Here is a 57262-nt window from a genome sequence, read left to right as displayed (position 1 = left end):
TGCAAGCTTCATGCCATCGCTGCAGGGGCTGTGGCCGGGCGCGTGGCGGGGAGAGACAAGTGTTCCAGGATGGAACAGGTGTACCGCGATGTGACGGGAAGATGACGGTGCGGCAGGCGCGGTTTTCGAGCTTATCTGAAGTCGGGCCGGCACGCTGGCGCGCATGTCTGCAGTGCGCAGCATTGTTGTTCCAATGTAACGTTGAGATTGCTCAAGCTTTCATAGATAAAACAAAACAAAGTTTCGCGGAGCTAGATAAAAAATAAATAAATGATATTAAAAATATGTTATTTGTTTTATGCGATTTGCTATATTTGTTGACACTTTTGTGAAAAAGCTGAAAGCGGGCGCCAGACCTGCCGACCTATCTATCCACAACAAACAAGGGAATAGAATGAATCGTTCATCACATGCGCGGGTATCGCCCGCCACCGCCAATCCGCCCGCTACCCGCGGTCGCGCCACCATCCTGGCCGCGCTGGCCACCTTGTCCGTGCTGGCCTCGGCGCCGGCCATGGCCGATGTCCTGACCTTCGATAACTTGCGCCCCGACGTGTATGCCAGCGGCCAGACGCTCAATACGTCGAGCTACAACCTGCTGTTCCTGGCTGATCCGACCACGGCGGCCGGCGGCGGCGTCAGCGGCGTGGGCGCCATCCTCGATGGCCGCGTGGGCTCGTCGTGCGATATCGCCGCCTGCCCGCAGGGCGCCACCGGCAATTACCTGGCCATCCTCAACGATGGCGGCGTGAATTTTTCGCGTGCCGACCGCCAGGCGTTCAGCCTGGCCGGTTTCGATTATTCCTTCATCGCGCCCGTATCCGGCTTGCCCAACATGAATTGGGGCCAGTTGCAGCTGAGCGGCACCCTGAGCAACGGCCAGGTGATCAGCACCTCGCTGGCGTTTCCCGGCCAGGGCGGCGATGGCAATTACCATTTCCAGGGCGCTTCCCTGCTGGGCGGCTTCAGCAACTACGCGTTTACGGGCCTGACCTTCAACGCGTGCATTTTCAATGACACTGGCGCGTGCAGCAATTCCATTGATTTCCCCGCCTTTAACCAGGGCCAGTTTGCGCTCGACAATATCAACATCAGCGCCGTGCCGGAACCGTCGACCTACATGCTGATGCTGGTCGGCCTGGGCGCCATCGGCATGCTGTCGCGCCGCCGCACCGGCAAGTTCGCAGCGTTCACCGTGCAAGGAGCGTGAGATGAAATTACGTCCCGTTTCACTCGGTATCCTCCTGCTGGCCGCCAGCCTGGCGCAAGCGGCGCAGGCGCAGGAACGCCGCTCCTACATCGTGCAATTGGTCGACAAGCCGGCCGCCACCTACACGGGCCAGGTCGACGGCCTAGCCGCCACCAAGCCGGCCCCCGGCGCGCGCATCAACGTGGGCGCCGCCGATGTGCAGGCCTATTTGAGCTACCTCGACACCAAGCAGGCCGCCGTGGCCGGCACCGTCAGCGCGGCTGAAATCACGCACCAGTACAGCATCGTCTTCAACGGCTTTTCCGCCTTGCTGACGGACGATGAAGTGCGGGCCCTGAAGAAAAACAGCGGCGTGGCCAGCATCAGCGCCGACTCCATCCTGCAGCTCGACACCAGCTACACGCCCAGCTTCCTGGGCCTGGACAAGCCGGGCGGCATCTGGGAGCAGCTGGGCGGCAAGGCGCACGCGGGTGAAGACATCATCATCGGCATCGTCGACAGCGGCATCTGGCCGGAAAACACGGCCTTTGCCGACCGCCTGGACGAGAATGGCGTACCTAGCCACAGCGGCAACAATGTCGTGTACGGCGCGCCACCGGCCAGCTGGCAGGGCACTTGCCAGACGGGCGAAGGTTTCTCCGCCGAGAATTGCAACAACAAGCTGATCGGTGCACGCTACTACCGCGCCGCCACGTCGGCGCTGCACTGGACGGAATTTTTGTCGCCGCGCGATTCCGTCGCCGGCCTGACGGGACACGGCGGCCATGGCACGCATACGGCCTCCACGGCCGGCGGCAACAATGGCGCCCTGGCCACCTCGAACGGCGTGTCGCTGGGCAAGGCATCGGGCATGGCGCCGCGCGCCCGCATCGCCGCCTATAAAGTGTGCTGGACGGCCGCATCGACGGGCCGCAACGGTTGCGCCACGGCCGACAGCGTGGCCGCCATCGACCAGGCGGTCAAGGATGGCGTCAACGTCATCAACTTCTCCATCGGCCCGAACGCGGGCGGCGGCGCCTTCGACGAACCGACGGAAGTCGCCTTCCTCGGCGCGGCGGCAGCCGGCGTATTCGTTGCCACGTCGGGCGGCAATTCCGGCCCGGCCACGCCCGCACCGGACGTGCCGGCGCCCGTGTCGCACATCAGCCCGTGGCTGGCAACCGTGGCCAATTCCACCCACAACCGCCTGTACGCGGGCAATGTCATCCTCAGCAACGGCACCAAGCTGGAAGGCGCGTCGAGCAATGCGAAGACGCCGGCGCTGCCGCTGATCCGCTCGCGCGACGCGGGCCTGGCCGGCGTGCTGCCGACGGACGTCAATCTGCTGCGCTGCTTCGGCGCGGCCGATGCCACTTCGGCGTATCTGGACCCGGCGAAAGTGGCTGGCAAGATACTCGTGTGCGACCGTGGCGGCAACGTGCTGGTCAACAAGAGCGCGAATGCGAAGACGGCGGGCGCGGCGGGCGTGATCATCGCCAACGTGGCCGGCGGCGCCAACACCATCATCAACCAGGCGCACGTGCTGTCGACCGTGCACCTGGCACAGGCGCAGGGCGACGCGCTGAAGGCCTTCATGGCGGCGACGCCCGATGGCACGGCGGCGCTGGGTGAAGTCCATACGATCCCCGACACCACGGTGCAGGCGCCGATCGTCAGCGACCGGTCCTCGCGCGGGCCGAACGTGGCCAATGCGAACATCCTGAAACCGGATCTCTCGGCGCCCGGCACCAACGTGCTGGCCGGCGTGACGGCCGACCTGACGCCGGCGCAGCGCGATGCCGTGGCGGCAGGCGGCGTGGCGCCAGCGGCCGAGTGGGATTTCTATTCCGGCACTTCGATGGCCAGCCCGCACGTGGCTGGCGTGGCGGCGCTGCTCAAGCAGCAGCATCCCGACTGGTCGCCCGCGGCCATCAAGTCGGCGCTGATGACGACGGCCTTCAGCACCTATTCGGATGGCTTGAACGGTTCCGTGTCGTGGGATGCCACGGCGAAGACCTCGGGCCAGCTGCCATGGGGCCAGGGCGCCGGCCACATTGCGCCGAACAGCGCGGCCGATCCTGGCCTCGTGTACGACATGTCGGAAATCGACTATGCGCGCTTCCTGTGCGGCCTGAACCTGAAGGTCTACAGCGCCGCCACGTGCCAGGCCATCGGCACCATCACGGCCTATAACCTGAACCTGGCGTCGCTGACGGCGGCCAACGTGCTGGGCACGCAAACGCTGACGCGCACGGTGACCAACGTGGGCGCCAGCAGCGCCGTCTACAACGTCTCGGCCAGCCTGCCCGGCTATACGGTGGCGGTGACGCCAACGAGCCTGAACCTGGCGCCGGGCGCCAAGGGCCAGTACCAGGTCAAGCTGACGCGCACCACGGCGCCGGCCAATACCTGGACCTACGGCGCCCTGAGCTGGACGGATGGCACGCACACCGTGCGCAGCCCGCTGACGGCGCGCGGCACCTCGCTGGCCGCCATTCCGCTGGTCAGCAGCGAAGCGGCCACGGGCAGCAAGGTGCTGACCCTGGGCACGGGCTTCACGGGCGCGCTGGTCGGCGTCAAGTCGGGTCTCGTCGAAGCCGTGCGCCAGGCGCGCACGATCGGCCAGGCGGCGACAGGCGCTGCCGCATCGGCTGCCTGCAAGGCGGGCGGCGCCACTGGTGTGAACGTGCACAACGTGGTGATCCCTGCCGGCACCCTGGCGGCGCGCTTTGCCACCTACGATGCGGAAACGACGGGCGGCGCGAATACCGACATGGACATGGAGGTCTACAACGCCGCCAATGTGCTGGTCGGCAGCAGCGGCAATGAAAGTTCCAATGAGCAAGTGGAACTGCGCCTGCCTGCCGCCGGCACCTACAAGGTGTGCGTGATCGGTTTTGCGCCGCAAAACGGCCAGGCCGACTACACCTTGTCGTCGTGGGTTCTGGCGCCGGGCCTCTCCAATGGCAGCTTCAAGGCGCTGATGCCGGGTACGGCCTACACGGGCGGCACCGCATCTGTCTCGCTGAGCTGGTCCAACCTGGCCGAAGGCAAGCGCCACCTGGGCGCCGTCGGCTACCAGGTGGCTGGCGTGGTGCAGGGCGTGACGGTGGTCGAGGTCAATACCAATGATCCCGTGCCGCTGTTCCAGAACGCGCGCGGCGCCCGGCCGGTGCTGGCGGAATAAACCGTTCATTGTGTGAACGCAAGGCGTGCCTCCGGGCACGCCTTTTTTTATGCACGCCCCCCGTTCGGGAGGAATAGCGCTTGCGCGCCGTCAAAGCCACCGGTATCTTGTCGGATAGCCATGGCTTTGTGCCCTGGCATTCTTGGGGAGTCGCGCGTGACCAGTTTCCGCACCAATACCGACCGCCTGCTGGAAGTGCGCCTGCAGGATGAAAAAGTGCTGGCGATTGCCGGCGCCATGGTCGCCTATACGGGCGCCATCAAATTTGAAAAGTCCCTGCTCGGTGGCGAGGGCATCTTTGGCGCGCTCAAGCGCAAGGTGACGAACGAAGGCATGCAGGTGATGCAGGCCGCCGGCACGGGCACCGTGTTTTTCGCGCAGAATGCGGCCGAGATCACCGTCATGGCACTGGCCGGCGAAAAGCTGACCATCGAAAGCAGCAGCCTGCTGGCCTACGACACGAGCCTGAAAACGGGCACCAGCTTTGCGGGTTTGCGCGGCGCCAGTTCTGGCCAGGGCCTGTTTTCCACCACCGTTGAAGGCAACGGCAACCTGGCCGTCATTTCGCGCGGCAACCTGATCATGCTGGAAGTGACGCCGGCGCATCCGCTGCGCGTGGACCCGGACGCCTTCGTCGGCTTCAAGGGCGACATCCGCCAGGAATTCGTTTTTGATGTCAACTGGCGCACGATGATCGGTCAGAGCTCGGGCGAATCGTACCAGCACAAATTCACAGGCCAGGGCGTGGTGTTCATCCAGCCCGCCGAACGTTAAGTCAGCGAGGACCCGCGATGCCTGTCTATCAGCAGATCAATGAAAAGATGCTTGAGGTCAAACTCGGCAATGAAGAAGTGTTCGCGCGCAAGGGCGCCATGGTGTCGTACCAGGGCGACGTGGCGTTCAGCCGCTCTTTCCTGGCCGGCCAGGGCGTGCAAAGCCTGGCCATGCGCGCCGTCACGAATGAAGGCTACGCCATGATGTCGGCGCGTGGCACGGGCAGCGTGTTTTACGCCCAGGGCGGCCTGTTCGTCACCATCGTGCCCGTACGCGGCGAAACTTTCTATGTGGAAAGCGATTCCCTGCTGGCCTTCGATGCGCGCCTGACGGCTGGCACCATGTTCCTCGGCAACCAGGGCGGCGTGCAGGGCGTGGTGCGCGGCATGGCCTCGGGCCAGGGCTTGTTTACCACCACCCTGCAAGGCACGGGCGAAGTGGCGATCCTGTCCGACGGCAACGCCATCGGCTTGCTCGTCACGCCGGATGTGCCCGTGTTTGTCGACCCGCAAGCGTATATCGGCCATACGGGGCAGCTGAGCTCGACCATCGTCACGGACCTGAACTGGAAAACCTTCGTCGGCCAGGCGTCCGGCGAATCGTACCAGGTGAAGTTCACGGGCCAGGGCACGGTCTATATCCAAGCGAGCGAAAGGTAAGCCATGACGATTTACAATCCCGATACCTTGCCGAAGAACGATAACCTGAACCGTTTTTCGTATGTCATCGACGTCAAGGAACAGATCTTCATTCGCAAGGGCAAGATGATCGCCTTCTATGGCGAACTGCGCTTCGAAGCCATGGGCAGCAGCGTGCTCGACCTGATCGTGCGCAATGCCTTCAATGCACCGAAATACATCCACCACTTTGTCGTGGCGCAAGGGCAAGGCCAACTGATCCTGGGCGACAACGGCAACGATCTGGCGTGCTACGACCTGGACAACGCCAACATGACCATCCGCGCGAAAAACCTGCTGGGTTTTACGAAGGACGTGATTTGCCAGGAATCGACCTTGCCCGGCTATCTGACGATGATCGGCACGGGCAAGGTGATCGCCTCGTCGAACGGCCCCGTGCATTTCCTGGAACTGCCGTGCCGCGTCGACGAGCAGGCCGTGCTGGGCTGGGCCGATTGCCCCAGCCCGTCGTATCACTACGATTACGCCCACGTGCAGGGCTGGGCTTCGGCCGCCGGCGCGCTGACCGGTTTCAGTTTGTCGGGCGAGGAAAAACAGATCGACTTCACGGGCGCCGGCACGGTGCTGGTGCAGTCGTCCGAGCTGGACGTGACGGGCAGTTCCGCCCTGATGCAGCTGCTGGCGCAATTGCCGCTGCTGGGCAAGGAGGACCTCGGTACCTTGAGTCTTTCCGTGCAGCAGCAGATGAAGCAGGAACGTTAAGCTACTTGGCGGCCGCCCAGCCGGGCGGCCGTTTTTCAAGGAAGGCGGTGACGCCTTCGTCCGCATCCTCTTCCATCATGTTGCGCGCCATCACGTCGCCCGCGTACGCATACGCGTCGTCCAGCGGCAGCTGGCGCTGTTGGTAAAACATCTGTTTGCCGTAGCGGATGGCCGTCGGGCTTTTCGCCATGATCTGCTGCGCCAGGCGCGCCACGGCGTCGTCGAGCGCTGTGTCGGCCACCGTTTCGTTGATCAGGCCCCAGTCGGCGGCCGTGTCGGCGTCGATGAAGCGGCCCGTCACCAGCATGTCGAAGGCCCGCTTGGGCGAGACATTGCGCGACAGGGCCACGGATGGCGTGGCGCAGAACAGGCCCACGTTGATGCCGGACACGGCAAAGCGCGCGGACGCGCCCGCCACGGCCAGGTCGCAGCTGGCGACCAATTGGCAGCCGGCCGCCGTGGCGATGCCGTGCACGCGGGCAATCACGGGCACGGGCAAGGTTTGAATGGCTTGCATCACGCGCGAGCATTGCGCGAACAGGGTTTGGTAATACGCAAGCTGGCGCGTCGCCTGCATCTGGCGCAAATCGTGTCCCGCGCAAAACGCCTTGCCTTCGGCGGCCAGCACCACGCAGCGCACGTGCGGCTGCCTGGCGATGAAGTCGAGTTCAGCCTGCAGCGCGGCCAGCATGGCTTCCGACAGGGCATTGAATTGCAGGGGACGGTTCAGGCGCAGGGTGACCAGGCCACCCTCGTCTTCGCGCAGCACCAGCGGTGCTTGCGTGTCATGTGTTGCGGTCATGCGGTCTCCCCTGGCCTGATGGCCTTGTTATTTTAGGAAATCTTATTTGGCGGCGTTGACGCTGCCGATGCCGGCGATCGACTTGTGCACGATCTTCGGCTTGCCGTAATAGATCAGTTCGCCCATGCCGCGCACCACGGCGTTCAGTTCGCCCGAGGAATACACCTTGACGGAACCGATGCCGTCGAAATTGACATCGACGTTTTTCGCCAACAAGGCTTTCGTATCGACTTCGCCCACGCCTTGCGCCTTCAGGCGCAGCCAGTCGACCTGTCCATCGGCCGCCAGGCGGCCCGCGCCCTTGTAGCTGATGTCGACCCGTGGACCATTGAGCTTGGTCAATATCTTTTCTCCCGCGCCTTCCGCGATCAGCTTGCGCAAGGTGGGCATGGTGATGATGACCCGCGGGTCGCCATCCGTCTTCTTGATGTCCTTGTCCTTCATGGAAATTTTCAGCTCGCCATCGACCACTTCCGTGATTACGCCGCTGAGGAATTTCTGGTCGCCGCGCAGCAGCAGGCTTTGCTCCTTGCCCGATTCGACTTCGATGCTGATGGGGCCGCGGATGTCGATGGCGTTGAAGGCGCCGACCGTGCGGGTTTGCTCGTCGGCATGCGCGAGCGTGGAGAGGCAGGCAAGGGACAGGACTGACAACAGGAACAGAGGGCGCATGGCGGTTTCCTTGAGTAGTTGATCAGTGTATTCTATTGTGCAACATCTCCATTGGGGAGAAATTTGCGATGAACTGCACAAATCGCGGCGCGGATGATACGGTTGCCATCGGGCAGCCGCGCGCCCGGCAAGGCGCCGTTGGGCTATGCTATGGCGTACCGCGTCCTGGAGACTGCATGAAAAATTACCACAAAGAAGATTATCCCGTCGCCGACATCCGGCGCTTCCTTGAACCGGGGCCCGTGGTGCTCGTCAGTTCAACGTGGAAGGGGGAAAGCGACGTCATGACCATGGCCTGGCACATGCTGATGGAATTTACGCCATCCTTGCTGGGCTGTTTCATTTCCGACGCGAACCACAGCTATGAAATGATCAAGCGCAGCATGGAGTGCGTGATCAACCTGCCCACGGCCGATATGGTTGACCAGGTGGTGGCCATCGGCAATTGCAGCGGCGAAGATACGGACAAGTTCGCGGCCTTCGGCCTGACACCGCAGCCGGCAGAGCTGGTGGGCGCGCCCCTGATCGCCGAGTGCTACGCCAACTTCGAATGCAAGCTGGCCCAGGTGTCGGGCAACCCGAAAGGCGGCTTCTTCATTTTCGAGTGCGTGAAAGCCCACGTGGCCACGTCGCCCAAGCTGCCCGAAACCCTGCACTATCGTGGCAATGGCGAGTTCATGGTGTCGGGCAGGACCATCAGCCGCAAGAGTTTGATGAAGCCTGAAATGCCGTAGGACACCTGACCAAACCTACTGCGCGTCGATATAGGCGGCCTGCGATGCTCACCGTACCCGAGTACGGTTGCGCTTCTCGGCCACCTCTCTCTTCCGCTCGCTACGGTTTTGTCAGGTGTCGTTAATTCTCAAGATGCCCCCCGCATCTGTCCTGGAGTTAAATCACCCCTTGCGCCAGCATCGCATCGGCCACTTTGACGAAGCCGGCGATATTGGCGCCATCCACATAGCTGACCGTGCCGTCGGCGCGCGTGCCGTATTGCTTGCACGCGGCGTGGATGCCTTGCATGATCTGCAGCAAACGCGCATCGACTTCTTCGCGCGGCCACGATATGCGGGCCGCGTTCTGGCTCATTTCCAGGCCGGACGTCGCCACGCCGCCCGCATTGCTGGCCTTGCCCGGCGCGTACAGCACGCCGGCCGCTTCGAAGGCCTTGGCGGCCTCGATGGTGGTGGGCATGTTGGCGCCTTCGGCCACACATTGCACGCCATTGGCAATCAAGGTGCGCGCATCGTCGATGTTCAGTTCATTTTGCGTGGCGCAGGGCAGGGCGATGTCGACCGGCACATGCCATGGCGATACGCCTGCTTCGAAGCGCACGCCCGTGCGCGCGGCGTAATCGCTGACCCTGCCATACAGATGGTTCTTGATTTCCATCAGGATGGCCAGCTTTTCCGGCGTGAAACCTTCCTCGTCGATGACGGTGCCGCTCGAATCGGAGACGGTGATGACTTTCGCTCCCATGGCCATGGCCTTTTCCACCGCGTATTGCGCCACGTTGCCCGAGCCGGACACGGACACGCGCATGCCTTCGAACGAGCGGCCCCGGGTTTTCAGCATTTCCTGCGCAAAATACACGGTGCCGTAGCCCGTCGCTTCCGGACGCATCAGCGAGCCGCCGAAGCTGGCGCCCTTGCCCGTGAATACGCAGTCGGCGCGGTTGCTGAGTTTTTTCATCATGCCGGCCATATAGCCCACTTCGCGCCCGCCCACGCCGATGTCGCCGGCCGGCACGTCCGTGTCCGAACCCACATGGCGGAACAGTTCGCTCACGAAGGCCTGGCAGAAGCGCATCACTTCGCCCGGGCTCTTGCCCTTCGGATCGAAATCGGCGCCGCCCTTGCCGCCGCCCATCGGCAAGGTGGTCAGGGCATTCTTGAATGTCTGTTCGAAGGCGAGGAATTTCAGCACGGACAAGGTGACGGAAGGGTGGAAGCGGATGCCGCCCTTGTACGGCCCGATGGCCATGCTGTGCTGGATGCGGTAGCCGCGATTGACTTGTACTTGCCCGTGGTCATCGACCCACGACACGCGGAACATCACCACGCGCTCCGGCTCGATCAAGCGTTCCAGCAAGCCTTGTTCCGCGTATTTCGGGTGCTGTTCCAGGAATGGCCACAAGCTCTCCATGACTTCGGTGACGGCTTGCAGAAACTCGGGTTGACCTGGATTGCGTGCGGCGACATGCTGGACATACTCGTGAGCAGATGCGTATTTCATCAGAATTCCATGGAGGTAATCGGTTATTTGGGCAACTATCATCGCAGATTTTGCACGAAAATGGTGCGGAAATTTGGTTTTGAGGGGTTTCTGCTACATTGTGGGGATTTTTGAGGACGTTGCGGCCGATGCGAGTGGTAAACGACAACGCCAGCCCGAAGGCTGGCGTTGTCGTTGCGGATCGCCTAGTCAAGCCAGGATCGCCATCACCCCGCCATGCTGCGCAGGATCAGCCCCGTGATGTAGGCGCCGTAGGTGCCCAGCGCGTAGCCAAGCACGGCCAGCAGCACGCCGACGGGAGCCAGGGCCGGATGGAAGGCGCTGGCGATGACGGGGGCGGAGGCGGCGCCGCCGATGTTCGCCTGCGATCCCACGGCCATGAAGAACAGGGGGGCGCGGATCAGTTTGGCGACGAGCAGCATCAGGCCGCCATGCACGGCGATCCAGATCAGGCCCAGCAGGAACAAAAACGGCTTGTCGAGCAGGGCGCCCAGGTCCATGTGCATGCCGATCGTTGCCACCAGCACGTACAGCATGGCCGAGCCGATGGTCGAGGCGCCCGCGCCTTCCAGGCTGCGCGCCCGGGTAAAGCTGAGCAGCAAGCCGAAGGTGGTGGCGAGCACGACGATCCAGAAGAAGTTCGATGTCAGGCTGTAGTCCTGCAAGCGCCATGCGGCGGGCAGGGTGTTGATCCAGCTGATGATGGGGCCGGCCAGGAAGTGCGACAGGCCCGTCACGCCCAGGCCCACGCCGAGGATGATCATGATGTCCGTCAGGGTGGCGATGCGCGCGTGTTGCGTGCGGTAGCTTTCGATGCTGTCCTTGAGCGCATTGATGGCCGTCAAATCGGCCCCCGTCCAGCGGTCGAAGGCGCCCGCGCGGCCGGCCAGGAACAGCAGCACGGCCGTCCAGACGTTGGCCACCAGCACGTCGACGGCGACGAACTGGCCAAACAGGGTGGCGTCCACTTCAAACACTTCCTTCATGGCTGCCTGGTTGGCGCCGCCGCCTATCCACGAGCCGGCGACAGTCGTCATGCCGCGCCACGTGTCGCCTGCCACCGTTTCCGGGTGGATCAAACGCAAGGCTTCGAATGAGACGAGGGCGCCCAGCATGACGCCCAGGGTGCCGGTCAGGAACATGATGATGGCCTTGGGGCCGAGGCGGATGATGCCGCCGAAATCGATGGCCACGCACAGCAGGACCAGCGCGCTGGGCAGCAGGTAGTCGCGCGCCACCGCATACAGGCCGGAAGCGTTGCCATCGATGATGCCGAAGGTGTTGAGCAGTGCCGGGATCAGGTAGCACATCAGCAGCGACGGGATATACGTATAAAACTTTTTCCAGAAGCCATCCTGGCGGGAAGCGGTCCAGAAGACGGTCCCCAGGGTCATGGCGAGCAAGCCGAGGACGACGGCGTCATTGGTGATCAGGGCGGTAGTGGCAGGTGGCATCGGGGATTCCGGTGAACGTGTCAGGGACGCACCGGGTGCCGATAAGGCCCCCGGGCGCAGGGTGGCCGTATCGTATAGCAATGTTGAAGCCTAAACAAATTGTTTAGGCGGTGATGCGTGGATTTTTACTTGTCAAATCAAACACTTAGATACTGGTTCCTCACCCCGCGCGGCAGACTGGCGGTTACAAATAACGTGCCAGCAAGGCCTTGTCGAGGGCCCCGTCGAGTTCGATGCGCACGAAGTGGCCGCTGCCGGGCGCCACCTGGATCTCGCTGCCGTCATCGCTGAGCATGCGGGCAATGGTGAAATCGCGGTTGCCACCCGGATGCACGGCCTCGATGCGGTCGCCCACGGCGAAGCGGTTTTTCACTTCCACCCTGGCCCAGCCATCCGTCACGCCCAGCACGTCGCCCACGTACTGGCTGCGGTCCGCCTCGGACGCGCCGCGCATGTAGTTCTGGTGCGCCTGCGTGTGGTGGCGCTGGTAGAAACCGTCCGTGTAGCCGCGGTTGGCCAGGCCTTGCAGCTGACCTAAGAGACCAATATCGAAGGGGCGGCCCGCCACGGCGTCATCGATGGCCTGGCGGTAGACTTGCGCCGTACGCGCCGCGTAGTACAGCGACTTGGTGCGGCCTTCGACCTTCAGCGAGTCGACGCCGATTTTCACCAGGCGCTCGATGTGCTCGACGGCGCGCAAATCCTTCGAATTCATGATGTAGGTGCCGTGCTCGTCCTCGAGTATCGGCATCAGCTGACCCGGACGCTGGGCTTCTTCAATAAAATATGGCTGGTCGGCCAGCGGGTGGCGCGGCTGCTGGTGCAGGGCGGAAAACGCGTTGTTGTCGGCTTCGGCCAGCGCCTGGTGAAATTCCAGCGGCACTACCTGCATGCCGCCCAGGTCGCCGCTGGCGTCTTCGGACGCATTTTTCACCTTGTAATCCCAGCGGCAGGAATTCGTGCACGTACCCTGGTTCGGGTCGCGGTGGTTGAAGTAGCCGGACAGCAGGCAGCGGCCCGAATAGGCGATGCACAGGGCGCCGTGGACGAATACCTCGAGCTCCATTTCCGGGCAGCGCTGGCGGATTTCCTCGATCTCGTCGAGCGACAGTTCGCGCGACAGGATCACGCGCGTCAAGCCCATGCGGTGCCAGAATTTGACGTCGGCCCAGTTGACGGCGTTCGCCTGCACCGACAGGTGCACGGGGACGTCCGGCCACTTGTCGCGCACCATCATGATCAGGCCCGGGTCGGCCATGATCAGCGCGTCCGGGCGCATGGCGATCACGGGTTCCATGTCGCGCAAATACGTTTTCAGCTTGGCGTTGTGGGCGAAGATATTACTGGCGACAAAGAATTGCTTGCCGCGCGCATGCGCGCCATCAATTCCCTCCTGCAAGGCTTGCAAGGTCGAAAAATCATTATTGCGCACACGCAAGCTGTAGCGCGGCTGGCCCGCGTAGACGGCGTCAGCGCCAAAGTCGAAGGCGGCATGCATCTTGGCCAGGGAGCCGGCAGGCAGGAGGAGTTCGGGAGCGTGGCGCATGGAGGATGGGCAAAGCCGGCGATTGTAAGCGGGCGGCGAGCGCATTGCATTGCCCTGGATCAAGGGATTGCAAGGCGCTGCGCCGTGGCAGCCTAGGCGGCCGGACAGATGTTCTGGTTGGCGCGGAACAGGTTGGCGGGATCGTATTGCCTCTTGATGCGCGCCAGGCGCGGATAGTTCACGCCATACGCGTCGGCCGTGCGCCCGCTTTCATCTTCGGTCAGGAAATTGACGTACACGCTGCCCGTCGCATACGGCGCGGCGTCGTTGAAAAACTCGCGTGCCCAGGCGATGCAGCGTGCGTCATCGGCCGGCTCGTCCCAGCGCGTGTGCACGTTCATCACGTACAGGGCGTCGCGGTGCGGATAGGCCGTATCCTGCGGCGCTGGCCGGCTCGCCTGCGCGCCCAGCAGGCCGAGGAAGATTTCGCATTGCGGCGTCGGCAGCTTGCCTGCATGGCGGATGACGGTATCGATGGCCGCGTCGCTGAGCTGCGTGAAGTTGTGCGATTTCCAGTAATTGCGCGCGCCCGGCGTGAGCAGGGCATCGAACGCCTGTTGCCAGGCCGTGTACGGCATGCTGCCCAGGTGCATGCCCAGCGGCTGGCCGAAGCTGCCGATGCGCTCGATCGCTTCCTGCATGGCGGCAGATTGCACGGGTGAAAAGACGGGCAGGACCAGCACGTCCTGGCCGTGTACTTCCGGTGGCAGGAAGGGCAGCGGCGGCGCCTTGCGCAAGACGGCCCAGACGGTCAATTCATCGGGCATGCCGTCGACGAAATCGCGGTATTTCGTAAGCACCGCCTTGGCTTGCGCGTAAGGAAACACGATGAGGCCAGCCGTCACTTGCGGCCCCACCAGATGCAGCTGGAATTCGAAGCGCGTGACCACGCCGAAGTTGCCGCCGCCGCCGCGCAAGGCCCAGAACAGGTCGGGATGCTCCATCGCGCTCGCATGCAGGAATTGTCCGTCGGCCGTGACGACATCGGCCGCCAGCAGGTTGTCGGCCGCCAGGCCCAGCGTGCGGCTGAGCCAGCCAAAGCCGCCGCCCAGGGCCAGTCCTGCCACGCCCGTGGTGGAATTGATGCCCAGCGGCGTGGCCAGGCCGAACGCTTGCGCCTCGTGGTCGAAGTCGTGCAAGGTGGCCCCGCCTTCGACGTGGGCGCGGCGTTGTTGCGGATCGATATGCACCGAGCGCATGCCGGACAGGTCGATCACCAGGCCATCGTTGCACAGGGCGCTGCCGGCGATATTGTGGCCGCCGCCGCGCACGGCCAGGGGCAGGCCGTGGTCGCGCGCATATGCCAGTGCCGTGCGCACGTCGGCCGTGCCCGCGCAGCGCGCGATGAGGGCCGGATGCCGGTCGATCATCGCATTCCAGACGGCGCGCGCGCTGTCGTAGCCGGCGTCGTTCGTTTGTAGCAGTTGCCCTCTCAATGAGGCTTGCAACTCATTGAGCTGGCCGTTCGTCAAGGTATTCATCGTGTACCTCCCAGCGGCTGCATGCGGTTATGGGTATGGTGACGGGAAGCAGGAGGACTGTCCCCGCGTGCCGGCCTGCATGCATCGTTTGCCAGCGCGTGGTTTCATGATAGGAAGGCACCAGACGGTACGCAAGCCCAGGTGCTGGCAAATGAAATAAGGAAATGCGAGGGGTTGCCGCTTCAGGCGTAGGGCGTGCCCGCCATGGCGGCGTTCAAGCCCGTGTGTCCCCGGTCCACCAGGGACAGGAAGCCGGCCTTGGCCAGTTGCGCGTCGCCATGTTGCGCGAAGGCACGGTGCGCTTCGATGAGGGCGGTGCTCCAGGTGGCCAGCAGTAGGCTGGCCGCCAGGTGGGCGAGGGGATCGCTTGCATCGCGCCCCGTGGCGTCGGTCAGCGCTTGCGCCACCACTTGCGCCAGTTCGTCGCGGATGGCCCGCGCCCGCGCTTTCAAGGTATCGCTGGCTTCGATGGTGGCAATGAAACCCTGGCCGGCGGCGGAAAAGGTGATGTAGGGACTGTCTTCCAGTACCAGCCGGTGCGCCAGCAGGCGCAGGGTTTCGATGGGCGGGATGGCGGGATCGCGCTGGCGCAAGGCATCGCGCAGCAGTTCGCGCCCCTCTTCCTCGCGGTCGAAGAACATGTCTTCCTTGCGCGGGAAATGGTTGAACACCGTCATGCGTCCCACGCTGGCGGCCGCCGCGATCTCGTCCACCGTCACCTGCTCGAAGCCGCGCACGAAGAACAGGCGCGTGGCGGCATTCGAGATGGCTTGGCGGGTGGCAAGGCGTTTGCGGGAGCGGAGGTCGGAAGGAATCGTCATGTTGCCGCGATCATACACGAAGTGTACTGAGTACAGATAAGGCTTGCTGGCGCGGCAAGGCTGGGCGTACTATTTGTGTACTGAGTACATATTTAGATTGAGTATATGAAAGAATCTGTTCCCGTGGCAGCGCTGCCCGTCATCTTTACCACTGTCGTGCTCGACGCCGTCGGCATAGGCCTGATCTTCCCTATCCTGCCGGCGCTGCTGCGGGAGGTCACGCACGCCGATAACGTGGCGCCGTATATCGGCATCATGACGGCCCTGTATGCATTGATGCAGTTCATCTTTGCACCCGTGCTGGGGGCGCTGAGCGACCGCCTGGGGCGGCGCCCCGTGCTGCTGCTGTCGCTGGCGGGCGCGGCCGTCAATTACCTGTTCCTCGCCTTTGCGACCAGCCTGTGGATGCTGCTGCTGGGGCGTGCCATCGCCGGGTTGACGAGCGCCAACGTTTCCGTGGCCACCGCCTACATCACCGACATTTCTCCCGAGGTGAAGCGGGCGCGCCGCTTCGGCTTGCTCAACGCCATGTTCGGCGCAGGCTTCATCATCGGCCCCGTGCTGGGCGGCGCGCTGGGTGATTACGGGCTGCGCCTGCCGTTCATGGCGGCAGCCGTTTTGAATGCCGGCAATTTGCTGCTGGCCTGGCATCTGCTGCCAGAATCACGCCACCCCTCGCGCACGCCGACACGGGGGAAAATCGACCTGGCGGCATTGAACCCTCTGCGCCCGTTGCGCTGGGTTTTCTCGGAGAAAAGCTTGCTGCCGATTACCGTCATCTTCTTTACCTTCAGCGCGGCCGGCGAAGTGTATGGCGTGTGCTGGGCGCTGTGGGGACACGATGCGTTTGCGTGGAACGGGCTGTGGATCGGCCTGTCGCTGGGCGCCTTTGGCGTGTGCCAGGCGCTGGCCCAGGCTTTTTTACCTGGCCCGGCCGTGAAACTGCTGGGCGAGCGCGCCACCATCCTGGCGGGCGTGGCCTGCGCCTGCGTGGCATTGACCGTCATGGCGTTTGCCACGCGCAGCTGGATGATCTTCGCCATCATGCCCGTGTTCGCCCTGGGCGGCATCGGCGCGCCGGCCTTGCAGTCGCTGGCCACGCGGCAAGTTGCCGAGGACCGGCAAGGCCAGTTCCAGGGCGTGCTGGCCTCGGCCGTGAGCCTGGCGTCCGTCCTGTGCCCGCTGGTGTTTTCCAGCATCTATTTTGGCGTCAGGGCGTACTGGCCCGGCGCCGTCTGGCTGTCGGTGATCGTCGTGTACGCGGCACTCGTGCCGCTCGTGCTGGGCTTGCGCTTGCAGAAACCGGCGCAAGCCCTGGCAGGCTAGTGCGCGTGCGAGGCCCCGCTGCTGCCGGCTTGTCCCGTCATGGGCAGATGTTCGGGCGGCATGCCGTCCTTGAACAATTGGCGTAGTTGCTGGCGCAGCTCCGGGGTATCGTGGTGATGGTGTACCGAGACTGCGTGTTCCACAGCAATGCCCAACAGCTCTTCCTCGCTGTCAGCCGAGATGGCTACCGAGCAATGCGTGTCGCTTGGGAATTCCCTGCAATCGATGTATTTGCGCGTCATGATCGACTCCTTTCTGGAAAGAGCGGGCACAGCACCCGCTCAATTCAGTATAGGCCGCAAAGCAGCTCCGCCTAGGCTGCGCGGCTCTCGCCAGCGGATCCGTCATCAAGACGCTGCATGGCGCCGCCTTGAGCCAGATGCGCCGCATCGGCGGGAAAATCGTCGACCTGGATCAAGCCGTCGACCAGGCGCGCATATTCGAGCAAGGTATTGTGCTCCTGGCAGCTGACCGAGCCTGCGGCCTTGGCCGTTGCCAGCCACTGCTGCATGGCGGACAGGCTTTGCGGCAGGTGCCGCAGGGCTGCGCCTGCGGGCGTGTCTTTCAGGCGTTTTTCGATGTGCAGCACCTCGGCCAGCAGGGCCAGTGCCCGCTCGGCGCAAGCCACGGGATCTGTGTTGTCGTTGGCCACATAACCGTCGGCCAGCAGGCGCTCGCGGTCGGCGCCCGGCGTTTGCAGGGCCAGCGCCACTTCACTGCCAAGCTCGTCGGAAGGCGGGCGATGCGGCAGGCCGAAGGGAAACAGCAGGGTGCGCAGCAGCACGGCCAGCACGCGCGCGGGGAAATTATCGAGTACGCCCGTCAAGCCCTGTTGCGCCTTGACCAGCGCATCCTGCAGCGACCAGTGCACATAGGGCAGGTCGGCTTCGGGGCGGCCATCGTCCTCGTAGCGCTTCAGGACGGACGAAGCGAGGTACAGTTGCGCCAGCACGTCGCCCAGCCGGGCGGACAGCCGCTCGCGGCGCTTGAGCTCGCCGCCGAGCACGAACATCGACATATCCGTCATGACGGCAAACGCCGTCGACAGCCGCGTCAGGGCGCGGTAGTAGGGCGCCAGTGCGGGCGCGCCGGCGTCGGGCGCGGCCGCCAGGCGCGCGCCGCCCAGTCCGTACCATAATCCCCTGGCCAGGTTGCCCAGCACAAAGCCCACGTGGCCAAAGAAGGCAGCATCGAAATCCCGCAGGGCCTTGCGGCCATCGCTTTCGCTGACGGCGGCCATTTCCCTGAGCACATACGGATGCGCGCGGATGGCGCCCTGGCCGAAGATGATCAGGCTGCGCGTGAGGATGTTGGCCCCTTCGACGGTAATGGCGATGGGGATTTGCTGGTAGGCGCTGGCGAGGAAATTGTTGGGCCCCACGCAGATGCCCTTGCCGCCGAGAATGTCCATGCCGTCATTGACGAGCGCGCGGCCCCGTTCCGTGACGTGGTATTTGACGATGGCGGAAATGACGGCCGGCTTTTCGCCCAGGTCGACGGCGTGCGCGGCTAGCGTGCGGGCCGCGTCCATCAGGTACAGGTTGGCGCCCATGCGGGCCAGCGCTTCCTGCACCCCTTCGAATTTGCCGATAGCCATGTTGAACTGGCGCCGCACGGCCGCATACGCGCCGGTGCCGCGCACGGCCATCTTGCCCATGCCCACGCTGGACGAGGGCAGCGAAATGGCGCGCCCGGCCGCCAGGCACTCCATCAGCATGCGCCATCCCTTGCCCACTTGCGCCTGGCCGCCGATGACCCAGTCGATGGGAATGAAGACATCGTTGCCCGAGGTGGGGCCGTTCTGGAACGCGGCGTTCAATGGGTGATGGCGGCGGCCGATCACCACGCCGTCGTGGCTGGCGGGGATCAGGGCGCAAGTGATGCCCGGCGTGTCATTCTCGGACAGCAGATGTTCGGGATCGCTGGTTTGGAATGCCAGTCCCAGCAAGGTCGCCACGGGCGCCAGGGTGATGTAGCGCTTGTTCCAGGTGAGGCGGAAACCCAGCGTGGCGCGGCCCTCATGCATGCCCATGCACACGACGCCCAGGTCGGGAATGGCGGCCGCATCGGAACCCGCATACGGGCTGGTGAGGGCAAAACAGGGAATCTCGGTGCCGGCGGCTAATCGCGGCAGATAATGGTTTTTCTGTTCTTCGGTGCCGTAATGCAGCAGCAGCTCGGCCGGCCCCAGCGAATTGGGCACCATCACGGTGACGGCCAGCGCCGAGCAGCGGCTCGACAATTTCATGACCACTTGCGAGTGCATATAGGCGGAGAATTGCTTGCCGCCGTATTGTTTCGGGATGATCATGCCGAGGAAACCTTGCGCCTTCATGTAGGCCCAGGCCTGGGGCGGCAAGTCCTGCGCCTGCTGCGTTTCCCAGTCGTTGACCAGTTCGCACAGCCGCTCGACGTCATGCTCGAGAAAGTGACGCTCCTCGGTCGTGAGCGAGGCATGTCCATAGTCCAGCAGCTTGGGCCAGTCGGGCCGGCCGGAAAACAGGTCCGCGTCCCACCACGTGGTACCCGCTTCGAGCGCGTCGCGTTCCGTGTCGGACATGGTTGGCAAGATGCGCTTGAACAAGGCCAGCAGGCGCGGGGTGACGAGGGCGCGGCGCACTGGGCCGGGGGCGAACAGTAAAGCCAAGCCCAGCAGGGCTACCATCAGTAGGATCGTCAGCATGCGTATCTCCCTGTGTAATGAGAACAGGGTAGGCCGATTTGGCGAATGTTACTGTGCGGTACAGCGCATACGCACAACGCCAACCGCATGGGTTGGCGTTGTGCGTATTGCGTGGGGCGTATTAACGTTGCGGGACGACAATCACCGTGTCGCCCGTCTTGCCTTTGGCGCCGTCGTCGCCCTTGGCGCCATCGTTGCCTTGAACACCATCGTTGCCTTGTGCGCCAGTGGCGCCCTTGGCGCCGTCATATCCGGCGGCACCGCTGTCGCCGGTCTGGCCCGTGGCGCCGGTCGCACCGGTCGCGCCGGCAGGGGCTTCAGCGCCCGTGGCACCCGTAGCGCCGGCAGGACCAGGCGCACCGGCAGGGCCAGCGATGACTTGCACAACAGGTGGCGCTTCGCGCTGGCAAGCGGTCAAGGCGAGGGTAGAGGCGAGCGCGAGCAATATCAGGGTAGTTTTCATGATGCATCCTTTGGCAGTGTGCCGTGATGTACGGAACGGCTCGACGGCGTCGGGCGCGAGTTTCGCATGGCGGTGTTACGGAGAGAATCTGATCAGGTGGCCGTTGCGCCGTGTCGCGCAGGACGCTGGCGGCGGGAAGGGGGTGTGGTCTGCCTGCAGCATGTGCTCTTGGGCGGCCGCAGTCCGTACGTTTGCGTACATAGCGGCGGGGTGGGGGAGGGTTTGGCAAAGAGAAACAAAAAAGCCAACCCGAAGGTTGGCTTTTTGCTATGTGCTGCTGAATTCTTGGTGGCCCGGGGCGGAATCGAACCACCGACACAAGGATTTTCAATCCTCTGCTCTACCGACTGAGCTACCAGGCCAAGGCGGCGAATTATAGCAGAAAGACTTTCCACCTGACCAGAGCTAGCTGTGTTCAAATGCAACAGATGGCCAAAACATAGTGTTTTGGCATCCTTGTATGAACTGAAGGGATGTGGCGATGCAGCGATGTATTGGAGTGCAAGGCCTGGCGGTGGCGGGCTTGTTCGGCTTGTTGTGCGGCACGGCGCGGGCCGACGGGCTCGCTGATTTGAATGCGGCGCTGGCGCGCTTGCAGGGCCAGATGCCCATCAAGGCGCAGGTCGAATCGAAATCCTGGCGCCGCGAGGGCGAGGGCAAGGCGGCGGAAGAGGATAGCGGCCAGGCCACTGTCACTGTCGAGGGCGGGCCGGCTGGCTTGCAGGTGCTTTATGGCAAGGACTTGCTGGCGAAAGTGGAAGCCGAGCAGCGTGCCAGGGTGAAGGATCCGAAGGTCAAGACGCCGATCGGCTTTGCGCTGGGGGAAATGAAGGCGACGGAGCTGCGCTCCATGGTGTCGGCGGCCGATGCCCTGTCGCGCGAGATCGAGGAAGCTGTGTTCAGCAGCGAAAAGATGGATAGCTACAAGGGCAAGCCGGCGCGTTTGCTCAGCTTTACCTTGTCGCTTGACAAGGTGCCTGAGAAAGACCGCAAGTATGTGAAGAAGTTCGAAGGCGGCATCGAGGTATGGATCGCCGCAGACGGCACGCCGCTGGCCAGCCATTTCCACTTTGACGTGAGCGGGCGCGCCTTTGTCGTCGTCAGCTTTACGCAGAAGTCGGACGAGACGCGCCAGTATGGCGTCAGCGGCGACCATTTATTGTTGCTGCGCAAGGAGAGCAAGAATGCCACCGCAGGCGCGGGCGAGAAGGTGGAGAGCAAGATCGTCAAGACCTTGCAATTGCAGTCCTGACGTGTTGCAGAAGCACTCAAGCCGCTGATCCAGCGGCTTTGTTTACATGGCGGCGCTGCCGCCCAGGGCGCTCTTCTGCAGCACGCAGCGCCCCGCCTCGCAGGTGGCGCCCGGGTCCGTGACGATGGAGCAGGTCGACATCATGCCGTCCGCTTGCTGCTGTTTGCGGCTCGCCTCGGCTTGCGCCTGGGCCAGTGCCTTGAGTTTCTTGCCGTCATTACCCTTGCTGGACCATGCCAGGTAGCGCTCGGGGCCGCCGCAAGCCTTGGCGCCGATGGCGATGGTCTGGCATTGCTGGGTGGAATCGCAGGCGGCTACGCCCACTTCCGCCTGGATTTGCGCCAGCAGGCCGGCATTGCCGGGGGCGGGCGGCGCATCATCTTGCGTGGGGGCGCTGCCGCAGGCGCTGGCGGCCAGCAGCAGGAAGCTGGCGCACGCGGCGCGCAGCAGGGAGTAGGTAGGTGTGTGCATGCCTTTATCATGTGCCACGCTTGCGTAAATGGCAAGCGCGATTCGCACTTGGCGAGAACCTTGACCCTGGTCATTTTCCTTATTAACTAGTCAAAGTTAATATAAATCAACATCCAACCAGCGATGTACGGGTGGCAACCGGGCCGGTGCGCTGCATTCCCGCGCCGGCGCGCGCCGCCGATTCGGGAATACTTCCAGGAGTTAGATTATGCGCCGCACCCTCTCACCCTTTCTCTTCATCACCAGCCTGGCTCTTGGCGGCGTTCTGCATGCCGCCGACAAGGAGCCGATCCAGCCCATCACCGCCGCCAAGATCGCCAATCCGGCCATGGTCGAACTGGGCAAGAAGCTGTTTTTCGATCCCCGCCTGTCGCGCTCGGGCTTTATTTCCTGCAATAGCTGCCACAACCTGAGCATGGGCGGCACGGACAATATCAAGACCTCGATCGGCCACAGCTGGCAGCGCGGGCCCATCAATTCGCCCACGGTGCTCAATTCCAGCATGAACGTGGCGCAATTCTGGGATGGCCGCGCCAAGGATTTGCAGGAGCAGGCGGGCGGTCCCATCGCCAATCCCGGCGAAATGGCTTTTACGCACGAGCTGGCCATCGACGTGCTGGCCTCGATTCCCGCCTACCGCGCGGAGTTCCGGCAAGTGTTTGGCCAGGATAAGCTGACCATCGAGCAAGTCACGCGCGCCATCGCCGCCTTTGAAGAGGTGCTGGTGACGCCCGGCTCCCGTTTCGATCAATGGCTGTCGGGCAAGAAAAGCGCGCTGACGAAGGACGAGCTGGCCGGCTACCAGCTGTTCAAATCGAGCGGCTGCATCGCCTGTCATAACGGCCCCGCCGTGGGCGGCAACACCTTCCAGAAGATGGGTGTGGTGGAACCGTATAAAACGGCGATGACGGCGCAGGGACGCTCGGCCGTGACGGGCAAGGATGCGGACCGCTTCAACTTCAAGGTGCCGACCTTGCGCAACGTGGAACTGACGTATCCCTATTTCCACGATGGCGAAGCGGCGACGTTGACGCAAGCCGTCGACGTGATGGGCCGCCTGCAGCTGGGCCGTACCTTCACGCCCGATGAAAACGCCAAGCTGGTGGCCTTCCTGAAAACCCTGACGGGCAAGCAGCCGCACCTCGTGCTGCCGATCCTGCCACCGTCGTCGGACACGACGCCACGGCCGGTGCCGTTTGACTGAATGAGTCCATGAAAAATGCCCGCATCAAGCGGGCATCGGGGTTTATTTCAATGTTCTCTGGAACAACTGATAAATCCGGCGGTACTCGTCATACCACGCCTCCGGCTGCACGAAGCCGTGGCGCTCCATGGGGTAGCTGGCCATTTCCCAGTTATCCTTTTTCAGTTCGATCAGGCGCTGCGACAGGCGCACGGAATCCTGGTAAAACACGTTGTCGTCGATCATGCCGTGGGCGATCAGGAGGTTGCCCGTCAGCTTGTCCGCGTATTCGATCGGCGACGAGATTTTATAGGCTTGCGGATCGATGTCCGGCGTGTTCAGGATATTCGCCGTGTACTCGTGGTTGTATGTGGTCCAGTCCGTCACGGGACGCAGGGCGGCGCCGGACTTGAAGATTTCCGGCGCGCGCATCAGGGCCATCAGGCTCATGAAGCCGCCATAGCTGCCGCCATAGATGCCCACGTTCCGGATGTCGCCCTGGTGCTGTTGCGCCAGCCAGTTGGCGCCGTCGACAAAATCTTCCAGTTCCGGGTGGCCCATCTGGCGGTAGATGGCCGTGCGCCAGGCGCTGCCGTAACCGAGCGAGGCGCGGTAGTCGACGTCGAGCACGATGTAGCCTTGCTCGACCAGCAGGTTGTGGAACATCTGTTCGCGGAAGTAGACGGGATAGCGCTGGGTCACGTTTTGCAGGTAGCCGGCGCCGTGCGCGAACATGACGATCGGATAGCGCTTGCCCGCTTCCAGTTGCGCCGGGCGGTACAGCTTGGCCCAGATCGGCGCCGCGCCATGCGTGGACGGTACTTGCACCAGTTCCGGCATGACCCAGTTGCGCGCCTTGAAGGCGTCGCTGCGCGTATCGGTCAGGATACTGGCCTTGCCGCCCGCGACGGCAACCGTCGCCAGCTGGGCCGGCATATAGCTGGTCGAATAGCGCAGCAGCAGCTTGCCGTTATCGGGCGACAGGCCGAAGTTTTCCACGCCTTTCAAATTCGTCACTTCGCGCGCGCCGCCTTCCCTGGCCGTGCTGGCGCATACTTCATACGTGCCGGGCGCCTGCCGGTTGCACATGAAATAGGCATGCTTGCCGTCGCGACTCCATTCGACGGCGCTCACTTCCCACTGGCCGCTGGTCAGCGCGCGCGCCGGGGCCGCGCCCGTCTTCGTGTACAGGTGGGCGTAGCCGCTTTCCTCGGACAGATACCACAGGGTGGTGTTGTCGGGCAGCCAGCCGAATTCGTCGGCGCGGCGGTTGACCCAGGCCGTGTCGCTGATGCGGTGCACGGGCACGAGGGCGGCGTTGGCCAGGTCGACATTGGCGAGCCAGCCATCCTTGTTGTCGACGGCGCGGATGCGCACGGCCACCTTGTTGCCGTCATCGGTCCAGGCGATGCCGTCGCGCTGGGCGTCGATGCGCACGGCACGGTTGCCTTTCAGGGGCGGCAGCTTCTGTTCGGCGCGCAGACTGGCCAGCGGGTCGGTAGCGATGCCGGGCAGGCTGTCGAAACCGATCTCGCGCACGGTGCCCGTGCGCAGGTCGGCCAGCTTTCAGGTCTTTTTTGCGCGATCGGCATGTTGCGTCCCACGCGCGTGCGCTCGTCATCGACGTCCGGGTAGCCCGTTTCCGTCACGTAGCGGGCCAGTTTGCCCAGCTTGCCCTTTTCGGCCGCCTTGTCTTGCGTGACGAACAGCAGCCAGCGGCCGTCCGGCGACAGGGCGCTGCCGGAAATGGTGACTTTGTCGCCCAGGTAGATCGGTTCCGGCGCGCGCGTGGCGTCCAGGCGGCGCTCTTCATGGCGGCGTTCGCGGTTCGCGTCGCGGTCTTGCTTCTGGCGTGCCAGGTTGACGATCAGGCGCAGTTGCAGGTCGCGCAGGGCGTCCGCTTCCGGTGTGGCGTCCGGGTCCTTGGCGGCGCGCAGCAGGGCGACGGGGGCGCTCAGGCGCTCCGCGCGGCTCCAGCTGAACCAGTCGGTGCCGCTGCGGTATTGCACGGCGCCGCCGTCGGCGGAATATTGCGGGTCGCTGATGGCCGTGACGCCGCGCGTGATTTGCGTCAAGGCGCCGCTTTTCAGGTCGCGCTCGAACAAGTCGCCGTTGCGCAGCAGGATGGCGCGCGTGCCGGAGCGGTTGACGACCATCTGCTGGCCATCGAGATTGGCCAGCTGCGCATCGTCGACCTTCTTGCCGCTATTCAGTTTGGCGTTTGCGCCTGGCAATTGATACGTGTCGCGCAGGGGTCGAGCCGAGGCGTTTTTTAGCTTTGTAGTTAGAAGCTTGGCCAATTTCCAGCCCCACCATGCCGCTTCGACGGGCGTGCCGATCCAGTCGGGGTCGGCCATGGCCTGGTCCAGCGTGATCGGCGTGGGGGTGGATGGGGCCGCATGCGCGGCGGGCAGGGCGGCTATCAGGGTGAGCAGCAGGGGAAGAACCAGACGCATCGGGGATCACTTTAATCAAAGGGGATGGTGAAGGTACAGGCTATGAGGCCGGTATTCTAGCGGAGGAGTTTCGTGCGGGAAATGTCGGAAAGCTAAGCTAAGCTTGGCGCTGGGCCAGCCAGGCGAGAAAGTCATCGAGCGGCATCGGCCGCGCATACAGGTAGCCCTGCAAGCCGTCGCAATCGTGGGCGATCAGGAAGTCGGCCTGCTCCTGCGTTTCCACGCCTTCGGCCACGACGCGCAAGCCCAGGTGGCGCGCCATGGCCAGGATCGCTTGCACGATGGCCGTGTCGCGCGCATCGTGCGGCGTGTCGTCGATGAAGCGCTTGTCGATCTTGAGTTCGTACAGCGGCATCGACGTCAGGTAGGCGAGGCTGGAATAGCCGGTGCCGAAATCGTCGATGGAAAAGCGGATGCCGAGGGCCGCCAGTTCGCGCATGCGCGCCAGCGAGGCGTCGCGCTGGTCGATCAGCAAGCCTTCCGTCAGTTCCAGGATCAGGGCGCCGGCCGGCGTGCCGTGTTCGGCCAGCGCGGCCTGCACGCGGGTGGCAAAATCGGGCTGGCGAAACTGGGCCGGACTCACATTCACGGACAGGGCGACAGGCGATCCGGCCCGCGCCAGCATGGCGGCGGCGCGGCACGCTTCGCGCAGGGCCCAGTGGCCCAGCTTGACGATCAGCCCCGATTCCTCGGCGATGGGGATGAAGATGGCGGGAGCGATATGGCCGCCGTCCGCCTGCGGCCAGCGCATCAGCAGTTCGGCGCCCGTCACCCGGCCATGGCGGTCGACCTGCGGCTGCACGTGCATGCATAATTCACCGGCGTTGAGGGCGCGCGCGAGTGTCCTTTCCAGGGTCAGGCGGCGTTCCACGCCCGCCTGCATGGCCGCTTCAAAGAAGGCGATGCCGTTGCGTCCTTCCGCCTTGGCCCGGTACATGGCGATGTCCGCTTCGCGCAGCAGGTCGTGCGCCTGCTGGCCCGCTTTCGGCAGCAGGGTCACGCCGATGCTGGCGCTGCAATGATAGGACTGCCCTTCGATCTCGAAGTCGCGCGCGATGGCGGCACGGATTTTCTCGGCCACCTGGGCCGCCGCGCGGGCGGCGTTGTGCAGGTCATCGGCCAGGTGCGCCAGCAGCACGACGAATTCGTCGCCGCCGATGCGCGCCACCGTGTCGGCCTTGCGCATCAGCTGCGCCAGCCGTTCGCCGGCCAGGCGCAGCAGCGCGTCGCCGGTGGCGTGGCCGCGCGCGTCGTTGATGTGCTTGAAGTGGTCGAGGTCGATGAACATCAGCGCACTAATGGTATGGCCGCGCGGCGCGGCGGCCAGCAGGTGGCCGATGCGGTCCATCAGCAGGCGCCGGTTGGGCAGGCCCGTGAGCACGTCGTAGAAGGCCAGGCGGTGGATGTCCGCTTCCGATTTCTTGCGCTCGTCGATTTCGCGCTCGACGGCCACCCAGTGCGTCTGCCTGCCGTCCGCATCCGTGAACGGCACCAGTTCCGCTTCGACCCAGTACGCCTTGCCGGCCTTGTTGTAATTGAGCAATTCCGCGCGTGCCGGCTGGGCGCGGGCCATGGCGGCGGCGATGCGCGCCAGTTCGCCCGCATCGGTGGCGGGGCCTTGCTGGAACAGCAGGCTGCGGCCCAGCACCTCGGCGCGCGCATAGCCGCTGCTGCGCTCGAAGGCGTCGTTGACGAAGATGATGCGCGTGGCCGGCGCCGCACCCGCGCCTGGCGGGCCATCGGCCACTTCGGCGAGCATCACCATGTCGTTCAGGCGGGCCAGCGCCGTGGCCGTCAGGCGCAGATCGGCGTTCAGCTGCGACAGGGCCTGGCTGCTGCGTTCCAGGTGGCGCAGCAGGAAAGCGCAGGAGAGGGTCAGCACGGCGGCGATGAACAGGAAGTTCAGGGCCACGATCAGCGCGCGCAGCACGGGGGAGTCGGGCACGCCGCGCAATTGCAGCTCCACGTCGGGATGCAGGCCGAGGAAAAAGATGGTCAGCGAAGTCAGGGCCAGGGTCGACAAGGCTGGCCGCATCCCCAGCAGCAGGGCCGCCAGCACGGGCATGAGCATCATGTAGATCTGGCTGACGGGGCCGATTTTCAGCAGCAGGCCCACGCCCACCAGGTAGGCGACGATCAGGAATTGCCACACGCGCCAGCGGTAGGGCATGGCGCGCAGATGCCAGATGAGGCCGACCCAGCCGATGGCCAGCACGTCGAGGGCGACTATGGACCAGATAGCTTCGCGCGCCGCCAGCAGGGCGCTGGGAATGGCAGTGACGATGCCAAGCAGCAGCACCGCCTGCAGCAGGCGCGCAAAAATCTGTCCGCGCCAGTGCGCGAGATCGTTTGACGCGGCCACGCTGCCGTCCTTTCCCCAAGGAGCTGTGCTGCCGAGCTGAGCAGTATGGTAAAAATATTACGCGGTATCGTTCTGCATGTCATCTTGATCATTCGATATGATTGACTGCGCGACCACCCGCAGGGCGCATCGGGCCGTCTATTCCTTTTCCGCCGTGGGCCAGTAGTGGCTATCTGGCGTGTCCCGTGCGCCGAAGATGGCCTGGCCGACCCGCACGACGGTGGCGCCTTCTTCAATGGCGATTTCATAGTCGCCGGACATGCCCATCGACAGCTGGTCGAGGCCGATGCCATCGGGAACATCCTGGCGCAGCCGGTCGCGCAATGTGCGCAGCAGAACGAAGCAGCGGCGCACGCGCACGGCTTCCGCCGACAACAGCGCCAATGTCATGAGTCCGCGCACCCGCAGCGCCGGGAAGGCGGGCAGCGCGCGCAGGAAAGCGGCCACCTCGTCCGGCGGCAAGCCGTACTTGCTGGCTTCTCCCGAGGTGTTCACTTGCACGAACACATCGAGCCCCCGTCCTGCCGCTTGCAGGCGCCGTTCCAGCGCCTCGGCCACGCGCAGGCTGTCGAGAGCCTGGAATTCGCTGGCAAAGCGCGCCACCAGTTTGGCCTTGTTGGTCTGCAAATGGCCGATCACCGACCATTGCAGGTCGCCCAGGTCCGCCATCGCTTCCCACTTGCGGCCTGCCTCCTGCGGCTTGTTTTCTCCCAGCATGCGGCAACCCGCGGCGTAGGCCAGGCGCAGGCTCGCCTCGGGCTTGGTCTTGCTGACGGGCAGCAGGCGCACGCCGGCCGGATCGCGGCCGACCCGCTGGCATGCGGCGGCCATGCGCGCGTGCACGGCGGCCAGATTGCGGCGGAAGTCGTCCACCGACACGGCTTGCGGCCAGCGCCCATGCTGCGCGTGCATGGTCGCAGTGAGCAGGGGAGTGTCATTGTTCATGTGTCAGCCTTGTGTCAGCCTTATGAGCGGCAGGAGTCGCCGCAGTGATGTATGATTGTCCTATGCCAAAATATATCATGTCTGAGACTATCATGAGGATTGCAGGGAAAACCGCTGCGGAGCTGTTCGACAGCATCCGTGCTCTGACGCAGGCGGGCGAACTGGTGCCGGGCCAGGAGTTGCCGACCGTGCGCGAGCTGGCCGCGACCTTGGGCGTCAACCGCAATACCGTTTCGCTGGCGTACAAGCGCCTGGTGACGGCCGGGATCGCGGTCACGCAAGGGCGCCTGGGCACGGCCATCCGCGCACAGCGCGATCCCGGCGAGCAGGAAGGCCTGCTGCCCGGCTCGCCGCTGGCCGACCTGGGCGGCGGCAATCCTAACCTTGCCTGGCTGCCCGATGTCGGCGCGGCCCTGGCGCGCAAGCCATACCGCCCGCGCCTGTATGGCGAAGCCACGCTGGATCCGGAGCTGGAAGCCCTGGCGCGGCGCTGGATGGCCGGCGATTGCCCTGAGGGCCACGACATCACCCTGACGAATGGGGCGGTCGATGCGGTGGAGCGCCTGCTGGCCGCGTATCTGGTCGCGGGCGACAAGGTGGCCGTGGAAGACCCGTGCTTCGTCAGCAGCATCAACACCTTGCGCATCGCCGGGCTGCACGCCGTTGGCGTGGCTGTCGATGCCGAGGGCATGCAGGCCGGGGCGCTGGAACGGGCGCTGGCGCAAGGCGCGCAAGCCGTCATCGTGACGCCGCGTGCGCACAATCCGACCGGATGCAGCCTGAGCGCGGCGCGCGCGGACCAGCTGCGCGCGGTGCTGGCCGCTTACCCGCACGTGCTGGTCATCATCGACGACCATTTCTCGCTGCTGTCCGTCGCCAGCTACCAGGACGTGATTCCCCATGCGGCCCGGCGCTGGGCGCTGATCCGTTCGGTATCGAAGATCTTCGGCCCCGACCTGCGCTTAGCCGTTGTCGCCAGCGACGGGCAGACCGCCCAGCGCCTGCGCCTGCGCCTGGCGCCCGGCACGAACTGGGTCAGTCATCTCTTGCAGGATGCCGTGAGCGCCTGCCTGTCTTCACCGGACGTGCTGGCGCAGGTGGCCCTGGCCCGCGCCGACTATGCGCGCCGCCGCGGCATCCTGGCCGATGCGCTGGCGGCGCAAGGCCTGGTTGGCGCCAGTCCTGCCGATGGACTGAACCTGTGGCTGCCGCTGCCGGGCGGCAGCCAGGCGGCCGTGCTGGCGCTGGCCCGGCATGGCTGGCTGGTGCGCGGCGGCGAAGCCTTCGGCGTGCAGGCGCCGACGCAGGGCTTGCGGATCACCGTATCGACCATGGACGCAGCGCGTGCGCAGGCGTTCGCCGCCGTGCTGGCCCAGGTGCTGAGCCGGCCATAGTTTTTTAATTCCTCGCCACAGAAAGGGAACATCATGAAAGTCCATTTCATCGTGCATGAAGCGTTCGAGGCGCCTGGCGCCTACGAGACATGGGTACGCGAGCGCGGCTACGCGGCCACGTATTCCCGCGTCCACGCCCATGAACCGCTGCCCCCGTCCATCGCGGGCATCGACCTGCTGGTCGTCATGGGCGGACCGCAGTCGCCGTCGACGACGCGCGAGGAATGCCCGCATTTCGACGCCGCCGCCGAACAGGCCTTGATCGCCGCATGTGCCGCGGCGGGCAAGGCGGTCGTCGGCGTCTGCCTGGGGGCGCAGCTGATCGGCGCGGCCCTGGGAGCGCGCCATGCGCACAGCCCTGAAAAGGAGATCGGCAAGTTCCCCATCATGCTGACGCGAGAAGGACAGGCGAACGACAAGTTCGCCCATTTCGGCGATGTCCTGGAGACCGGACATTGGCATAGCGACATGCCGGGCCTGACTGACAGCGCGAAGGTCATCGCCCACAGCGAAGGCTGCCCCCGCCAGATCGTCGAATACGGCAATCTGGTGTACGGATTCCAGTGCCATATGGAGTTCACGCCGGAGGTGGTCGACCTGCTGATCGCCGCTTCAGAAACGGAACTGGCCACGCTGGAGTCGCACCGCTTCGTGCAGCAGCCAGCGACCCTGCGCACCCACGACTGGCAGGCCATGAATGGCAAGCTGTTCGGTTTCCTTGACCGGCTCATGCAGGCCTACGCATCGCCGTGAAAAAAAACGCCAGCATGATGCTGGCGTTGTGGGGCAAGCAGACGAGGCGCTTATTTTTTCGGCGCGCTCAGGCATTCTTTCATGAAAGCCTTGCGGGCATCGCCCTTCATGTCCTTGGCGTCGACATTGCATGCCTTCATCTTGTTTTGCTGCGTCATGGCCGGCGCCGGCTTGGCGCTCAGGCATTCCTTCATGAACGCCTTGCGCTCATCGCCTTTCTTGCCGGCGGCGTCCGCATTGCAGGTCGTCATTTTTGACTGTTGGGCCGTCTTGGCGGCGGGCGCCGCTTCCGGCGCGGCGGCAAAGGCGGTACTGGCAAACGCGGCGGCGATGCAGAGGGCGAATAATTGTTTCATGGCAAATCCTTGTAGACGCAGTCAGTGGAAGGGGACGTGCAACCGGCAGGCAATGCCGATATGCAGAACGTAACTAACTATATGACATTTATCAACAAAATTTGCAATCGAGTGTGTCTTTTTGTTACTGGCCGGCGCCAGGAACCTGCCGGCTGCCCCGGGCAGCCATCTTGCGGCGGCAGCCCCCCTGTTTTTTGCTATGCTAGCGACTTTCCACCGGCCGATGCCGCTGCCTTGGCCGGCGCACCCTCAATACGGAGTAGTTATGGTCTCGTTGCAAGAGCAGTTTTTAAAGGCCGGCCTGGTCGACAAGAAGAAGGTCAAACTGGCCAACCAGGACAAGAGCAAGCAAAAAAAGGACGAGCGCAAGAGCGGCACGCAAAGCGTCGACGAAGTGCGCCTGGCCGCGCTCGAGACCCAGCGCAAGAACGCGGAACGCGCGCGCGAACTGAACGCCCAGCGCGACGCGGCCGCCAACCAGAAGGCCATCGTGGCGCAGATCGCGCAAATGGTGCAAAAGAACCGCCAGAGCAAGGGCAACAACGGCGACGTGCCGTATAACTTCACGTTCAACAACAAGATCGAGCGCATCTACGTGACGGCGGCTGTGCAGGCCCACCTGGTGGCGGGCCGCCTGGTGATCATCTGCCTGGGCGGCGCCGTGGAACTGGTGCCGCGCATCATCGCCGACAAGATCGCCGAACGCGACCCCGCCATCGTCGTGCGCGTCAAGCAGGCCAGCACGGAAGTGGACGAGGACGATCCGTATGCGGCGTTCCAGATTCCCGATGATTTGATGTGGTAAGAACGACGGGGCTGGCCGCAGCCGGCAGCCTTGCTCGATTCAATAAAAACGCCAACCCGAAGGTTGGCGTTTTTATTGGCGCGGCAAATTCTGTTACCCGGCGCAAGCAAGGCACGGGGAGATGCAAGGCTAGGCCGGTATCTGGACAGTTGCCATTACTGCGCTGCGGGCGCGCTTCTCTCATTCGTGGCTTGCCTGGCAGCAGGCAGGCCAAATGACGCTGGTAATCGCCCCAGGATTTCGCCAGTGATGCCGGAGTAAAAAACGATGCCCAAGATATTCCCAGTAAGAAATACTCTATCTGTCGTAGTCACGTCGATTTGTTGTGGTGTTGAATCGGACGACTTGTAGTCGTAGGCAATGTAAGGCGATGCCAGCTGCATCACGATCATCGCCTTCAAGACCGGCAATTCTTTTGCCGCGACGGCATTTTCCAGCGTAAACTGGAATGCAGGTTTTATGTATTGGGTGTAGCCCCGGTCAATATCCAGGAATGGGATGCGATTGACGGCAACGCCCATCGTGGATGTGTACGTTTCTTCAATGGGATAGTAGCCGCGATAGGTGCTGCGTCCTTTATAACGGCCTTTCGAGTTCAATTTGGAACTCAAGTCAAATTGGTCCAGTCCTTTATAGGAAGGCTTGTTGATGTCATAGTCAGGCGCGCCGATGCCATTCAAGTCTCGTGTGCGGGGAAAGACATACAGCTTCACTTTTCCCGTATCCGCATTGAAATCGTACCCAATGCCAACGGAATATGCTCCGTCTTTTTTGACGGAAACAACAAAGGCCAGTGCATCATTCAAGCTCGAATCCGCCACCACTTTTTCGTTCAGCGCTGCCGCCATTCTGCGCTTGTAGTCAGCCGTCGATTCAAACTCCCCCTTTTTCTCGCGCACAAATTTTTTGACTGCCTCGATGACCGCGCCCAGCGGCAAGCCTGGATACGCCGGATCGAGGCGGTCGCTGTCGAGCATCTCCATGGAAAATTTCTCCCCCTCCACCTTTCGTTCCCATGGCCTGTGGAGGACGGCACTCTTCTGTTCCTGAGGCGTTGCGCTCGATGGGCTTTTCACTTGCTCTGCCACTTGCGTGGCCTGTGCCGTGCCCATGCCGGCAAGTGCGCTGGTGGCAGCCAGCAAGAACCATTTTTTCATTTTCATCATCCTTGATGCCGGTGTTAATGTTTATTTAATTTTAACATGTTTCCCGTGGGGAATATCTGCCGGTATCGGGGTACTGGCGTCTCGCGTCAGGCCGCCGGGCCATGCGCTGGAGGGGAAATACCGTATCGGATGAGGGGAGGATGCCGGCATGCGGCCGGAAAAGGGGGATGCTGCGGTGAATTGGCGCAGTCCACAAACAAAAACGCCACCCGAAGGTGGCGTTTTTGAATGTAAAACGAATTCTTGGTGGCCCGGGGCGGAATCGAACCACCGACACAAGGATTTTCAATCCTCTGCTCTACCGACTGAGCTACCAGGCCAAGGTGGCGAATTATAGCAGACCAAAACGGGAATGCAAGAGCCGGCTGTGACTTTCCCCCGATTTTCTGCATAGGCAACACATTACTTGCCTGCGGGTCAAATATGATTTGATATAAACGGTATTTTTCTCAACAAAGGTTGGGCGCATAGTGTGGTCATCGTTACTGACTTGAGAGGATTACCGCATGAACGCCACCACCCATCACACCGCCATCCCTGAAATCGGCCTGGGCACTTTCCGCCTGCAGGGACAGGTCGTCATCGATTCCGTCGCCACGGGCCTGGACGTCGGCTACCGCCATATCGACACGGCGCAAATCTACGGCAATGAAGCCGAAGTGGGCCAGGCCATCGCCGCCAGCCCCGTCCCGCGCGATGAGCTGTTCGTCACGACCAAGATCTGGATCGAGAGCTTGCGGCGCGAAAAACTCATTCCCAGCTTGAAAGACAGCCTGCACAAGCTGCAGCTGGAGCAGCTGGATTTAACGCTGATCCACTGGCCGTCGCCGCAGGACGCGATTCCCGTCGCCGAATACATGGCGGCGCTGGCGGAGGCCAAGGCGCAGGGGCTGACCAAGGCCATCGGCGTATCGAATTTTACGAATGCGCAGCTGCAGCAAGCCATCGATACGGTGGGTGCGGCGGAAATCGCCACGCAGCAGATCGAGATCCATCCGTTCCTGCAAAACCGCAAGGTCATCGATTTTGTGCGCAGCCAGGGCATCCACATCACGGCCTACATGCCGCTCGCCTATGGCAAGGTGATGGCGGACCCCGTGATCGCCGCCATCGCCGCGAAGCACGGCGTGACGCCGGCGCAAGTGGCCTTGAGCTGGTCGCTGCAGCAGGGCTTTGCCGTGATCCCCTCGTCGACGAAACGTGCCAACCTGGAAGCGAACCTGCATTTCCAGCGCATCACCCTGTCGCCGGACGAGATGGCGCAGATGGCGACCCTGGAACGGGGCGAACGCCTGGCTAACCCGGACGGCCTGGCGCCGCAGTGGGATTGAGATGGGCGCCATGACAAAGCTGGGGCAGGGCGGTTTCAGCATCGGCCTGGAACTGCCGCTCGATAATGACTGGTCGTCCACGGGGCGCCAGGCGAATGCGGTCTCCGGCCGCATGCCGGGCGAACCGGACCTGAAACAGCACGCGGCGCTGGCGAAGCTGGCCGACCGCCTCGGTTTCAGGGCCCTGTGGCTGCGCGACGTGCCTTTGTACGACCCGTCGTTCGGCGACGCGGCCCAGGTCTTCGAGGTGTTTACCTATCTTGGCTACCTGGCCGGCATCACCGGGAACATCTTGCTGGGCACGGCCGCCGTGGTGCTGCCGCTGCGCGAGCCCGTGCTGACGCTAAAAGCGGCGGCCAGCGTGGACCAGTTGAGTGGCGGGCGTTTGCTATTGGGCGTGGCCAGCGGCGACCGGCCCGTCGAGTATCCCGTGTTCGGCCGCGATTTCGACGGGCGCGGCGCGGCCTTCCGCGAACAGGTCGCCATGCTGCGTGACTGGGGCGAGACGCGTCTGCCGCCAGGCGTCCGTTTGCTGCCCAAGCCAGCCGCGCCCTTGCCCCTGCTGGTGGCGGGGCTGGCGCAGCAGTCGCCTGCGTGGATCGGCGCGCAGATGGATGGATGGCTCGCCTATCCGGGCACGCCGGACGACCATGCGCGGCGCTCGGCGCAATGGCGCGCCGTGGCCGGAGAGAACAAGCCGTATGTCAGCTTCATCCACCTGGACCTGGACGAGGATCCGAGCCTGCCGCTGCAGCGCTTCCGCTTCGGGGGACGCACGGGGCGTGAGGGCCTGATCGCGGAGCTGCACGCCATGCGCGCGGCCGGCGTGCGGCATATCGGCCTGCAGCTGCGGCAGAACCGCCGCCCGCTGGCCGAGACGATGCAGGAGATCGCGGACCACGTGCTGCCCGTCTTTCATGGCGCCGCTTGATCTGGGGCACGCGTCCTGTACTTCCGGACTATCTGAAAAGGGTGGGGCAAACGCTATAATGGCCGCATGAACAGTCCCACTCCCCCTACCATGCGGCGCTTCATGCACAGCCACAGCGACGTTTGCATCGTCGGCAATGGCGCCATCGCGAAAACCACGGCGCTGGCGTTTGCCCAGGCAGGACAAAGCGTCACCCTGCTATCGCCGGTGAGCGCGCCCGCCCCCGCTTCGGCTGCCAAGCCGGTCGAAGCCAGCTGGGACGTGCGCGTGTATGCGCTCAATAATACGGCGCACCAGTTGCTGTCGTCGCTGAAGGTGTGGGGCGCGCTCGCGGCCGACAGGGTGGCGCCCGTTGACGCCATGCTGGTCAAAGGCGATGGCGCGCAGGCGGGCGGACTCGGTTTCGACGCCTACGGCGCCCATGTGGGCACGCTGGCGTGGATCATCGAAGACCGCAACCTGGGCCAGGCGCTGGACGCCGCCCTCAAGTTCGCGCCGAACGTCAGCGTGCTGCAGGGCCGGGCCAGCCGCCTGGAATGGACGAATGATTCGGCCATCGTGCACCTCGATGGCGGCGACACCATCACTTGCGCATTGGTAGTGGGCGCAGATGGCGCCCAATCGTGGGTGCGGGGCCAGTGCGATATCGGACTCGATTACCGCTCGTATGGCCAGCGCGGCGTGGTCAGCAACTTCGCCTGCGAAAAGCCGCACCATGGCGCCGCCCACCAGTGGTTCACGGGCAGCGAAGGCATCGTCGCCTTGCTGCCGCTGCCAGGGGACCGCGTTTCGCTGGTCTGGTCGGCGCCCGATGCGCTGGCCGATACCTTGATGGCCGAATCGGCCGACGCCCTGGCCGCGCGCCTGGCCGCCTATTGCCACGACAAGTTGGGCAAGCTCACGCCGTTGCAGCCGGAGCTGGTGCGCGCCTTCCCATTGACCCTGATGCGCCCGCACGCCATGGTGGCGCCGCGCGTGGCCCTGGTGGGCGACGCCGCCCACGTGGTGCATCCGATGGCGGGCCACGGCATGAACCTGGGTTTTGCCGACGTGGCGCAGCTGGTCAAGACGATCAGCGAACGCGAAGTGCACCGCGGCATCGGCGACGAACGCGTGCTGGCCCGCTATGCGCGCGCGCGCAAGGAAGACGTGCTGTTGATGCAGCTGGCGACCGATGGCCTGGCGCGATTATTTGGCGCCGATCTGGAACCGTTGCGCGTGGTTCGCAATTTGGGATTAAACTTGCTGGATAAATTGCCGGCCCTGAAGCGGAAAATGATTGCGCACGCATTGGGACATCAGTAAGTATCAGCGAATCTTAAGATATCGCCGGATAATGGCAGGTGTGAAAATTCAAGGTCGCCGCAGCTGGTCTGCGGCGATCGTTTTGTCAAAGAGATAACTATGCCGGGCCAGAGGCCAGTCCCGCCAGGCGTTTCAAGTGGAGAAGTGATAGTGATAAAAATGAGCAGAATCGCATTGGTACTGGCCTCGGGCCTGATGATGTCGTGCGCCGGCGCGGAAACGCCGACGGAAGCGAACATCAAAAAGCTGATCGAGCCGCGCCTGGGCGAAGGCGCCAAGGTCGATTCGGTCAAGGAAACCCCATACGGCGGCCTGTACGAAGTGCGCACGGGCGGCGACATCCTGTACACGGACAAAGCCGCGCAATACCTGTTCGTCGGCCACGTCTTCGACGCCAAGACGTCGCAAGACCTGACCAAGGTGCGCCTGGACGAAGTCAATCGCATCAAGTTCTCCGACTTGCCGCTCGATTCCGCCATGAAGACCGTCAAGGGCAATGGCAAGCGCGTGATTGCCGTGTTCGAAGACCCGAACTGCGGCTATTGCAAGCGTTTCCGCCAGAACGCGCTGAAGGAAATCGACAACGTCACCGTCTACACCTTCATGTACAACATCCTGTCGCCCGACTCCATCGTCAAGTCGCGCAATGTCTGGTGCGCGCCGGACCGCAACAAGGCCTGGGATGACTGGATGTTGAACGGCAAGGCGCCGGCCACGGTGGCCGCCACTTGCGCCAACCCGCATGAAAAAATCCTGGCCCTGGGCCAGCAATTGCGCGTCTCGGGCACGCCAGCCATCTTCTTTGCCGACGGCAGCCGCATTCCGGGCGCGGTCGATGCGAAAACGCTGGAACAGAAATTCTCGACCATTAAGTAATCCGGGCTGTCGCCAGGAAGGCTGGACGGCGCGCCCTCGCAAGGCGCGCTTTTTTTTGCACTTTTTTCCGCTGTCGTATCATCAAGTGTTGTTCGTAGACGCCATAACAATCCAAAAAAGGGGAAGCAGCAGATGATTACCTTGAATATCAACGGACGCGACACGCAGGTCGACGCCGATCCTTCCACGCCCATCCTGTGGGCGCTGCGCGATAACCTGAATATGACGGGCACCAAATTCGGTTGCGGCGCGGCCCTGTGCGGGGCCTGCACGGTGCACCTCGACGGCCAGCCTATCCGCTCCTGCATCACGCCGATTTCCTCGGTGGGCGCGCAAAAGATCACCACCATCGAAGCGATGGAAAACGACCAGGTGGGCAAGGTCGTGCAGGCGGCATGGGTACGCCACGACGTGCCGCAATGCGGCTACTGTCAAAGCGGCCAGGTGATGAGCGCCACGGCGCTGCTGCGCACCAACAAGGCGCCCAGCGATGCCGACATCGACGGCGCCATGAGCGGCAATATCTGCCGCTGCGGCACCTATCAACGGATCCGCGCAGCCATCAAGGACGCGGCCAAGACCCTGGCCTGAGGAGAGCGACATGCGTATCGAATGGTTGAATCAGGAAGCATTGCAGCATGGCGGGGTGACCCTGGGCGCGGCGCTGGCATCGGCGCCGGTGGCCGTTGCCGATGGCGTGTCGCGGCGCGGTTTCATGAAGGCCGGCGCGGCGGCCGGCGGCGGCTTGATGCTGGGCTTTTTCATGCCCGGCGCAGGCAAGCTGGCGCAGGCGGCCGATGCCGCGCCCGCCAAGCCCGTGTATGCGCCGAACGCCTTCTTGCACATCGCTCCCGATAACTCGGTGACGGTGCAGGTGAACCGGCTGGAATTCGGCCAGGGCGTGCAAACGAGCTTGCCCATGCTGATCGCCGAGGAACTCGACGCCGACTGGAGCCTGGTGCACGGCGCCCTGGCGCCGGCCGGCGAGCAGTACAAGGATGCCGCCTACGGCATGCAGATGACGGGCGGTTCGGGCAGCATCGCCCACTCGTTTACGCAGTACCGCGAAATCGGCGCCAAGGCGCGCGCCATGCTGGTGGGCGCCGCTGCCGCGCAGTGGAAAGTCAGTCCCGACCAGGTGCGTGCCGCCAAGGGCGTGCTGTATGGCCCTGGCGGACAAAAGGCGACGTATGGCGAGTTTGCCGACGCGGCCATGCGCCAACCCGTGCCTACCTCCGTCAAGCTGAAAGACCCGCGCGAATTTGTCATCATCGGCAAACCCGTGAAACGCCTCGACGCGGCCGCCAAGTCCACGGGGAAACAGCAGTTCGGCATCGATTTCAAGCCGCCCGGCGCGAAAGTGGCCATGGTGGCGCGCCCGCCCGTGTTTGGCGCCAAGGTGGCGAAATTCGACGCCAGCAAGGCGAAAGCCATCAAGGGCGTGCTCGAGGTGCTGGAAGTGAAGACCGATCGTGGCGGCAGCGGCGTGGCCGTCATCGCCGACGGCTACTGGCCAGCCAAGCAGGGACGCGACGCGCTGGTGATCGAGTGGGATACGAGCGCCGTGGAAAAGGTCAGCAGCGACAAGCAGCTGGCCGCTTTCAAGGCGCTGGCGAAAACGCCGGGCACCATCGCCAAACCTGCCGACATGGGCAAGCTGGCCAAGGCGCCGAAAAAGATCGAAGCCGTGTACGAGTTCCCCTACCTGGCGCACGCGCCGATGGAGCCGCTCAACTGCGTCGTCGACCTGCAAGCGGACAAATGCACGATGTGGGTGGGCTCGCAATTCCAGACCGGCGACCAGGCGGCCATCGCGGCTACTTCCGGCCTGAAACCCGGGCAGGTGACGCTGCACACCATGATGGCTGGCGGCGGCTTTGGCCGGCGCGCCGTGCCCTCGTCCGATTATGTGGTCGAAGCCGTCAACGTCGCCAAGGCATACAGGGCGGCGGGCAAGAGCGGCCCCTTAAAGCTGATGTGGAGCCGCGAGGATGACATCAAGGGCGGCTACTACCGGCCGTCGCATGTGCACCGCGCGCAGATCGGTCTCGACGCCAAAGGGAAAATCCTCGCCTGGGACCACACCATCGTGGGCCAGTCCATCATGGCCGGCACGCCATTCGAAGCCTTCATGGTGAAAAATGGCGTCGATGGCACCATGGTCGAAGGCATGGGCGAGCCGTACACCCTGCCGATGAAGCTGTCCGTGCACACGGCCAAGGCGAACGTGCCCGTGCTGTGGTGGCGCTCCGTCGGTTCGACGCATACAGCCTTCGTCATGGAAACCCTGATCGACGAGGCGGCGCACGTGGCGAAGATGGATCCCGTCGCCTACCGCAAGCAGCTGATCGACGCCAGGCACACGCGCCACATCGCCGCGCTGGACCTGGCCGTGGCCAAGTCCGGCTATGGCAAGAAGAAGCTGCCGAAAGGGCAGGCCTGGGGCGTGGCCATGCATGAATCGTTCAATTCCGTCGTCGCCTACGTGGTGACGGCTTCCGTGGTGGAAGGCGCGCCCAAGCTGCACCAGGTATGGGCCGGCGTGCATTGCAACCTGGCTGTCAACCCCTTGACGATCGAGGCGCAAGTACAGGGAGCCGCGCTGATGGCGCTGGGCATGACCATCCCCGGTGCGGCCATCACGCTCAAGGATGGCGTGGTGGAGCAGCAGAACTTCGGCGATTACCCCGTACCGCGCATGCAAGACATGCCGGTGATCGAGGTGCACCTGGTGCCATCGGGCGACGCGCCAACGGGCATGGGCGAACCGGGCGTGCCGCCATTGGCGCCCGCATTCGCCAATGCGCTGTTCGCGCTGACGGGCAAGCGCCTGCGCAAGCTGCCATTCGACCTGGCGGCCGCATGACGGCAGTGGTTTTTTGAGTACGGTCGGCATCTTGCTGGCAGCTGGAAGGGGGCGCAGGTTCGACCCTTCCGGCGTGCAGAATAAATTATTGCAGCCGCTGGCCGAAGGCCCGCATGTGGGCTTGCCGGTGGTGGCGGCTGCCGCAAAAGCCATGCTGGCGGCCTTGCCGCGCGTGCTGGCCGTGGTGCGTGCCGACGATACGCAGGTGGCGCGCGTGCTCGGTGCGCTGGGCTGCGAGGTGCGCGTCTGCCATGACGCCGACACGGGCATGGCCGCATCGCTTACCTGCGCCATCGATTACGTGCGCGGCGCGCCGGGCTGGCTGATCGCCCTGGGCGACATGCCCTGGGTGGAAGCGGCTACAATCTCTGCCTTGTCGCAAGCCATCGGCGATGGCGCGCACATCGCCGTGCCCGTGTTCCAGGGCCGGCGCGGCAATCCTGTCGCCTTCAGCGCCTTTCACTTGCCGCTGCTGCTGGCGCTCGATGGCGACCAGGGCGCGCGCAGCATCGTCAACAGTCATGCCGTATGCGAAGTGACAGTGGACGATAGCGGCATCTTGCGCGATATTGATACACCTGACGATTTGTCGCCGGTGCCTGGCGCACCCGGGCGATTGTAGAACATCCATGCCAGACACGAGGAAAACATGAAGAAAGCACCGATTCAAAAAATCACCGCCAAGGCGGGAGCCAAGGCAAGCGGCAAAGCCACAAGCAAAGCCGTAGCGAAAACCGCAGTGAAAACCACACCGGCCGCCGGCATCATCTACAGCATCGCCGCTGCCGACCTGGCCGGCCACATGTTCAAGGTGACGTTGACAGTCAAGTCGCCGGCCGCCATCGGCCAGGTCTTGTCCTTGCCGGCCTGGATTCCGGGCAGCTACATGATCCGCGAATTTTCGCGCAACATCGTCAGCATCCGCGCCGAGTCCGAGGGCAAGGCCGTGGTGCTGACCAAATTGGACAAGCACTCGTGGCAAGCCGCTCCGTGCAAAGGCCCGTTGACGGTGGAATACGACGTGTATGCCTGGGACTTGTCCGTGCGCGCCGCCCACCTGGACCAGAATCACGGCTTCTTCAACGGCACCAGCGTGTTCCTGCGCGTGCTGGGCCAGGAGGCCGAGCCGCATGAAGTGCACATCGTGCAGCCGAAGGATGCGGCCTGCAAGACCTGGAAGGTGGCCACCACCTTGCCGGAACTGAAAGCGAAGCGCTATGGCTTCGGCAGCTACCAGGCGGCCAACTACGATGAGCTGATCGACCACCCGGTGGAGATGGGCGACTTCGCGCTGGCCACCTTTACCGCGCATGGCGTGCCGCACGATATCGTCGTCACGGGCAAGGTGCCGAACCTGGACCTGGACCGTCTGTGCCGCGACCTGAAAGCCATCTGCGAAACACAGATCGCCTTCTTCGAGCCGAAGACCAAGAAGGCGCCGATGGACCGCTATGTGTTCATGACCATGGCCGTCGGCGACGGTTACGGCGGCCTGGAACACCGCGCCTCGACGGCGCTGATCTGCGCGCGCGCGGACCTGCCGACGACGGCGTCGACCAGCACGGAGATCGGCGACGGCTACCTGAAATTCCTGGGCCTGTGCAGCCACGAGTACTTCCACACCTGGAACGTCAAGCGCATCAAGCCGGCCGCCTTTGCGCCGTACAACCTGCAGGCGGAAAGCTATTCGCCGCTGCTGTGGCTGTTCGAAGGCTTCACCAGCTATTACGATGACCTGATGCTGGTGCGCGCGGGCCTGATCGACGAGGCAGCCTATTTCAAGCTGCTCGGGAAAACCGTCAACAGCGTCTTGCGCGGCAGCGGCCGCACCAAGCAAAGCGTGGCAGATTCCAGTTTCGACGCCTGGGGCAAGTACTACCGCCAGGATGAGAACGCGCCGAATGCCATCGTCAGCTACTACACCAAGGGTTCGCTGATCGCGCTGGCCTTCGACCTGACGATCCGCAGCAAGACGAACGGCGCAAAGTCGCTGGATGACGTGATGCAGGCCTTGTGGCAGCGCTATGGCCGCGATTTCTACAAGGGCAAAGCGCGCGGCGTGACGCCGGCGGAAGTCGAAGCCCTGTTCGATGAGATTGCCGGCACGCGCATGAAGCCGTTCTTCGAGCGCTACATCCGCGGCACGGACGACGTGCCGCTGGCGCGCCTGCTGGCGCCGTTCGGCGTGAAATACAGCGATGCGCGCAAGGCGGAAAAAGCCAGCCTCGACGTCAACCTGGGCCGCGACGGCAACGATGCCAAGCTGGCGCAGGTGCACCAGGGCGGCGCTGCCCACGTGGCCGGCCTGTCGGCGGGCGACGTGCTGGTGGCCATCGATGGCTTGCGCGTGACGGGCACCAGCCTGGACACCTTGCTGGGCCGCTACGCCGTCGGCGCCAAGGTGGCGGTGCACGCTTTCCGCCGCGACGAGCTGATGACGTTTGTGGCCGTGCTGCAGGGCGACCGCGTACCGGGTGTCAGCTTGACCCTGCTGCCGGCGCCAAAGAAAGCCGCGGGACCGAAGCGTCCTAGCGCTGCATGATGTTCATGCAGTAAGACAGAAACCGGCCGTTACTGGCCGGTTTTTATTTCTAGCAGCAATTTCTCAAATGCAACTCATCCGCTGAACTGGCGGCTTGCCATCATATTTACCGTAAATGAACTAATTTTTCTTTAACTAAACTAAAATTGCCGAACTGCTTCTTTTAGATCGCGCCAACGTGCAAACCCTCGATCCGCGAACCATCATGCTGATGACGACCCTGATGTGCGGGGCGATGAGCATCGTCATGTTCTCGGTGTATCGCAGTTTCCGGCGCGAGGTGCATGGCCTGGGACATTGGGCGGCCGGTTTGCTGTTGCTGGTGTGCGCGTCCCTGCTGTTCGGCACCCGCGAAGTGCTGCCGCCGGCATTGTCCGTGATCGCGGCCAACGCGGCGCTGGTGGCGGGCATCGGCCTGTCGATGCTGGGCACGGAGACATTCTTTGGCCTGGCGCCCAGCCGCCGCGCCTATCTGCTGATACTTGCCCTGGCCATCGCCGGCAATAGCTGGTGGCTGCTGGTGCACCCTGATTTCTCGGCGCGCGTGGCGGTCTTCTCCCTGCTGGTCTTCCTGTTTTACGCCCGCCAGGCGCAGTTGGTGTGGCGCCATGGCGAGCGCCATTTCTCGAGTTTTTTCTTTGGCGCGCTGATGCTGACGCAGGCGATCGTGGTGCTGGCGCGCGGCGTGTCTGCCTTGCTGCATGGCGGCGCCAGCGTGAACCTGACGGTGGCCGGCACGCCGGCCGGCATCTATCTGGCGGTCGCCAATTTCATGGCGCTGCTGCTGACGGTGGGCTTCATGACGGTGGCGACGCGTCGCCTGCAGCAGATACTGGAGCGCCGCTCGACCCACGATCCGCTGACGCAGGTGCTGAACCGGCGCGGCTTTGGCGACGCCTATGCGCGCGAAATGGGCAATCTGCGGCGCCGCCGTTTGCCGCTGACGCTGCTCAGCATCGACCTCGATTACTTCAAATCGATCAATGACCGCTACGGTCACGCGGTGGGAGACCAGGTGCTGGCGCATGTGGCCACTGTCATCGGTGGGGCCTTGCGCGAATCGGATTGCGTGGCGCGTTACGGCGGCGAGGAATTCGTCGTGCTGATGCCGGACATGCCGGTGCAAAGTGCGCTGGGCGTGGCCGAACGCATCCGCACCTTGCTGCGTGAGTCCACTCATGCGGGACTGCCTTCGTGTACGGTCAGTATCGGCGTCGCTTGCCAGGCATCGGTGGTGGAAGGGCTGGAACAGTTGCTGTCGCGCGCCGATGCGGCCCTGTACCTGGCCAAGGAGCGGGGACGCGACCGCATCGAACTCGATACCGCTGCGCTTACTGTGGACCGGACAATGTCCGCAGCTGGAATCGGTACTGGTCGTTGAACAGGAAGGTTTCGGAAAAATCGAAGGTCTGGGCATGGCGGCGCATCAGGTGTGCCGCCGGCGGAAAGAGCGCCTGCACGCGCCGCACGGCGGCCAGGGCCGCAGCCGATGCTTCGCTGTCGCGCGAACGGTGGACATGCACGCTTTTCAGCTCGCCGTCGGGCCCCACGCTCAGGTCGAGCACGACGATGGCCGGCAGCATGGGCGGCAGGCGTCCGCTGAACGTGTATGCAGCGTTGGCCTCCATGATCTGCTGCGCCACCAGCGATTTGTAGGCGTCGATGCTGGCGGCGAGCTGTATCGCGGCGGGCGTGCGAGCGGGCGTAGGTGTGGGCGTGTGCGTAGGTGTGGGCGTGCGCGCCGCTGGCGGGGCCGCAGTCTGGCAAGCCGACAGCAGGCTGGCGGCGGCAAGGACGATTATCGCGTGTCTCATGCCTGCCAGCCTACCATGGTTTAACTGAACAGGCGTTCCAGCTCCACGCCGGGGTCTGGCGCGCGCATGAACGCTTCGCCCACGAGGAAGCTGTGGATGTGCGCGTCGCGCATGCGTTGCACGTCAGCCGTGCTGTGGATGCCCGATTCCGTGATGATCAATCTGTCTTGCGGGATGCGCGGCAAGAGATTGATGGTCGTGTCGAGCGACGTTTCGAAGGTGCGCAGGTTGCGGTTGTTGATGCCGATCAGTGCGCTCTTGAGTTTCAGGGCCGCCGTCAGCTCTTCGCCGTCGTGGCTTTCGATCAGCACGCCCATGCCCAGTTCGTGGGCGCACGCTTCCATCTCCGCCATCAGGCCATGGTCGAGCGCCGCCACGATCAGGAGGATGCAGTCGGCGCCCATGGCCCGCGCTTCATAGATCTGGTACATGTCGACCATGAAATCCTTGCGCAGCACGGGGATGGTGCAGGCGGCGCGCGCCTGCTGCAGATACTCCACGGATCCCTGGAAGAACTGTTCGTCCGTCAGCACGGACAGGCAGGCCGCGCCATGCGCCGCATAGCTGGCGGCGATATCAGCCGGACGGAAGTCGGCGCGGATCACGCCTTTCGATGGCGACGCTTTTTTCACTTCGGCGATGATGCCGGGCTTGCCGGCGGCGATGTGCTGGCGCAGGCTTGCTTCAAAGCCGCGCAGGCCGGCGCGCAGTGCGCTGTCGCTTTCCACGTCGCCGCGCAGGCTGGCCAGGCTGCGGCGGGCTTTGGCCTTGGCCACTTCATCGGCCTTCACGGCCAGGATTTTATCGAGTATGTCGGACATGATGGTCGCTATTCTATAAGGGAGGGCGGGGAGCTTACGCTTGCGCCGGGGGGCCCAGCTGCTGCGTGACTTGCACGAATTGAGCGAGTTTCGCCAGCGCCGCGCCCGAGCTGACGGCAGCGCGCGCGCGCGCCAGGCCGTCTTCGATCGAGCTGGCCACGCCGGCCGCGTACAGCGCCGTGCCCGCATTCAGGGCGACGATGTCGGCAGCGGCACCGGGCTCGCCGCGCAGCGCTTCCATCATCTTGGCCTTCGATTCGGCGGCATCGGCCACCTTCAGGTTGCGGCTGGCGATCATCGACATGCCGAAGTCTTCGGGATGGATTTCATATTCGCGGATTTCGCCGTTGACCAGTTCGCCGACGAGGGTAGAGGCACCGAGCGAGACTTCATCCATATTGTCGCGGCCATACACGACGATGGCGTGCTGCGCGCCCAGGCGCTGCAGCACGCGCACCTGGATGCCGACCAGGTCGGCATGGAACACGCCCATCAGGATGTTTGGCGCGCCGGCCGGATTCGTCAGCGGACCGAGGATGTTGAAAATCGTGCGCACGCCCAGCTCCTTGCGCACGGGTGCCGCATGCTTCATGGCCGCATGGTGGTTCGGCGCGTACATGAAGCCGATGCCCGTCTGCGCGATCGACTGGGCGATCTGCTCGGGCTGCAGGTTGATGTTGACGCCCAGGGAGTCCAGCACGTCGGCGCTGCCGGACGAGGACGAGACGCTGCGCCCGCCATGCTTGGCGACGCGCGCGCCGGCCGCCGCCGCCACGAACATCGAGGCGGTGGAAATATTGAAAGTGTGCGCGCCGTCGCCGCCCGTGCCGACGATGTCGAGCAGGTTGGTGGTGTCGGCCATGGGCACCTTGGTGGAAAACTCGCGCATCACTTGCGCGGCGGCGGCGATTTCGCCGATGGTTTCCTTTTTCACGCGCAAGCCCATGGTCAGGGCGGCGATCATGGTGGGCGACATTTCGCCGGACATGATCTGGCGGAACAGGTACAGCATTTCGTCGTGAAAGATTTCGCGGTGTTCGATGCAGCGCAGCAGGGCTTCTTGTGGGGTGATCGGCATGATGCTTCCTTCTTCAATGATGGCGCAGGACGACACTGATGGCACGCCGTGGCGTGCGCGGAAAATCAGCGCTCGAGAAAGTTCTTCAGCAGGGCGTGGCCGTGCTCCGAGAGGATCGATTCGGGGTGGAACTGCACGCCCTCGATATCGTATTCCCGGTGGCGCACGCCCATGATTTCGCCGTCGTCCGTCCACGCCGTCACTTCCAGGCAGGAAGGTAGCGAGGCGCGTTCGATCGCCAAAGAGTGGTAGCGGATCACTGTGAAGGGGCTGGGCAAGCCGTTGAAAACGCCCACGCCCGTATGCGCGATGAGGGAAGTCTTGCCATGCATGACTTGCTTGGCGCGGATGACCTTGCCGCCAAACGCTTCGCCGATGGCCTGGTGGCCCAGGCACACGCCCAGTATCGGCTTCTTGCCGGCGAAGTGCTTGAGCACTTCAACCGAAATGCCCGCCTGTGCCGGCGCTTTCGGGCCGGGCGAGATGCAGATGCGGTCCGGGTTCAGCGCCTCGATCTGTGCGATCGTGATTTCATCGTTGCGGTAGACCCGCACGTCTTCGCCCAACTCGCCGAAATACTGCACGATGTTGTAGGTGAAGGAGTCGTAGTTGTCGATCATCAGCAGCATCTTAAAACCCTCCATCCAGGCCATCTTGCACTTGTTCGGCGGCGCGCAGTACGGCGCGCGCCTTGTTTTCGGTTTCCTGCCATTCCATTTCGGGGATGGAGTCGGCCACGATGCCGGCCGCGGCCTGCACATACAGCATGCCGTCCTTGACCACGCCCGTGCGGATGGCGATCGCCACGTCCATTTCGCCGCCAAACGACAGGTAGCCGCAGGCGCCGCCGTAGATGCCGCGCTTGGTGATTTCCAGTTCGTCGATTACCTCCATGGCGCGCACTTTCGGCGCGCCCGTCAGGGTGCCGGCGGGGAAGGTTGCGCGCAGCACGTCCAGGTTCGACAGGCCGTCTTTCAGCTTGCCCTCCACGTTCGAGACGATGTGTTGCACATGCGAGTATTTTTCGATGACCATGCGGTCGGTGACGTGCACGCTGCCCGTCTCGGCGATGCGGCCGATGTCGTTGCGCGCCAGGTCGATCAGCATCACGTGCTCGGCGATCTCCTTCGGATCGGCCAGCAGCTCGGCCGACAGTTCGGCGTCGCGCTCTGGCGTGGCGCCGCGTGGACGGGTGCCGGCAATCGGACGCAAGGTGACTTTCTTGCCGCCGTCCGCCGTCTTCTCGTTGCGCACCAGGATTTCCGGCGAGGCGCCGATGATCTGCATGTCGCCGAAATTATAGAAGTACATATACGGCGACGGATTGAGCGAACGCAAGGCGCGGTACAGTGTCAGCGGCGAATCGACATACGGCTTGCGGATGCGCTGGCCGATCTGTACCTGCATCAGGTCGCCCGCCATCACGTATTCATGCGCCTTGGCGACGGCCTTCAGGTAGTCTTCCTTGGAAAAGTCGCGGATGGTTTCCGTGCGCACGGAAGCGCTGGTGACGGGTGCATCGACACCGCGGCGCAGCATCATGCGCAAGTCTTTCAGGCGCTGCTGTGCTTTCGAAAACGATTCGGGCTGCGTGGTGTCGGCGTAGACGATCAGGTAGAGCTTGCCGGACAGGTTATCGATGACGGCCAGTTCTTCCGTCACCATCAGCTGGATGTCGGGCAGCTTCAAGTCGTCTTTCGGCGCGCCGCCGGCCAGTTTTTTCTCGATGTGGCGCACGGTGTCGTAGCCGAAGTAGCCGGCCAGGCCGCCGCAGAAGCGCGGCATGCCGGGGCGCAGGGCTACCTTGAAGCGCGACTGGAACTGTTCGATGAAGTCGAGCGGATTGCCTTCGTGTTCTTCGATCACGCTGCCGTTCTTGACGATTTCGGTGCGCTTGCCATAGCTGCGCAACACGGTCGTGGCGGGCAAGCCAATGAAGGAGTAGCGGCCGAAGCGTTCGCCGCCGACGACGGATTCGAGCAGGAAGGTGTTCTTGCCGCCTTGTTGGGACTGTGCCAGTTTCAGGTACAGGGTGAGCGGGGTTTCCAGGTCGGCGAACGCTTCCGCGATCAGGGGGATGCGGTTGTAGCCTTGCTGGGCCAGCGATTTGAATTCGAGTTCGGTCATGTTTCTCTCCATGCCGTCAGGGTATGAGTGTGCATAGTGCACAAACCCTGCGGTGGGTTATCAAAAAACTTGCCGGGACATGCAATATGCGCAAAATGCGCAAAGGACGCGTGTGCAGCCGGCAGCAATCGTAACGGCTCGGCCCTTAGGCCTGCCAGGATTGCCAGCGTCGCCAAAGCCAGGCCTCAATCGAGCCGGTTTGGGTGACATTGTGTTTTTTGATGAGAAACGTGTTCACGATATGGTGTTGGGTTTGGTCAGTATGCTGGTTAATTTTGCATGCTAATAAAACGGGCTGCTTCGAGCAGTGTCTTTACTATACCATCGGAATCGGTATCGTGTATAGAGTGTCCGTGATTGTAGCCATACGGTACCGTCAGTACGGGGCAAGCCGCAGCCCTGGCCGCTTGTGCGTCATTCGAGGAGTCGCCGATGGCCACTACTTTGGAGGGCGGCAAGTCGAAGTCCGCGCACACTTGCAGCAGCGGCATGGGGTGCGGTTTTTTCTGCGGCAACGAATCGCCGCCGTAGACGATCTCGAAATACTGGTCCAGGTTTTTCAGTTTCAGCAGGGGCAGAGCGAAGGCGATCGGCTTGTTGGTGACGCAGGCCAGGCGCAAGCCCGCCGCCTTCATCGCCGCCAGTCCCTCTTCCACGTCCGGGTACAGGGTGCTGAACTGGCCGTTGATGGCCAGGTAGTGGCGCTGGTAACCGTCCATCGCCTGCTCGAAACGCTGTTCCACGCCGGCCGCATCGAAGTCGAGCGCCAGCACGGTGCGGATCAGGTTTTCCGAGCCCTTGCCCACCATCAGTTCGATGGCGTCGGCGCTGATGGGCGCCAGGTCCAGTTCGGCGCGCATGCCGTTGATGGCAACATGAAAATCGGGCACGGTGTCGAGCATCGTGCCATCGAGGTCGATGATGGCGGCGCGCACGCCGGCCAGTACGTGGTCTTTCACCGTGCCCGCTTGCATCAGGCGCCTTTGACAGTTGCCAGCTCGGCGCGCATGGCGTCGATGACGGCCTTGTAGTCGGGCTTGCCGAAGATGGCGGAGCCGGCGACGAAGGTGTCGGCGCCGGCGGCAGCGGCAGCGGCGATGTTGTCGATCTTGATGCCGCCATCGACTTCCAGCATGATGTCACGGCCCGACTCATCGATCATGCGGCGCGCTTCGGCGATCTTCTTCAGCGCTTGTGGAATGAAGGACTGGCCGCCGAAGCCCGGGTTGACGGACATGATCAGGATGATGTCGATCTTGTCCATCACGTGTTCCAGGTAGTGCAGCGGCGTGCCCGGGTTGAATACCAGGCCCGATTTGCAGCCATTGTCGCGGATCAGCTGCAGCGAACGGTCGACGTGATCCGACGCTTCCGGGTGAAAGGTGATGATGTTCGCGCCAGCCTTGGCGAAATCCGGGATAATGCGATCGACAGGCTTGACCATCAGATGCACATCGATGGGTACTTGCACGTGCGGGCGGATCGCTTCGCACACCAGGGGGCCGATGGTCAGGTTCGGCACGTAATGGTTATCCATCACGTCGAAGTGGATGATGTCGGCGCCGGCGGTAACGACGTTGCGCACTTCCTCGCCCAGGCGGGCAAAGTCGGCGGACAGGATGCTGGGAGCGATACGGAATGTTGTCATGGTGAAGTAGCCAAAGGATAGAAAATGCGATTTGCGCTATTTTACGCCTGACGCCGCTACCGTGCCTCATTGAAGTACGGTGAAATACAGAATACGCATCGCGCGATGGCCAATGCGGCGCGCGCGACACTCAATATGACTGGCAATGTCTGAATAGGAATGACGATGGCGACTTATGAATTTACGGTAACGGTCAAGACGCAATACCTGCCCGATCAATCGGCACCGGACCAGGGGCGGCACGTGTTCAGCTACACGATCCGCGTCGTCAACACGGGCACGGCTGGCGCGCAACTGATTTCGCGCCACTGGGTCATCACGGATGCGAACAACAAGGTGGAAGAGGTTCGCGGCCTGGGCGCCGTCGGCCACCAGCCGCTGCTGCAGCCGGGCGAGCAGTTCGAATACACGAGCGGCACCATGCTGGGCACGCCGCAAGGCTCGATGCACGGCGAATACTTTTGCGTGGCCGAAGACGGCCATCAGTTCGAAGCGCCGATTCCCGAGTTCGTGCTGTCGGTGCCGCGCACCCTGCATTAAGGAAACGCCGGGGGCGTGCGCCCCTATTTCAGTTTTTCGGTGGCGTCCTGTTCTTCACTGAGCTGCTTGCGCGCCGGCGGTGCGGGCTTTTTGCCCGAATACATGGTCCACCAAACTATAAATGCCAGCAAGAAGAACGCCACCAGCGCCTCTATCATCAAGATCCACATACGCATCCCTATGTTATTTACCCGCAGCCCATTTACCAGCCGTCTGTTTACACGCGGTAGTCTACTCGTTTCAGCCGGTGGCGTCGCGCTTGCGCTTTCCGCCTGCACCACGCCGTCCACGCCACCCGCTGCCTCCAGCGGCAAGGCGCCCGCCATCGCTCCGACCGTCGTCAGGCCGGTGCCGGCCAAGCCTGCCGACGCCAAGGATGCCAAGGATGCCACGGATGCGGCAGCCCCCACTTTCGTGCCCGCCAAGTTCGCCGCCTTGCCAGGCTGGGCCCGCGACGACATGCGCGCGGCCTGGCCCGCCTTCATGGCTTCGTGCGGCGTGCTGGTCAAGCGTCCTGACTGGAAAGAATCGTGCACGATTGCGCGCCAGGTGAATGCCGACAGCGACAAGGCCATCCGCCTGTTTTTCGAGACCTTCTTTGTGCCCAATCAAGTCGTCACCGCCGATGGCGCCAATACTGGACTGGTGACCGGTTATTACGAGCCATTGCTGCACGGCGCGCGCAAGCGCGGCGGTCCATATCAGACACCGCTGTACAAGGTGCCTGACGACCTGGTTTCGGTGGACTTGTCCGGCGTGTATCCGGAACTGAAGAACATGCGCTTGCGGGGCAAGCTGGTCGGCAAGAAGGTGATACCGTACGCGACCCGCGCCGACATCGAGCGCGCCACGTCCGTCACGGGCAAGGAATTGCTGTGGGTGGATGACGAAGTCGAGGCATTCTTCCTGCAAGTGCAGGGTTCCGGGCGCGTGCAGTTGACCGATACGCAGGAAACCGTGCGCGTGGCGTACGCGGATCAAAACGGCCATCCGTATAAATCGATCGGCCGCTACCTGGTCGACAAGGGCGAGCTGACCTTGAGCCAGGCATCCGCGCAAGGCATCAAGGCGTGGATCGCCGGCCATCCCACGCGCAAGGATGAATTGTTCAACGCTAATCCCAGCTATGTCTTCTTCAAGGAGGAGCGCCTGCCCGACCCGAAAGTGGGGCCGAAGGGCGCGCTGGGCGTGCCGCTGACGCCGCAGCGATCGGTAGCCATCGATTCGCGCTTCTTGCCGCTGGGCGCGCCCGTGTTTTTGTCCACCACGCAAGCCAATAGCGAGATCCCCATGCAGCGCCTGGTGATGGCGCAGGATACGGGCGGCGCCATTCGCGGGCCGATCCGTGTCGATTATTTCTTTGGCTTTGGTGCGGAAGCGGCCGAGAATGCGGGCCGCATGAAGCAGAGCGGCGCCGTGTGGGTGTTGTTGCCGAAACAGGCGCCGGCGCGCTAGAGGAGGTGCGCGGCGCCGGCGGGTGATGGTCTGGCGTCAGCTTAGCGCAGAACCATCACTGGCAAGTGCGTGTGGGCCAGCACTTTTTGCGTTTCGCTGCCCACGAACAGTTTGTTCAAGCCCTTGCGGCCATGCGAGGCCATCAGGATGATGTCGCAATGGTAGGTCTGCGCCGCATTGACGATTTCATCGTGCGGGCTCGGTGACACGGCCACCACGCCTTCGAAGGGTACACCGGCAGCGCTTGCCGCTGCGCCGATCTTGTCGATGGCGCGTTGCGACGCTTCCTGCATCTGTTGTTCATACAGGCTGGCGTCGAGCACGATGCCGCCGTCGGCCATCGGCGAAAACGGGAAGGGCTGCACCACGCTGATGGCGACCAGCTTGGCTTTGTTCAATTGGGCGAAGGCGAGGGCGGTCTCGGCGGCCTTGTCGGACAACGGCGAGCCGTCGGTGGGAAATAAGATGGTGTTAAACATAGCGTGCTCCTCAAGTGATGTAAGACAGCTTATGGATTTATATCAATTAAAACCTTGATGTAAATCAAACCTCACAGGCTTTGGCGTGAATAGTGTCGCCAAGGCAATCTTTTAGCAGTGTATGCCCATTCATGGCGTCAGGTGCGCACGCTACGCAGCGGCGTGCCCCACACCATGGCTGCTGTCAACAGGATGCTGCCGGCCGCGATGCAGGCAAGGCCATTGCGCACGCCAAAGTGTTCCGCGATCCAGCCGGCGGCCAGCGCGCCCAGCGGCGCCGTCGCCACCGTCAGGAAGCGCATGGTCGACGTCATGCGGCCCAGCATGGGGTCGGGCGTGACCTTCTGGCGCAGGCCCAGATAGGGAATAAAGAACAGCATCACGCCGCAATCGAAAAAGAACATCAATATGGCATACGCCACGGCGCTGGCGGCCGCGCTGCCGAACAGCGCGGCGGGAATCGTTGGCGTCAGGGCAAAGCAGAGCGAGGTCGATGCCAGGCCGATCAGGATGGTGCGGCCGGCGCCGTAGCGCTTCGTCAATGGCTTGACGATGAAGGCGCTGAGCAGCACGCCGGCGCCGCCCAGCATCTGCGTCATGCCCAGCACGCCAGGACTCATGCCCAGGTCGCGCGTGGCGAACAGCACCGTCAAGGCCATGCTGGCGTAGAACAGGAAGTGCCAGATGCCGGCGCCCCAGGCCAGCGCGCGCAGCAGCGGTTCGCGCCAGACGAACAGCAAGCCGTCGGCGATGTCGCGCAAGGCGTGCTTGTCGGATGGGGCGGGGCGCGGGTCGCGCACGCTCATGGCACGCAAATTGAAGACGGAAATCAGATAGCCGCAAGCCGTGCACAGGATGGCGACGGGCGCTGACAAGACTTGCACCAGCACGCCGGCCAGGCCGGGGCCGATCAGGCGCGAAGCCGATTCGGTGGCGGCAAATTTCGATTGCGCATCGATCAAGCCGTCGCGGCCCACCAGGAAAGTCAGAAACACCTGTTCGGCACCGCCACCGACGACGAAGCCCGTGCCGATGATGAACCCCACTATATATAACCACGGCATGGACAGCACGCCGCACCAGTAAGCCACGGCCACGCTGGCCAGGGCCAGGCCGGACATGCTTTCGCTGAACAGCATGATCGGGTGCTTGCTGCGCCGGTCCAGCAGCACGCCGACGGGCAAGCCGAAGAGGGCGAACGGCAGCGCCTGCAGGGCAACCAGCACGCCCATCTGTTCCGGCGTCGCATGCAATAACAGTACCGCGCACAAGGGCAGGGCCAGCGAGGTGATCTGGGCGCCGAAGCAATTGAGGCCATTACTGAACCACAGGCGGCGGAAATTGACGCTGGCGGCGCTGCCGTCGCCGCGCAGGTAATGGGCGCAGTACTGGAAGAGGGCGGAGAAAATATCTTGCTCGATATGAAAATGATCAGGCTCACAATAATAGCAGCGCGCCTGCCGCGCCGCTGCCGTTAGCCGCTACAATCGTTGCACCGTGTTCATCCAGAGGAGACTATATGCAATACGAAGACTTGATCATCGATATCCAGGACAAAGTGGCGGTCATCCGCCTGAATCGCCCGAAGGCATTGAATGCCTTGAACGACAACATGATGAATGAGCTGGGCGACGCCTTGCTGAAGTTCGACGCCGACGAGAATATCGGCTGCATCGTGCTCACGGGTAGCGAAAAAGCGTTTGCCGCCGGCGCCGACATCGCCGCCATGGCCGATTACACCTATCCGGACACTTTTACCCAGGGCTACATCAGCCGCAACTGGGAACATATCTTGCGCGTGCGCAAACCTGTGGTGGGCGCGGTGGCTGGTTATGCGCTCGGTGGCGGCTGCGAACTGGCCATGATGTGCGACTTCCTGATCGCTGCCGACAGCGCCAAATTCGGCCAGCCGGAAATCAAGGTCGGCGTCACGCCGGGCGCGGGCGGTACGCAGCGTCTGCCGCGCGCCATCGGCAAGGCCAAGGCCATGGACCTGTTGCTGACGGCGCGCACCATTGACGCTGCCGAGGCGGAACGCATCGGCCTCGTATCGCGCGTGGTGCCGGCCGATAAATTGCTGGAAGAAACCCTGGCTGCCGCCAAGACCATTGCCGCCATGCCGACCTCGGTTGCCATGATGATCAAGGATTGCGTCAACCGCGCCTTTGAAACCACCTTGACCGATGGCGTCGCCTACGAGCGCCGTTTGTTCCAGGCCGCCTTCGGTACGCCTGCGCAAAAAGAAGGCATGCACGCTTTCCTGGAAAAGCGCTTGCCAAACTTCGACGGTCTTTGATATGATTCGCCTCCCCGATGAGACGCACTAGTTTGCGGCACAAAAGGGACGGCCTTCCGGGGCTGGGTAGTAAAAAAGAAGGTTGACGAAATGCTGCAAACGCTTCATACTCTTCCTTCTTCGCAGCTGACAAACACAACGCTTTGTCGATAGCGCGAAAGCAGTAACCGAATACAGTTCTTTAACAATTAACAGTCGATAAGTGTGGGCATTTGATGTAAGTGCAGCAGTGATCTTCGGATCGCTGTAAAACTTAAAATATCAAATGTTCACAAGAAATAATGAAATAGGATACTTCTTCGGAAGTAGCCTGTCAGTTTTTTGAGTGAGCGACCCATCAGCAATGATGGTGCCTGTAAAAGGGCAAAGTAACAGAGATTAAACTGAAGAGTTTGATCCTGGCTCAGATTGAACGCTGGCGGCATGCCTTACACATGCAAGTCGAACGGCAGCACGGAGCTTGCTCTGGTGGCGAGTGGCGAACGGGTGAGTAATATATCGGAACGTACCCTAGAGTGGGGGATAACGTAGCGAAAGTTACGCTAATACCGCATACGATCTAAGGATGAAAGTGGGGGATCGCAAGACCTCATGCTCGTGGAGCGGCCGATATCTGATTAGCTAGTTGGTAGGGTAAAAGCCTACCAAGGCATCGATCAGTAGCTGGTCTGAGAGGACGACCAGCCACACTGGAACTGAGACACGGTCCAGACTCCTACGGGAGGCAGCAGTGGGGAATTTTGGACAATGGGCGAAAGCCTGATCCAGCAATGCCGCGTGAGTGAAGAAGGCCTTCGGGTTGTAAAGCTCTTTTGTCAGGGAAGAAACGGTGAGAGCTAATATCTCTTGCTAATGACGGTACCTGAAGAATAAGCACCGGCTAACTACGTGCCAGCAGCCGCGGTAATACGTAGGGTGCAAGCGTTAATCGGAATTACTGGGCGTAAAGCGTGCGCAGGCGGTTTTGTAAGTCTGATGTGAAATCCCCGGGCTCAACCTGGGAATTGCATTGGAGACTGCAAGGCTAGAATCTGGCAGAGGGGGGTAGAATTCCACGTGTAGCAGTGAAATGCGTAGATATGTGGAGGAACACCGATGGCGAAGGCAGCCCCCTGGGTCAAGATTGACGCTCATGCACGAAAGCGTGGGGAGCAAACAGGATTAGATACCCTGGTAGTCCACGCCCTAAACGATGTCTACTAGTTGTCGGGTCTTAATTGACTTGGTAACGCAGCTAACGCGTGAAGTAGACCGCCTGGGGAGTACGGTCGCAAGATTAAAACTCAAAGGAATTGACGGGGACCCGCACAAGCGGTGGATGATGTGGATTAATTCGATGCAACGCGAAAAACCTTACCTACCCTTGACATGGCTGGAATCCTCGAGAGATTGGGGAGTGCTCGAAAGAGAACCAGTACACAGGTGCTGCATGGCTGTCGTCAGCTCGTGTCGTGAGATGTTGGGTTAAGTCCCGCAACGAGCGCAACCCTTGTCATTAGTTGCTACGAAAGGGCACTCTAATGAGACTGCCGGTGACAAACCGGAGGAAGGTGGGGATGACGTCAAGTCCTCATGGCCCTTATGGGTAGGGCTTCACACGTCATACAATGGTACATACAGAGCGCCGCCAACCCGCGAGGGGGAGCTAATCGCAGAAAGTGTATCGTAGTCCGGATTGTAGTCTGCAACTCGACTGCATGAAGTTGGAATCGCTAGTAATCGCGGATCAGCATGTCGCGGTGAATACGTTCCCGGGTCTTGTACACACCGCCCGTCACACCATGGGAGCGGGTTTTACCAGAAGTAGGTAGCTTAACCGTAAGGAGGGCGCTTACCACGGTAGGATTCGTGACTGGGGTGAAGTCGTAACAAGGTAGCCGTATCGGAAGGTGCGGCTGGATCACCTCCTTTCTAGAGTTTGCACGAATCAGTAATGATTCACGCATCAAATGTTCACACTTATCGGCTGTTTAATTA

At 63.0% G+C, this 57262-nt stretch carries 51 protein-coding genes, 2 tRNA genes and 1 rRNA gene; 25 read left to right on the top strand and 29 right to left on the bottom strand.

All coding sequences use genetic code 11. The features are described from left to right. Positions 1-394 precede the first annotated feature (394 nt). The 5 genes from JAB1_RS27885 (at position 395) to JAB1_RS27865 (ending at position 6550) form a co-directional block, all read left to right on the top strand. Positions 395-1210, top strand: a complete 816-nt coding sequence (locus JAB1_RS27885; RefSeq protein ID WP_034784293.1) for an NF038120 family PEP-CTERM protein — start codon at positions 395-397, stop codon at positions 1208-1210. A 1-nt stretch (position 1211) separates the two neighbouring features. Beyond that, positions 1212-4376: a S8 family serine peptidase gene (locus tag JAB1_RS30615; RefSeq protein ID WP_070282900.1), complete on the top strand. Its 3165-nt coding sequence runs from the start codon at positions 1212-1214 to the stop codon at positions 4374-4376. A gap of 120 nt (positions 4377-4496) precedes the next feature. Continuing rightward, the gene (locus JAB1_RS27875) at positions 4497-5150 is read left to right on the top strand and encodes an AIM24 family protein (RefSeq protein ID WP_080753537.1); all 654 of its coding nucleotides are present in this window, start codon (positions 4497-4499) and stop codon (positions 5148-5150) included. Between the two features lie 17 nt (positions 5151-5167). After that, complete coding sequence (locus JAB1_RS27870) at positions 5168-5809, top strand: AIM24 family protein (RefSeq protein ID WP_070282898.1); 642 nt, start codon at positions 5168-5170, stop codon at positions 5807-5809. 3 nt (positions 5810-5812) lie between these two features. Then, the gene (locus tag JAB1_RS27865) at positions 5813-6550 is read left to right on the top strand and encodes an AIM24 family protein (protein WP_070282895.1); all 738 of its coding nucleotides are present in this window, start codon (positions 5813-5815) and stop codon (positions 6548-6550) included. A gap of 1 nt (position 6551) precedes the next feature. Here the strand turns inward: JAB1_RS27865 and JAB1_RS27860 are convergent, their stop codons facing one another. Next, a complete protein-coding gene (locus JAB1_RS27860) occupies positions 6552-7352 on the bottom strand; it encodes an enoyl-CoA hydratase (protein ID WP_070282893.1) in 801 nt (266 codons plus the stop codon). 42 nt (positions 7353-7394) lie between these two features. Continuing rightward, positions 7395-8024, bottom strand: coding sequence for a head GIN domain-containing protein (locus JAB1_RS27855; protein ID WP_070259867.1), 630 nt, complete (start codon positions 8022-8024; stop codon positions 7395-7397). Between the two features lie 176 nt (positions 8025-8200). Between JAB1_RS27855 and JAB1_RS27850 the strand changes: the two genes are divergently transcribed. Beyond that, positions 8201-8758, top strand: coding sequence for a flavin reductase family protein (locus JAB1_RS27850; RefSeq protein ID WP_070282891.1), 558 nt, complete (start codon positions 8201-8203; stop codon positions 8756-8758). Between the two features lie 157 nt (positions 8759-8915). Here the strand turns inward: JAB1_RS27850 and gdhA are convergent, their stop codons facing one another. From gdhA to JAB1_RS27825, 5 genes are all read right to left on the bottom strand, one after another. Next, on the bottom strand, positions 8916-10259 hold the full coding sequence (gene gdhA / locus JAB1_RS27845; protein WP_034784281.1) for an NADP-specific glutamate dehydrogenase: 1344 nt from the start codon (positions 10257-10259) through the stop codon (positions 8916-8918). Between the two features lie 206 nt (positions 10260-10465). Continuing rightward, a complete protein-coding gene (locus tag JAB1_RS27840) occupies positions 10466-11713 on the bottom strand; it encodes a DUF819 family protein (RefSeq protein WP_070282889.1) in 1248 nt (415 codons plus the stop codon). 184 nt (positions 11714-11897) lie between these two features. Further along, on the bottom strand, positions 11898-13259 hold the full coding sequence (gene yegQ, locus JAB1_RS27835) for a tRNA 5-hydroxyuridine modification protein YegQ (RefSeq protein WP_070282887.1): 1362 nt from the start codon (positions 13257-13259) through the stop codon (positions 11898-11900). Between the two features lie 92 nt (positions 13260-13351). Continuing rightward, positions 13352-14740, bottom strand: a complete 1389-nt coding sequence (locus tag JAB1_RS27830; RefSeq protein WP_070282885.1) for an FAD-binding oxidoreductase — start codon at positions 14738-14740, stop codon at positions 13352-13354. Positions 14741-14922: 182 nt separating this feature from the next. After that, positions 14923-15561 (bottom strand): TetR/AcrR family transcriptional regulator, encoded by a 639-nt coding sequence (locus JAB1_RS27825; RefSeq protein WP_070283039.1) that lies wholly within the window; start codon positions 15559-15561, stop codon positions 14923-14925. 105 nt (positions 15562-15666) lie between these two features. On the opposite strand from JAB1_RS27825, the gene JAB1_RS27820 reads away from it, so the two are divergent. Further along, the gene (locus tag JAB1_RS27820; RefSeq protein ID WP_070282882.1) at positions 15667-16887 is read left to right on the top strand and encodes a TCR/Tet family MFS transporter; all 1221 of its coding nucleotides are present in this window, start codon (positions 15667-15669) and stop codon (positions 16885-16887) included. On the opposite strand, the gene JAB1_RS27815 is transcribed toward JAB1_RS27820, so the two are convergent. The 4 genes from JAB1_RS27815 to JAB1_RS27800 form a co-directional block, all read right to left on the bottom strand. Beyond that, positions 16884-17129, bottom strand: a complete 246-nt coding sequence (locus JAB1_RS27815; RefSeq protein ID WP_070282880.1) for a DUF1059 domain-containing protein — start codon at positions 17127-17129, stop codon at positions 16884-16886. The genes JAB1_RS27820 and JAB1_RS27815 overlap by 4 nt on opposite strands. A gap of 71 nt (positions 17130-17200) precedes the next feature. Further along, the gene (locus tag JAB1_RS27810; RefSeq protein ID WP_083300049.1) at positions 17201-19570 is read right to left on the bottom strand and encodes an acyl-CoA dehydrogenase; all 2370 of its coding nucleotides are present in this window, start codon (positions 19568-19570) and stop codon (positions 17201-17203) included. Between the two features lie 121 nt (positions 19571-19691). Beyond that, positions 19692-20033: a hypothetical protein gene (locus tag JAB1_RS27805; RefSeq protein ID WP_070259850.1), complete on the bottom strand. Its 342-nt coding sequence runs from the start codon at positions 20031-20033 to the stop codon at positions 19692-19694. A 286-nt stretch (positions 20034-20319) separates the two neighbouring features. Next, positions 20320-20395: transfer RNA gene (locus JAB1_RS27800), tRNA-Phe, on the bottom strand. A 119-nt stretch (positions 20396-20514) separates the two neighbouring features. Here JAB1_RS27800 and JAB1_RS27795 point away from each other — a divergent pair. Continuing rightward, on the top strand, positions 20515-21285 hold the full coding sequence (locus JAB1_RS27795) for a hypothetical protein (RefSeq protein ID WP_240317666.1): 771 nt from the start codon (positions 20515-20517) through the stop codon (positions 21283-21285). A gap of 42 nt (positions 21286-21327) precedes the next feature. Here JAB1_RS27795 and JAB1_RS27790 read toward each other — a convergent pair whose 3' ends face one another. Next, a complete protein-coding gene (locus JAB1_RS27790) occupies positions 21328-21756 on the bottom strand; it encodes a hypothetical protein (RefSeq protein ID WP_070259846.1) in 429 nt (142 codons plus the stop codon). A 208-nt stretch (positions 21757-21964) separates the two neighbouring features. Here JAB1_RS27790 and JAB1_RS27785 point away from each other — a divergent pair, with 208 nt between their 5' ends. Continuing rightward, complete coding sequence (locus JAB1_RS27785; RefSeq protein ID WP_070282876.1) at positions 21965-22960, top strand: cytochrome-c peroxidase; 996 nt, start codon at positions 21965-21967, stop codon at positions 22958-22960. A 42-nt stretch (positions 22961-23002) separates the two neighbouring features. Here JAB1_RS27785 and JAB1_RS30455 read toward each other — a convergent pair whose 3' ends face one another. The 4 genes from JAB1_RS30455 to JAB1_RS27770 all read right to left on the bottom strand — a co-directional run bounded on the left by JAB1_RS30455 (position 23003) and on the right by JAB1_RS27770 (position 28702). Further along, entirely contained in the window at positions 23003-24478 is a 1476-nt protein-coding gene (locus JAB1_RS30455; protein WP_254672283.1) for a S9 family peptidase, read from the bottom strand. Further along, complete coding sequence (locus JAB1_RS30450; protein ID WP_254672281.1) at positions 24391-25395, bottom strand: hypothetical protein; 1005 nt, start codon at positions 25393-25395, stop codon at positions 24391-24393. Before JAB1_RS30450 ends, JAB1_RS30455 begins: the two co-directional genes overlap by 88 nt. A gap of 97 nt (positions 25396-25492) precedes the next feature. Continuing rightward, complete coding sequence (locus JAB1_RS27775) at positions 25493-27757, bottom strand: EAL domain-containing protein (protein WP_070282874.1); 2265 nt, start codon at positions 27755-27757, stop codon at positions 25493-25495. Positions 27758-27895: 138 nt separating this feature from the next. Next, the gene (locus JAB1_RS27770; RefSeq protein WP_070282872.1) at positions 27896-28702 is read right to left on the bottom strand and encodes a YggS family pyridoxal phosphate-dependent enzyme; all 807 of its coding nucleotides are present in this window, start codon (positions 28700-28702) and stop codon (positions 27896-27898) included. 92 nt (positions 28703-28794) lie between these two features. Between JAB1_RS27770 and ptsJ the strand changes: the two genes are divergently transcribed. Beyond that, a complete protein-coding gene (gene ptsJ / locus JAB1_RS27765) occupies positions 28795-30096 on the top strand; it encodes a transcriptional regulator PtsJ (RefSeq protein ID WP_070282870.1) in 1302 nt (433 codons plus the stop codon). A gap of 33 nt (positions 30097-30129) precedes the next feature. Next, positions 30130-30849 (top strand): glutamine amidotransferase, encoded by a 720-nt coding sequence (locus JAB1_RS27760; protein ID WP_034784391.1) that lies wholly within the window; start codon positions 30130-30132, stop codon positions 30847-30849. 50 nt (positions 30850-30899) lie between these two features. On the opposite strand, the gene JAB1_RS27755 is transcribed toward JAB1_RS27760, so the two are convergent. Further along, positions 30900-31205, bottom strand: coding sequence for a PsiF family protein (locus JAB1_RS27755; protein ID WP_034784390.1), 306 nt, complete (start codon positions 31203-31205; stop codon positions 30900-30902). A 265-nt stretch (positions 31206-31470) separates the two neighbouring features. Here JAB1_RS27755 and JAB1_RS27750 point away from each other — a divergent pair, with 265 nt between their 5' ends. After that, positions 31471-32010 carry a DUF2058 domain-containing protein gene (locus tag JAB1_RS27750; protein WP_034784389.1) on the top strand — a complete coding sequence of 180 codons (540 nt, stop codon included), beginning with the start codon at positions 31471-31473 and terminating at the stop codon, positions 32008-32010. A 155-nt stretch (positions 32011-32165) separates the two neighbouring features. Here the strand turns inward: JAB1_RS27750 and JAB1_RS27745 are convergent, their stop codons facing one another. Together JAB1_RS27745 and JAB1_RS27740 are read right to left on the bottom strand one after the other, a co-directional pair. Continuing rightward, positions 32166-33167, bottom strand: a complete 1002-nt coding sequence (locus tag JAB1_RS27745) for a hypothetical protein (RefSeq protein WP_139144709.1) — start codon at positions 33165-33167, stop codon at positions 32166-32168. A 253-nt stretch (positions 33168-33420) separates the two neighbouring features. Continuing rightward, positions 33421-33496, bottom strand: a tRNA-Phe gene (locus tag JAB1_RS27740). A 186-nt stretch (positions 33497-33682) separates the two neighbouring features. Between JAB1_RS27740 and dkgB the strand changes: the two genes are divergently transcribed. The 9 genes from dkgB to JAB1_RS27695 all read left to right on the top strand — a co-directional run bounded on the left by dkgB (position 33683) and on the right by JAB1_RS27695 (position 44408). After that, a complete protein-coding gene (dkgB, locus tag JAB1_RS27735; protein WP_070282866.1) occupies positions 33683-34507 on the top strand; it encodes a 2,5-didehydrogluconate reductase DkgB in 825 nt (274 codons plus the stop codon). 1 nt (position 34508) lies between these two features. Next, positions 34509-35438 carry an LLM class oxidoreductase gene (locus tag JAB1_RS27730; protein ID WP_070282864.1) on the top strand — a complete coding sequence of 310 codons (930 nt, stop codon included), beginning with the start codon at positions 34509-34511 and terminating at the stop codon, positions 35436-35438. Between the two features lie 66 nt (positions 35439-35504). Beyond that, positions 35505-36743, top strand: coding sequence for an FAD-dependent monooxygenase (locus tag JAB1_RS27725; protein WP_070282862.1), 1239 nt, complete (start codon positions 35505-35507; stop codon positions 36741-36743). A gap of 159 nt (positions 36744-36902) precedes the next feature. Next, the gene (locus JAB1_RS27720) at positions 36903-37619 is read left to right on the top strand and encodes a DsbC family protein (RefSeq protein WP_034785648.1); all 717 of its coding nucleotides are present in this window, start codon (positions 36903-36905) and stop codon (positions 37617-37619) included. A gap of 132 nt (positions 37620-37751) precedes the next feature. Further along, positions 37752-38210, top strand: a complete 459-nt coding sequence (locus JAB1_RS27715; protein WP_070282860.1) for a (2Fe-2S)-binding protein — start codon at positions 37752-37754, stop codon at positions 38208-38210. A gap of 10 nt (positions 38211-38220) precedes the next feature. Then, entirely contained in the window at positions 38221-40485 is a 2265-nt protein-coding gene (locus JAB1_RS27710) for a xanthine dehydrogenase family protein molybdopterin-binding subunit (protein WP_070282858.1), read from the top strand. Positions 40486-40498: 13 nt separating this feature from the next. Further along, positions 40499-41107: a nucleotidyltransferase family protein gene (locus JAB1_RS27705; protein WP_070282856.1), complete on the top strand. Its 609-nt coding sequence runs from the start codon at positions 40499-40501 to the stop codon at positions 41105-41107. A 117-nt stretch (positions 41108-41224) separates the two neighbouring features. Beyond that, complete coding sequence (locus JAB1_RS27700; RefSeq protein WP_070283038.1) at positions 41225-43027, top strand: M61 family metallopeptidase; 1803 nt, start codon at positions 41225-41227, stop codon at positions 43025-43027. 178 nt (positions 43028-43205) lie between these two features. Next, a complete protein-coding gene (locus JAB1_RS27695; protein ID WP_240317689.1) occupies positions 43206-44408 on the top strand; it encodes a GGDEF domain-containing protein in 1203 nt (400 codons plus the stop codon). On the opposite strand, the gene JAB1_RS27690 is transcribed toward JAB1_RS27695, so the two are convergent. From JAB1_RS27690 to rpe, 7 genes are all read right to left on the bottom strand, one after another. Next, complete coding sequence (locus JAB1_RS27690) at positions 44359-44841, bottom strand: hypothetical protein (protein WP_052140413.1); 483 nt, start codon at positions 44839-44841, stop codon at positions 44359-44361. The genes JAB1_RS27695 and JAB1_RS27690 overlap by 50 nt on opposite strands. 20 nt (positions 44842-44861) lie before the next feature. Next, entirely contained in the window at positions 44862-45662 is an 801-nt protein-coding gene (gene trpC, locus JAB1_RS27685; RefSeq protein WP_034785640.1) for an indole-3-glycerol phosphate synthase TrpC, read from the bottom strand. A 34-nt stretch (positions 45663-45696) separates the two neighbouring features. Next, entirely contained in the window at positions 45697-46740 is a 1044-nt protein-coding gene (trpD, locus tag JAB1_RS27680) for an anthranilate phosphoribosyltransferase (RefSeq protein WP_070282854.1), read from the bottom strand. A gap of 65 nt (positions 46741-46805) precedes the next feature. After that, positions 46806-47369, bottom strand: a complete 564-nt coding sequence (locus tag JAB1_RS27675) for an aminodeoxychorismate/anthranilate synthase component II (protein ID WP_034785635.1) — start codon at positions 47367-47369, stop codon at positions 46806-46808. Between the two features lies 1 nt (position 47370). Continuing rightward, the gene (gene trpE, locus JAB1_RS27670; protein ID WP_034785633.1) at positions 47371-48867 is read right to left on the bottom strand and encodes an anthranilate synthase component I; all 1497 of its coding nucleotides are present in this window, start codon (positions 48865-48867) and stop codon (positions 47371-47373) included. A gap of 269 nt (positions 48868-49136) precedes the next feature. Further along, on the bottom strand, positions 49137-49841 hold the full coding sequence (locus tag JAB1_RS27665; RefSeq protein ID WP_070254124.1) for a phosphoglycolate phosphatase: 705 nt from the start codon (positions 49839-49841) through the stop codon (positions 49137-49139). Beyond that, positions 49841-50515 (bottom strand): ribulose-phosphate 3-epimerase, encoded by a 675-nt coding sequence (rpe, locus tag JAB1_RS27660; RefSeq protein ID WP_070254125.1) that lies wholly within the window; start codon positions 50513-50515, stop codon positions 49841-49843. Before rpe ends, JAB1_RS27665 begins: the two co-directional genes overlap by 1 nt. Before the next feature lie 165 nt (positions 50516-50680). Between rpe and apaG the strand changes: the two genes are divergently transcribed. Next, positions 50681-51055, top strand: a complete 375-nt coding sequence (gene apaG, locus JAB1_RS27655) for a Co2+/Mg2+ efflux protein ApaG (RefSeq protein WP_034785627.1) — start codon at positions 50681-50683, stop codon at positions 51053-51055. Positions 51056-51078: 23 nt separating this feature from the next. Here the strand turns inward: apaG and JAB1_RS30060 are convergent, their stop codons facing one another. Further along, positions 51079-51225 (bottom strand): hypothetical protein, encoded by a 147-nt coding sequence (locus JAB1_RS30060; protein ID WP_167468630.1) that lies wholly within the window; start codon positions 51223-51225, stop codon positions 51079-51081. Between the two features lie 10 nt (positions 51226-51235). On the opposite strand from JAB1_RS30060, the gene JAB1_RS27650 reads away from it, so the two are divergent. After that, entirely contained in the window at positions 51236-52510 is a 1275-nt protein-coding gene (locus tag JAB1_RS27650) for a murein transglycosylase A (RefSeq protein ID WP_254672278.1), read from the top strand. Positions 52511-52551: 41 nt separating this feature from the next. On the opposite strand, the gene JAB1_RS27645 is transcribed toward JAB1_RS27650, so the two are convergent. Then, on the bottom strand, positions 52552-52989 hold the full coding sequence (locus JAB1_RS27645; RefSeq protein ID WP_034785626.1) for a universal stress protein: 438 nt from the start codon (positions 52987-52989) through the stop codon (positions 52552-52554). Positions 52990-53126: 137 nt separating this feature from the next. After that, complete coding sequence (locus tag JAB1_RS27640) at positions 53127-54320, bottom strand: MFS transporter (protein ID WP_240317690.1); 1194 nt, start codon at positions 54318-54320, stop codon at positions 53127-53129. A gap of 188 nt (positions 54321-54508) precedes the next feature. On the opposite strand from JAB1_RS27640, the gene JAB1_RS27635 reads away from it, so the two are divergent. Together JAB1_RS27635 and JAB1_RS27630 are read left to right on the top strand one after the other, a co-directional pair. Next, positions 54509-55285, top strand: a complete 777-nt coding sequence (locus JAB1_RS27635) for an enoyl-CoA hydratase (protein ID WP_070282850.1) — start codon at positions 54509-54511, stop codon at positions 55283-55285. Between the two features lie 380 nt (positions 55286-55665). Further along, positions 55666-57196, top strand: a 16S ribosomal RNA gene (locus JAB1_RS27630). Positions 57197-57262 lie beyond the last annotated feature (66 nt).

The organism is Janthinobacterium sp. MP5059B (assembly GCF_001758645.1).
GTDB classification, from domain to species: Bacteria; Pseudomonadota; Gammaproteobacteria; order Burkholderiales; family Burkholderiaceae_D; genus Janthinobacterium; species Janthinobacterium lividum.
This window is presented reverse-complemented; position numbering and strand designations above follow the sequence as displayed.

Coding starts and splice junctions, on each gene's coding strand:
- JAB1_RS27645 (WP_034785626.1), bottom strand. CDS start 52,989: ATGTTTAACACCATCTTATTTCCCACCGACGGCTCGCCGTTGTCCGAC.
- JAB1_RS27795 (WP_240317666.1), top strand. CDS start 20,515: ATGCAGCGATGTATTGGAGTGCAAGGCCTGGCGGTGGCGGGCTTGTTC.
- JAB1_RS27790 (WP_070259846.1), bottom strand. CDS start 21,756: ATGCACACACCTACCTACTCCCTGCTGCGCGCCGCGTGCGCCAGCTTC.
- yegQ (WP_070282887.1), bottom strand. CDS start 13,259: ATGCGCCACGCTCCCGAACTCCTCCTGCCTGCCGGCTCCCTGGCCAAG.
- JAB1_RS27820 (WP_070282882.1), top strand. CDS start 15,667: ATGAAAGAATCTGTTCCCGTGGCAGCGCTGCCCGTCATCTTTACCACT.
- JAB1_RS27875 (WP_080753537.1), top strand. CDS start 4,497: ATGGCTTTGTGCCCTGGCATTCTTGGGGAGTCGCGCGTGACCAGTTTC.
- JAB1_RS27650 (WP_254672278.1), top strand. CDS start 51,236: ATGTTATTTACCCGCAGCCCATTTACCAGCCGTCTGTTTACACGCGGT.
- JAB1_RS27725 (WP_070282862.1), top strand. CDS start 35,505: ATGAACAGTCCCACTCCCCCTACCATGCGGCGCTTCATGCACAGCCAC.
- JAB1_RS27865 (WP_070282895.1), top strand. CDS start 5,813: ATGACGATTTACAATCCCGATACCTTGCCGAAGAACGATAACCTGAAC.
- JAB1_RS30450 (WP_254672281.1), bottom strand. CDS start 25,395: ATGCGTCTGGTTCTTCCCCTGCTGCTCACCCTGATAGCCGCCCTGCCC.
- JAB1_RS27730 (WP_070282864.1), top strand. CDS start 34,509: ATGGGCGCCATGACAAAGCTGGGGCAGGGCGGTTTCAGCATCGGCCTG.
- JAB1_RS27825 (WP_070283039.1), bottom strand. CDS start 15,561: ATGACGATTCCTTCCGACCTCCGCTCCCGCAAACGCCTTGCCACCCGC.
- JAB1_RS30060 (WP_167468630.1), bottom strand. CDS start 51,225: ATGTGGATCTTGATGATAGAGGCGCTGGTGGCGTTCTTCTTGCTGGCA.
- JAB1_RS27850 (WP_070282891.1), top strand. CDS start 8,201: ATGAAAAATTACCACAAAGAAGATTATCCCGTCGCCGACATCCGGCGC.
- apaG (WP_034785627.1), top strand. CDS start 50,681: ATGGCGACTTATGAATTTACGGTAACGGTCAAGACGCAATACCTGCCC.
- JAB1_RS30615 (WP_070282900.1), top strand. CDS start 1,212: ATGAAATTACGTCCCGTTTCACTCGGTATCCTCCTGCTGGCCGCCAGC.
- JAB1_RS27885 (WP_034784293.1), top strand. CDS start 395: ATGAATCGTTCATCACATGCGCGGGTATCGCCCGCCACCGCCAATCCG.
- JAB1_RS27785 (WP_070282876.1), top strand. CDS start 21,965: ATGCGCCGCACCCTCTCACCCTTTCTCTTCATCACCAGCCTGGCTCTT.
- JAB1_RS27830 (WP_070282885.1), bottom strand. CDS start 14,740: ATGAATACCTTGACGAACGGCCAGCTCAATGAGTTGCAAGCCTCATTG.
- JAB1_RS27860 (WP_070282893.1), bottom strand. CDS start 7,352: ATGACCGCAACACATGACACGCAAGCACCGCTGGTGCTGCGCGAAGAC.
- JAB1_RS27745 (WP_139144709.1), bottom strand. CDS start 33,167: ATGAAAAAATGGTTCTTGCTGGCTGCCACCAGCGCACTTGCCGGCATG.
- JAB1_RS27805 (WP_070259850.1), bottom strand. CDS start 20,033: ATGAAAACTACCCTGATATTGCTCGCGCTCGCCTCTACCCTCGCCTTG.
- JAB1_RS27770 (WP_070282872.1), bottom strand. CDS start 28,702: ATGAACAATGACACTCCCCTGCTCACTGCGACCATGCACGCGCAGCAT.
- gdhA (WP_034784281.1), bottom strand. CDS start 10,259: ATGAAATACGCATCTGCTCACGAGTATGTCCAGCATGTCGCCGCACGC.
- JAB1_RS27755 (WP_034784390.1), bottom strand. CDS start 31,205: ATGAAACAATTATTCGCCCTCTGCATCGCCGCCGCGTTTGCCAGTACC.
- JAB1_RS27710 (WP_070282858.1), top strand. CDS start 38,221: ATGCGTATCGAATGGTTGAATCAGGAAGCATTGCAGCATGGCGGGGTG.
- JAB1_RS27870 (WP_070282898.1), top strand. CDS start 5,168: ATGCCTGTCTATCAGCAGATCAATGAAAAGATGCTTGAGGTCAAACTC.
- dkgB (WP_070282866.1), top strand. CDS start 33,683: ATGAACGCCACCACCCATCACACCGCCATCCCTGAAATCGGCCTGGGC.
- JAB1_RS27810 (WP_083300049.1), bottom strand. CDS start 19,570: ATGCTGACGATCCTACTGATGGTAGCCCTGCTGGGCTTGGCTTTACTG.
- JAB1_RS27715 (WP_070282860.1), top strand. CDS start 37,752: ATGATTACCTTGAATATCAACGGACGCGACACGCAGGTCGACGCCGAT.
- JAB1_RS27840 (WP_070282889.1), bottom strand. CDS start 11,713: ATGCCACCTGCCACTACCGCCCTGATCACCAATGACGCCGTCGTCCTC.
- trpC (WP_034785640.1), bottom strand. CDS start 45,662: ATGTCCGACATACTCGATAAAATCCTGGCCGTGAAGGCCGATGAAGTG.
- trpE (WP_034785633.1), bottom strand. CDS start 48,867: ATGACCGAACTCGAATTCAAATCGCTGGCCCAGCAAGGCTACAACCGC.
- JAB1_RS27720 (WP_034785648.1), top strand. CDS start 36,903: ATGAGCAGAATCGCATTGGTACTGGCCTCGGGCCTGATGATGTCGTGC.
- JAB1_RS27665 (WP_070254124.1), bottom strand. CDS start 49,841: ATGCAAGCGGGCACGGTGAAAGACCACGTACTGGCCGGCGTGCGCGCC.
- JAB1_RS27690 (WP_052140413.1), bottom strand. CDS start 44,841: ATGAGACACGCGATAATCGTCCTTGCCGCCGCCAGCCTGCTGTCGGCT.
- JAB1_RS27855 (WP_070259867.1), bottom strand. CDS start 8,024: ATGCGCCCTCTGTTCCTGTTGTCAGTCCTGTCCCTTGCCTGCCTCTCC.
- JAB1_RS27675 (WP_034785635.1), bottom strand. CDS start 47,369: ATGCTGCTGATGATCGACAACTACGACTCCTTCACCTACAACATCGTG.
- JAB1_RS27815 (WP_070282880.1), bottom strand. CDS start 17,129: ATGACGCGCAAATACATCGATTGCAGGGAATTCCCAAGCGACACGCAT.
- rpe (WP_070254125.1), bottom strand. CDS start 50,515: ATGACAACATTCCGTATCGCTCCCAGCATCCTGTCCGCCGACTTTGCC.
- trpD (WP_070282854.1), bottom strand. CDS start 46,740: ATGCCGATCACCCCACAAGAAGCCCTGCTGCGCTGCATCGAACACCGC.
- JAB1_RS27750 (WP_034784389.1), top strand. CDS start 31,471: ATGGTCTCGTTGCAAGAGCAGTTTTTAAAGGCCGGCCTGGTCGACAAG.
- JAB1_RS27760 (WP_034784391.1), top strand. CDS start 30,130: ATGAAAGTCCATTTCATCGTGCATGAAGCGTTCGAGGCGCCTGGCGCC.
- ptsJ (WP_070282870.1), top strand. CDS start 28,795: ATGAGGATTGCAGGGAAAACCGCTGCGGAGCTGTTCGACAGCATCCGT.
- JAB1_RS27635 (WP_070282850.1), top strand. CDS start 54,509: ATGCAATACGAAGACTTGATCATCGATATCCAGGACAAAGTGGCGGTC.